The organism is Kurthia populi, assembly GCF_042686175.1.
Classification (GTDB): Bacteria; Bacillota; Bacilli; order Bacillales_A; family Planococcaceae; genus Kurthia; species Kurthia populi.
This window is the reverse complement of the sequence record NZ_JBHUOR010000133.1, coordinates 1-52,629: the sequence shown is the minus strand read 5'-3', so window position 1 is coordinate 52,629 and position 52,629 is coordinate 1. Positions and strand designations below refer to the sequence as shown.

Here is a 52,629-nt window from a genome sequence, read left to right as displayed (position 1 = left end):
GGTAATTCCCAATTTGCGCATAAAAATAGAGAAGGTGATGTCAAATTCGACATCACCTTCTCTATTAAAGACTGGAATTTCTACTTATGTCCCAGCCTCTTCTTTTTATGCACCTACATATTGGTCAACGAATGCGAGGAGCATTTTATTAAACTCCACAGGTTCTTCTAACTGAGGTAAATGACCAGATGTTTCAAATATATAGGAATGGCCTGTTTTAACACGCTTAGCGCATTCCTGTGCATGTTGATGTGACCAATACGCGCTATGTTCACAACCAACAAATAAAATCGGCACTGTTATTTGAGGTAATACATCCAACCAATTTTCAAAGAAGTGATTAAATAATAGTGGCTTCGTTACAATATAATCAAACTGATGGTCTTGCTTTTTATAATGGGCAATTTTCTCCCGAAGCACGATATCAATCTCTTTGAATGTAGCTTCTGGTAAATCGCGCGCTAGCGTCTCATCGAAATTATCGTATGTGACATCATACATACCATATTTCCACGACTTATCATTAATCATTTTCGGTGTTTGGTCTATAGACATAATCGCTCGTACATTTTCACTACCATGTAGCATAATGTAAGCGTAAATTGCTGACATCCCCTGTGAGTGGCCAATTAAGATAGGTTTTTCTAACTTCAGTAGTTCAATCAAATCGTGTAAATCTTCACCATGACGCGCAATATGCTGACCATACGTAACATTTTGTGAGGCACCGTGGTTTCGACGGTCAAAGCCAATTACACGAAAGCCGCCATATGCAAGTAGCGCTTCTACTTGATTAAACCATGATTTTGCATTTCCGCCGTAACCCGCAATTAATACGATAGGCTGTCCTTCTCCGATATCAAAATAGGAAAGTGTTGCTTGGTCACTTGTAACAAAATAATTCATTTGAAATTCCATGCATGCTTCACCCTTTATTCTAGACATTTATCTATTTAATACCCTTTGAAAAATAGCGGTAAACGGCATAAAAAAAGAACCGCGCAATAGCACGATTCTCTAATTTATTCGACTAGACTACTTCCTAGTACCAACCGTTTTTAACCCAGAAAGATTTAGCTGCTTCCCATGAACCGTAACGTTGTTTAACATAGTTGTTTGCAACGCGTTCTTGGTTAGCTGCAGAGTAATCACCATTTAAGTATGATTTATCTAATTGGTAGCGACCGATGTATTTACCAGTTGCGCTACGTGCTGAGTATGAACCACTTGATTCTTTGTTTGCGATCCACTCTTTAGCTGAGTTAGAACCTGCTGATGCTGAAGTTGTACGTTTGTATGATTGAGTAGCTGGTTTTTTGTAAGTTGCTTTTTGTGTATAAGATTTCTTAGCAGCCGTGTTTGTGCTGTATGATTTTTGCGTGTTGTATGCTGGTTTTTTATACGTTGATTGTGCTTTGTAAGTTGTTTGTGTTTTAGGTGCACTGTAAGTTGTTGTGGCTTGAGAAGTCTTTGTTACAGCTTGTCCTTTTGAAGGAATTGTTAAACGTTCACCTACATAGATCATATTAGGGTTTGCAATTCCATTTGCTGAAGCAATACTGTTTACTAGAGAGAAGTCACCAACATATTTTTGAGAAATCTTTGCTAAAGTGTCTCCTGACTGAACTGTATATGCTGTTTGTGCGCTCGCATTTGAAGCTCCTGCAAATGCTGCTAATCCTACGGCTAATGTTGTTCCGGCTACTAAAGCTTTGATTGATTTCATATTAAATAATTTTCCACCTTTTTTTAAGTTTTGTCACTTTCACGTCTCGTCTTGCACGCTTATATTTTCCTGCGCTTCGTTTTGCGCTCGCTTGTTTTAAGCTGAGATAAGATTACCATGCTGAATTTTGACATAGAAGTCGGAAATATTACAAAAATATTAAAGGACATGCCTTTTATTACAAATTGCAGTAATTTATAAAGACAATTCAGATTATTTAAGTCGTTTTTTATTCATTTTTTAATGTTATTCGATAAAAAAAGGGTTTATATGGTTTTTATAAAAAGAATAAAAAAAAATGAAAAATAATAAATTTCTTGTATTTTTTTAAATTCTGGGTGTTTTCTTTAACTTTTTTTACTTTTTAAGTATAAAAAAGGAATTATTTTTAACTTAATTTGTAAATAACATTTTCGTTTTTAAGCTAAATGTATGGTTCATTCTTTTATTTTTTTTAGCACCTTATGTTTTATAAGTAAAAGGCCTTAAAATTACTTAAAATGAGCTTATTACATGACGCTTTCTTCTATAATAAAGAAATTACGAGAGGAGCTTTTCAATGAATCAACAACGAACACCGCTTTTTGATAAGCTAAAAAACTATGCATCAAGTAAAACAACGTTTCATGTACCAGGGCATAAAAATGGTACGGTATTTCCTACATGGGCGCGTACCTACTATCAATCTCTTTTACAAATCGATGCAACAGAGATTACTGGAATGGATGATTTGCATGCACCAGAGGAGGCCATTTTAGAAGCACAGCAATTATTGCAAGATCACTATCAATCTCAAAGAAGTTATTTTCTAGTAAATGGCTCGACTGTAGGAAATTTAACGATGATTTTAGCAACACTTCAAGCTGGAGATTTTGTACTTGTCCAGCGCAACTGTCATAAATCGATTTTAAATGGTCTTGAGTTAGCTGGCGCACACCCTATTTTTCTCGCGCCTTCCTATAACAGCGACTGGCAGCTTGCAACAAGTTTAACAACTAATTGTGTCAAGCAAGCGTTCAAACAATTCAAGGAAGTAAAAGCGTTGATTTTAACCTATCCAAATTATTATGGACTCGCTCAGCAAAATATTAGGGAGCTCATTGATACCGCACATGATTACGGGGCAATTGTTTTAGTAGATGAGGCGCACGGAGCTCATTTTACATTAGATAGCTTTCCAAAGAGTTCTCTTCACTTTGGTGCTGATATAGTTATCCAATCTGCTCATAAAACCTTGCCTGCCATGACAATGGGCTCTTACTTACATATTGGAAGCCAGCGCATAGATTGTGCACGCATTGAACATTATCTTCAAATGTTGCAGTCTAGTAGCCCTTCTTATCCGATTATGGGGTCTCTTGATCTTGCTCGGTTTTATTTAGCCACTTATATAGAAGAAACTCCATTAATACAATCGATAAATCGATTCAAGAAAGCACTCAATTCACTTGAAATGATTCGAGTAGTAGAAGCTCCTGACAACTATTATGTAGATCCTTTAAAGGTAACCATTCAATCAACACAGCAAGTAAGTGGCTATACGCTCCAAGCCGCTCTTGAATCGGTTGGTATTTATCCAGAACTTGCAGATCCTTATAATGTGCTATTTGTTTTACCTCTCGCTGTTACGGATTATACGGAAATACTTCAAAATATAGCTGTTGCCTTAAAAAATTTAGCAAAAGAAAAACTGCCTACTATACAAAGTGTTCCTTCTCACACGACAATGCTCGCAATGAGTTATGCAGAGCTACGTAACGCCTCAACTGAATTTATCTCAATAAAAGAAGCGAGTGGACGCATTAGCGCTGAAATGGTGACGCCATATCCACCAGGAATCCCGCTTATTATGTATGGTGAAAAAATAAGTGATACGCAACTGGAGGCACTTTCAAACTATGAACGATTTCATGGTGGTGAAAAACTAGCAGAAGGATTACTACGTGTCATCCAATAAAAAATGAGCCACACAATCATGCGTGGCTCATTTTTATATTAGTTTAAGTTACCTGGTACAGTCTTCATGATGCGACCCGAGTTTACTTTCTTCACGGGTGTAGTTGCTGGTCGTAATACACGCATATTGTCACCTCCCTTCAAAGAATCATTAGATTACACTTCTTGTAAGCTGTTTTTCCATACAAGATTCAATACTTTTTTAATATTCTTCTTCTCTGAAGGACATGGACGTTCTCCGGATACAACACGGTACCATGGGCAGTGATTGCCCTGACAAGCTGGGCGGAAGAAGCACGACTGACAAACCGTATCTGTTTCTTCTCCTGACAATAACCATGAAGCGATTTTATCGTAATCTAAATCCATCGTACCATCTGCATTAATATGCCCAACTTTATTCACTTCTTCGTCAAGCACTGTCGTACATTTATAAAGTTGACCGTCTGAGCCGATTACCATTGCATTAGGCTTTGCAGCGTAGCATACAGCAGCAGTTGGATTCAGTGCACCTTCAACCATATTACTCATCGCAAGCCCTTTATCGATTGCTGTTTCTGTAAATTCCCAGATTTTTTTATTCGCTGTAATATGTGTGCATGTTGGAATTTCCTCATCGTTTGGACCACCCCAGCGCCCTACTGGACGGAAGAATACACCAAAACGTTTATCCTCTGCAAAATGTTCTTTTAAGAAGTCAATTAAATGTTCTGTTTCACGTAAATTGTCTTCGTCAAAGTTGATGCGGATTGTCATATTGAAGTCACCTTCAACATCACGTAATGTTTTTAAGTTATCTACAATTCGCTCAAATGAGCCTTGGCCCCCAATCATATGACGACGTGCATCATGGACTGCTTGCACACCATCGATTGTCACCATATATTGAGAGACATTCCATGATAATAGCTTTTCAAATGTTTCACGATTTAAGAAGTAACCATTCGTTACGACATCTGCGGAATAATTAATATTATTATCCGCCGCAATCGTCATATATTCTTTAGAAAGCTCTTCGATGATACCAAGCTCAAGCAATGGCTCACCACCAAACCAGCTAATGTGTAAATCATTCAATGTTCCTGCACGCTCAGCTACTAATGCTTTAACGCCTGCTTTTGTTTCATCTGTCATACGCCCTTTTGCAAAAGACTCATAACAGTAGCGGCAGCGGAAATTACATTGCTCCGTTGTCATTAAAATTAAGTGCAACATATCGGTACGGTGCATCGATTGGTGTAATAAATCGGCACGTTGCATTTCATTTACCGTATCCTTGACGATAAAGCCACTCTCAAATAGCGCTTGCTTTACTTCTGTATCAAGTGCTGTCGAGCCTTGGCGTTTCAGTGCTGTCATGACTTCCTCGCGTTCGCCTGCTTCGAAGTTCACAATAGCGCCTGTATAGCTGTTATAAACAACTAACCCGCCGTCCTCTGTTTTTGTTAATGCGTTAAATTTTGATGGTATGTATGTTACCATGCTGATTCCCCCTCATTCATTTCACTTTCGCCAATGAAATGATGTTTTTTGGCCTTCTAAACCAACTGGAGAACATAAAAAATCCACTCATATTTTCATTGCTAAATAAGAGTGGATTGTAGAAATAATCGATTGAATTTGAATGGATGGCTTTTTGCCTGAACAAACGCGGTGCATACAATCCTAAATGGGACAGATTTTGTCTATGACAAAGAACCGTGCAATTAGCGATAAATGCTGCGCTAGATTCACTTCAATTAGACTATTTCCATTCAGTTGTTGTAGGTGGCTTAGAAGTAATATCTTCTTGTACACGCATTGCTCGTTCAACTTCGCCTGAAATACGTGTCATGACAAATTCAATTTTATCGAACATGATTTTATTGATTGTATCATTTCGCATGCCTTTTCCCTCACAACTGTTTAGAATCTAATTGGTCGTACATTTCCGTTTATTACGAAGATGCTATACACAAATGCGTACACCCTTCGTAGATAAATTAAGTGTATCGGTCTTAGTACTAGGTGTCAATGCGTTTTTTTTATTTCCTGAATGTATTTATAAATACTAACCTCCGACATTTGAAATGCTTGTGCAACTTTGACAATTGCATCTTTTAATTCAAAAAAGCCTCTATCATGTAATACCTCAACTATTTTGATTTTTTCACGTTTCAATAACGGCTCATTCTGTAAATTGCGCCCATTCGTCAATTGTTGAATTGTATCTTCTACCACATGATCTGCATTCAAATAAAAATTTTCGGTAATTTCCTGAGGTGGTCGCTTATCCACTTTTTCTCGCTGAATCATCGCAAGTCCCTCAGTCAAAAGCTGCTCAAGTGTTTGGAGCTGTGCGTTATCACGATTAATGCAAATCATCCCGATCAACTCACCTAATTCATCTTTAATAAAGAAACTAGATGACTCTAGTGTTAAACCACTAGCTGTCATCGTCTGATAATTTGTAATGAAATCCTGCTGCTCATACCCTTTTTCACGTAAGATTTTAATTAAAAAATCTGTCGCTGGGGCCCCGATTTCACGACCCGATAAATTATTTTTAATATACACAACCGATGACGTGAGGCCACTACCGATATCCTGTAGTACAATTTCTGAACGTGGCCCGAGTACATGGGATAAAAACTCTAATAAAGGAATATATTTTTTTAACTCCGGATTCATCTGTTCACCTCTATTGTAATGCCTGGGCTAAGTCTTCGAGTAAATCTTCAATATCCTCAATGCCGCAAGATAAACGTAATAGTTCATCACAAATTCCTTGATTTAAACGTTCATGCGCAGGTAAGCACGCATGGGACATTGTGGCAGGGTGTGATAAAATCGATTCCACGCCACCAAGACTCACTGCTAAAATCGGTAGCTGAACACGTTCTGTAAAACGAATCAAATCCTCTTTTGTATGTAGCTCAAACGATAAAACAGCCCCGCCATTTTGTGCCTGCTTCATGTGAATAGCCTGTCCTTTATGATGCGCTAATGTTGGATAATAAACCTGCTTCACCTGTGGATGCTGTGCTAAAAACTGCGCAATCTTTTCAGCATTTTCAATCGAACGCTCCATTCGAAGCCCCATCGTTTTCATACCTCGTAATACGAGCCATGCATCCTCTACGCCTAAAATAGCTCCAAAGTTTTTTTGGTACAGCTTTAATTTCTCGTACAGCACTTCATCATTCGTTGCCGCAAGCCCTGCCACTACATCACTATGACCATTAATAAATTTCGTCATGCTCTCAACGACAATATCTACGCCGTACCCAAGTGGTGATTGGTGAAGTGCCGTCATGAATGTATTATCCGCCGCTGTTAAAATCTCATGCTTTTTCGCCAGTGCCACAATTGCTTCGATATCACTGATTTTCAGCAGTGGATTCGATGGTGTTTCTACATACAGCATCGCCGTATTGGATTGAATCGCCGCCTCAACTGCGTGAAGATCCGCAAAATCAACAAAAGTTGTTTCAATATGAAAATTCGGCAATACTTCATTTACAAATTGGCAGGTGCCGCCATATACTTCAGTCGGTAAAATAATATGCTCACCAGCCTTTACAAGCATTAACACATTCGAAATCGCTGCCATGCCTGATGAATAAGCGAGTGCATAGCGCGCATTTTCAAATGATGCTAGCGCCTCTTCTAGTGCATGAACAGTCGGATTACCAAAGCGTGTATACGAGAATTGCTGTGAATCGTCATAAAGCTTTTGCTGATGAAACGTCGATGTTTGGTATTTTGGAATGGATGAGGCGCCTGTGGATACATCAATTACTGGATAGTCATGTAATAATTTTGTGTTTGTTTTCATTTAGATTCTTCCTCCCCTCTAGCATGGTCAATAAGCTGTTGGAATAGGCGATTCATTAGCGGCTCACTTTTATGAAGCATTTCTGGATGCCACTGAATACCTAGAAGAAATGGATAGCTCGCATGTTCAATTGCCTCAATGGCCCCGTCTGCTGCAGTTGCGCTAATGACGAACTCTCTAGCTGGGTGCTTAATTAATTGGTGATGAAATGAATTCACACGTAGCGTCTTCTCTTGTAAAATTCCTTGTAATATCGTTCCTTCTTCAATCGTCACCGTATGGGTCACAAGCTCTGGATTATGGCCCTGCATATGCTTAATTGTCGTATTTTCACGATGCGCTAAATCCTGCCACAAGCTGCCACCATGGCACACATTAATGACCTGTGCCCCGCGACAAATACCTAAAATCGGAATGCCTTTCTTTTTCGCAAGCTCGATTAATGTAAATTCAAATCGGTCGCGTGCTGGATAAATGTCACCAAGCGCAAGCTCTGGCTCCTCATCATAAAACTGCGGACTAACATCATGACCACCAGATAAAATCAGTGCATCAATCGTGTCGATATAATTTGCAATGACCGCTTCATCCTCTACAACCGGTAAAATAAACGGCGCACCCCCGTTTTGCACGACCGCATGAATATAATCCTCATTTACATAACTTCTACGATATCCTGGAAATATTCCACCTTGGTCAATAATGACACTGCCTGACACGCCAATAATCGGTAATTTCTTTTCCAACACACTCACCTCTTATAATTTTTTATAAGTAATTTATAAATAATTATAAAGAAAAGACGTAAAAAGTTAATGAGGCGATGGCATTTAGTTTCGAAATAAGATTAGGGTTCAAAATAGCTATATACTGTTTTAAAGCATTAAAAAAAGACCCTCGCATGATGCGAGAGTCTTTTCATTTATCTTATTCCCACTCGATTGTAGCTGGTGGCTTAGATGTAATATCATACAGTACGCGGTTGACGTGGTCGACTTCGTTTACGATACGTACAGAAATTTTTTCAAGTACGTCGTAAGGAATACGTGCCCAGTCAGATGTCATACCGTCGATAGATGTTACGCCGCGGATACCGATTGCGTAGTCATACGTACGGCCATCGCCCATTACACCAACTGAACGGATGTCTGGTAATACGCAGAAGTACTGCCAGATGTCGCGGTCAAGGCCGGCTTTTTTGATTTCTTCACGTAGGATGAAGTCCGCATCACGTACGATTTCTAATTTTTCTTCTGTTACTTCACCAAGAACACGGATACCTAAACCAGGACCTGGGAATGGTTGACGCCATACAACAGCTTCTGGAAGGCCTAATTCAAGACCAAGTGCGCGCACTTCATCTTTGAATAATGTGTTAAGTGGTTCGATTAATTCAAATTTCATGTCTTCAGGAAGACCACCCACATTGTGGTGAGATTTGATTGTTTGTGCTGTTGCTGTACCTGATTCGATGATATCTGTATAAAGTGTACCTTGTGCTAAGAAGTCCATATCTTTAAGCTTCGCAGATTCTTCGTCAAATACGTAAATAAATTCGTTGCCGATAATTTTACGTTTTTGTTCTGGGTCAGAAACGCCTTTAAGTTTGTTCATGAAGCGATCACGTGCATCGATTTTGATTAAGTTCATATCGAAGTCTTCTGTGAAAGTTTTCATTACTTGTTCAACTTCACCTTTACGGTTTAAGTTGTGGTCTACGAACATACAAGTTAATTGGTCACCAATGGCTTTGTGGATTAATACCGCAACAACTGATGAGTCAACGCCACCTGAAAGTGCGCAAAGAACTTGTTTGTCGCCAACTTGAGCACGGATTTTTTCGATTTCGATTTCGATGAAGTTCGCCATTGACCAGTCGCCTTTACAGCCACAGATGTCTAATGCGAAGTGACGAAGTAAATCGTTACCGTATACAGAGTGACGTACTTCTGGGTGGAATTGTACAGCGTAGAATTTGCGTTCTGGGTTTGCCATCGCAGCGATTGGGCAAGAAGCGCTTGTTGCGATTGTTGTGAACCCTTCTGGTGTTTCGGTTACTAAGTCACCATGGCTCATCCATACAACTTGTTCTTTCGGTGTATTAGCGAATAATGCATTCTCTTCTAATACGTTGATTTCAGCTTTACCATATTCACGGTGAGCAGCTTTTTCTACTTTACCGCCTAAAGTGTGAGACATTAATTGCATGCCGTAGCAAATACCTAAGATAGGTAAACCAAGTTCAAAAATTGCTTCATCAATTTTGAAAGCATTGTCGTCATAAACTGAGTTTGGACCACCCGAGAAAATGATACCTGTTGCGTTTAAGTCTTTTAGTTCTTGTGCAGTAATTGTATGTGCGTGTAATTCACTATAAACACCGAATTCACGAATACGACGTGTGATTAATTGATTGTATTGACTACCGAAATCAAGAACGATGATTTTTTCTTGATCTTTTAGTTGTGTACTAGCTGACAACTTATTTCCACCTCTTCAATGTATTTTGTGTATAACTGATGACCCAATCTTTTTAAAAAAAGGACGTGCGAAAATAAACATTTTCTACACGTCCTCTCAACTGATAGATGAATAGACGAAAACACCTTATAGTAAGGGACTTCGTGCATTCACCTTCATAGTCAAGTCATTTACGGCAACTTGGTAGAAACATTCGATCCATATTATCGAACATATATGAGGGTAATTCAATTATAACTCTTTGAGCTTAGTGTACCGTTTGAATGGTGTAAAATCAACCTCTTACTTTATTGATTAAATATTGCCAACTTTCTTTCAACTTATCCCACTGCACTTCTTCCGCACTTGGATCATAAATATAGCGCTCATATTGGGCAACAAATGCCTTCATATGATGTTCGCCAAGTTTTTCATCGACCCGCTTCGCAAATTGCTGGAGTGTTTCACTGTCTGCTTTTTTCAAACCATACATAGCAAGTACCTTTAATAAGTCATTGTATGCTTGTTCAATCGATACAGTCGATTTTGATGCATAGCGTGTTTTCATATATTGTGGAATCCATTTCTTACGCGTGCGCCAGAAACCATATGCTACGACAAGGACAACGAAACCTACAAGCCAAGGCCACCATGTAATGCCCTGTTCATCTGCTTTGCTAGTATCTGTTTGTGGCTCTTGTTGTTGCGGCTCTGGTTTTTCTTGCTGTTGCTCTTTTTCTTCTTCCTCTGCTTCAGGTGCTTGCTCATCTGCAGAAGGTTGTGTGTCATTCTCTGGACGTGTATCATCCTCTACTTGATTAAAGCCACTAAAGCCAATTGTCGGCTCAAATTGCATCCAACCAACACCTGGCATATAAGCTTCAACCCATGAGTGAGCATTATTATTCGTCACTTCAAAATGCGTTGTCTTATTGTTTGTATCGACAACATCGCCCTCAGAGAAACCTTTCACCCAACGTGCAGGAATCCCTTGTGAACGTAGCATCACTACCATCGCTGTTGAGAAGTTATCACAATAGCCAATCTTCGTATCAAATAAAAACTGGTCAACATAATCTTGATTGTCTTCTGGATAATCGACATCACTACGTGAATAGCGGTAACCATTGACACTAAAATAAGATTCAATCGCGGTCGTCTTGTCATAGACACTCGTTTCATCTTTTGTGATTTCACGAGCTAATGCACGTACACGACGAGGTAAAGATTCTGGCAGCTGTAAATACTTATCAAAATCTTCATCTAAGTTTTGTAGTTCATGCATCGATGTTTTATTTAATTCACTTAATTTATACGTTGGCGGACTATAGCGCATACTGTATTTTGTAAGTGTTGTACGCTGTTCATCCACAGTCGGACGGATTTTTTCAGTATCGAGCTCGACATAAAATCGATTCGTGTTCTTATCATTTGACTCGATTTTTCGCAGTCCATATGGCTGTGCTAAAAATTGATATTGCTTATGCATATTAATTTTCATTATATCGGTATCATCAGATGGACCAGATTTAATAGACAATGGCACACGATCATCATAATCAAATGAGCGGACATAAATATCGCCCTTCTTCCGTTCCCAACCCTTGCCTGTGTAAACATACTTTGTATCGACACGTAAATACTGTGCATCCTTCGCCCACACATCAAATACCGGTGTATCATCCAGTTCAAAGCTACCACCAAGTCGTGTGTCATCCTCTACGTAGCCAATTTTCCCGGTTGGCGATAATTGCTTATTTACCCAATCATTGATTGCTTCAATAGGCGCAGGAAGATCGACTGCAGGTTCACTTTTTGGCATAAAGTATGCAAAGGCACTACTAACAACAATCATTAAGAGTAGCGGCACCATTAACTTAATATAGCGTAGTAGCGTTGGTTTCATATGATGATTGACGAATACTTTTTCAATAAATAGCATCCCAACTAAAAAGAAGCCAATACACATGACGCGAATTAATGGATACGTCGCATCGTATTCTGTAAAGGTATCAATCGATGCGAGGAAGAAAATCGTCATAAAGAAAAATAAAAAGATCGAATAACGTACAGTTAACCAGTGATGGATTAAATAAATCGTCATCCATAGTAGCACGAGGAAAATAAATGTACGTGCGCTATCGGTCACATTATCGATGTGCAATGTAAGTAGTGCCTTCACACTCGTTATAAATTCATTAAAAATTACGGGGATTTCAGATGGCGTTAAATTGCCATGAATATAAAAGACGATAAAGGCGACAAAACCTACCTTTAATGCGGTGTTACACCAAGCAGGCCAAATCGTAATAAGATTGGTCGCAAAGCATAAGATCACAAAGGTTGTAATAAGTGGTAAATGACCTGTTCCCGTCAATTCACTAATTGGACCAAGCCATTCATACAACATTAAAAAAACGAGTGTATATAAAATAAGTAAACTTGCCCAGTGGAGGGTAGGTGATTTTCTCATTAAGCCTTCCCTCCTTCAAATGCTGCCGCAAAACGATTTGCCGGCACATAGATAATACGCATTCCTCTTGTTGCTGCGCGTTTTTCGACATCCGTTGCGGCATGGACTTCTGTTGGATTTACAATAATAAAAATGACGCAATTTTTCGGTGTTGCTGCTGTATTGGATAATGCTTCAACCCATTCATTCGTTAAAGAAGAGGTAATAAAATGGATAATTGCTGCTTGGCGTAAGTCCTCGTTATACGAATACATTTTTTGCGCATCAAATCCTTCTTCTTGTACACCTGCTAAATGAACGAGCAAACTTTGTAATTGCTCATTCGTCTGTAAATTTTGCGCGGTAAAAGGACGTGTACTAGCGGTCATATAGCTAAGTGATTCATGCTGTTTTTGAGCCGATGCAAGAATGGATGCAGCAAAGGAAACCTGTGGCTCAAAATATTCGCTCGGTAATGTATCAAGAACAATCCATGTACTATCATCACGATATGGCTCAAATTCCTTCGTTTGAAGCTTCCCTGTTTTCGCAAAACTCTTCCAGTGAATCCAGCTCATGCGGTCACCCGCTTCATAATCCCGAATACCGGCAACGACATTTGTATCCTTCAAGCGACTTTGTAGTGCCTTCGCGCTACCTGGTGTTTTGTAGCGCAGCATTTTTTTATAAACAAGTGGCTGAATTTTAGGGAACACAATAACCGTTCGCTTCCCTTCGATAAACTTCGTTTTCTTTACCCAGCCAAAAAAATCTGTCACCGTTACATACACGCCAACGAGCTGATGCTCACCGCGTGGTACATCCTGAATTGCATACGTCCACGACACTTCCTTGCGAAATCCTAACGCCACAAGACGTCGTGTTTCGTGTTGCTCAACCGAATCAAAAACGCCTTTTGGTAGCACTTCCTCTACGATGACGTACAATAACGGCCATCGATTTTTACGTGTTAATGTGATGGTCATCTCTAACGTATCATGCTGTTCTAGTCGCGTATTATCGGTCGAGCGCCTGACGTCAAATTGACTAATTGGCATAAACCAAAGCATGATAGAATACACAAAAGGTGGTACGAGCATGTAAAAAATAAACCAGCTCGTAAATCCTCCCTGTAGTAGTGCAAAGCAAAATGACACGATTAATAACACGACAACAAACAGCAACCGAAATAATGCGGATGAGCTCAATCGTGTGTATTGCTTTTTCATAGCGCTTCAGACTTTCTTGTTGGTACAGCTGTATTAAGGACGATACGACCAACGATATCTTCTGCGCTCACATTGTCATAGCGCGCCTCAGGTTTTAAAATCAGACGATGTGAAAATACAAATGGCGCTAAATATTGAATATCATCTGGTGTCACAAATGTACGTCCTTTTAATAACGTATATGCCTGTGCAGCTTTCATTAAGGCAATCGAACCACGCGGGCTAGCACCTAAATAAACATACGGATGCTCACGCGTTGCTTGCGCTAATGTCACAATATATTGTTTTACTAAATCATCGACATGAATTTCCTTTACTTGCTGCTGTAAGTGAATCAACTCTTCTAGTGTCACAACCGATGTTAATGTTTCGATTGGTTTTGTTGATTCCGCACGGCGTAGCACTTCAATTTCATCTAAAATATCTGGATAGCCCATTTTTAACTTTAATAAGAAGCGGTCAAGCTGTGCTTCTGGTAATGGGTATGTACCCTCGTATTCAATCGGGTTTTGTGTCGCCATCACAAAAAATGGTTTCGGAATTTCAATCGTTTCCCCATCAACCGTCACAGCAGCTTCCTCCATTCCTTCAAGTAGCGCTGCCTGTGTTTTGGGTGACGTACGATTGATTTCATCGGCTAAGACGATATTCCCCATTATCGGTCCTGGTCGGAATTCAAACGCCATGTCTTTTGGGTTGTAAATTGACACGCCAAGCACGTCAGACGGTAGTAAATCCGGCGTAAATTGAATACGCTTAAATGTTGCACCAACGGATTTTGCGAGCGAGCGTACCATCATCGTTTTACCGACACCTGGTACATCTTCTAGTAGTACATGGCCTTGCCCGAGTAACGCCACGACGCTTAGTTCGGCGATATGACGTTTCCCGATCATTACTTTCTCAATATTATCAATGATTGCTTGTAGCTTTACTTGTGTATCCATTCCTCATCCTCCAAGTATTAATGATTATCAATTATACCATGTACCTACGTTTTCTTTTGCGTCGAAAGTATTTGTTAAACAACCTGCCATAAAAAAAAGAGCCGCATATCATCAGCTCTTCCGTGTTAATTATGTGTGGCAAATCCGACATTGCGCATAAATAATTCTTCCAAATGTGAAACTTTTTCTTGTTGTAAAATAGATTGCAGTTCTCCTGTCATGAGCACGTTGCCATCATGAAGTAACAGCACATCATCTGCTAGCTCTTCAGCAAACGATAGTAGATGTGTTGAGAAAAGTATCGTTTTTCCTGCTTTCTTTTCTTCACGTAAAATTTGCTTTAGCTCTGCAATCCAGTGCAGGTCTAGGCCATTTGTCGGTTCATCTAAAATAAGTAATTGCTCATCTCCTAAAAGACTTTGTGCTAAATTAAGTCGCTGACGCATCCCACGCGAATATTGGCGTACACGTTGTTTACGATACTGCCATAAACCAACACGTTCGAGCACTTCCTGACAGCGGGATGTTGGCAATTGTTTCATCGTCGCAAGCAGTTGAATAATTTCTTGTGCTGTAAGTGCTAATGGAAAATTAATATCGTCTGGCATATACCGAATTGACTTTCCATCTGCCCAAACAATCGTTCCTGCATCTAGCTCTTCTTCCTCAATTAATAAACGAATTAACGTCGACTTCCCGGCCCCATTTCCACCAGCTAAAGCAATAATTCGCCCCTCATTTAATGAGAACTTAATGCCATGCAATCCTTGATGATTGGCATATTCTTTTGTTACAGCTTCGCCTTCAACAATGGTCTTCATTATACGTCACGTCCTTTTTTACTTAAAATCCAATTTGCTAAACCAAGTGGTGTAATGACCCACAATGCACTTAGCATAATAAATAAGAAATAGCCAAAAAATGATGTGTAAAATTCCGTGAAATCATAAAAAGCAGGTCCGAGAACAGTCGTTTGACCAGAGAACATAAAGTAACCAAAGCGTAGCCATTCTGCTGGATTTAAGTGAATCATCACGATAGTCAGCCATTTAAGCATGGTGCCAGACACAATCGTGCCAAGAGCCATTAAAATATATGAAAACAGTAGTAAGCTCACAGCCCATATGACGAGTGAAAGAGATAAGGCATGCAAACGATTTTTCGCAAGTACCCCACAAAATACGGCAAGCGCTGAAAAAATAAGTACCATAAAAATCGATAAGAAAATAAAAACAACAGGTAGCTGCATATGTCCCGTGATGCCAGACATCGTTAGGACAACACCGAATGCTAGTAATAAAATTAGCAAGAAAGATAATACGATGGCAACGTATTTACTCCATAAAAAACCGAAAATACTCATAGGATATGTTTTTAAAAGCGCATACCACCCTGACTCGATATCACCTGCCACACTCATACTACCAATCGTCAATGTAAATAAAGGTAATAGAAATAATAATAAATTAAGGAAGCTTGCTGTTTGCCGTGTAAATCCATCCGTCGGTAAGGCCATTTGCTGAATAAGGGATATTGCTGCAAAGACAACGACAAAGAGCACTGCTACAAGTTGCATCCAGCGACTGCGTAGCATTTGCTTCCATTCTAGTTTAATGAATAAAGCCATTACGCATGCCCACTCCAGTCCATCGCTTTCACCTCTTCAAATGAGATGACTTTCCCTTTACCTTCCGAATCAATAAATTGCTGTGCTTCCTCCTTCGTTTTAAAGGCAATCACACCGTAACTCATTGGCGTAGAAATTTCTTTATCTGATACATAAATCGCCGTTTCTACATTTACCCAAGTGTCTCCGCTAAAATCTTTAACAAACGCTTCTCCAATTTGTTTTTTATCCGTTTTTGTATAGTATTCCATCAGACAGCCAATATCATCGAATGTCTCGTAATCACCATTTGCGAGTGCTACTTGTGCTGCATATTTTTCAGCAGCTACACTCATATTACAAATTTTGCAAATATCTGTCGCCGGATTAATATCACGTGCTTCAAACGATTTATCTCCACAAGCACTCAACAATAATGAGGTTGCCATCGCACCTGCTAGCCATATTTTTTTCTTCATTGTTTAACACCCTTTCTCCAAAGAAATATTGCACCAGTTAGCATGATAAGACCAATCAAAAATGACCATAAATGAAAAGCGTACTCTTTATGAAACGCATTCGTTGGTTCCATCATCGGCGTACTATCGACTAGCTGATTTGTTTCGACACGATTCGTTTGCTTATCCATTTGGTTCAACATAATGACAGCGGGTGATTCAATAAAGTATTGATACGCCGGCTCTCGCACCATCCACTGGCCAAAACTTTGTAGTGCTACATAATTTGTGTCGCCTACTCCGTTGTCATCAATATCATTTCCATCGTAATCATCATAATAGTTTTTGTCGATTCTACTATCACTACCATCCGAACGAATGTTTAAAATGTTACCAACAAAATCATTGTTCGTTACCGTATTGTTTTTATCTGCCGCTGTAAATTCAATCGCGGTTTGATTGGATGAAAAAATATTATGCTGTATTTGCGCATTTTTTAATGTTTGGCTCAAAATACCAGTTCGATTCCCTGAAAAAACATTGTTTTCTGCAACAATATTTTCAGCGTTATATAATGTAAATCCAGAGGAATTCCAGTCCCATTGTAAGCTAATATCGTTATAGCGAAGTGAGGCATTTTTTGCGAGCATCAGCATAATCCCTGTTACATTTCGCTTGAGTGTATTGTGTTCCGCCTTGATACCATCTGCATACATAAAATGAAGACCATAACGGCTATCTGTCGCAATATTATTTGTCACCGTAACATCTTTTGTATGTTCTAAATAATATGCGTCTTGCACAGACGTTACATTATTATGATCAAGCGTTACGTTACTACTTTTAAATACCGCTAGACCATAACCTTTTGAAGCGAACTGTCCATCGATTCCTTTTAGCGTCAACCCTTTAATCGTCACGTCTTTTGAGTCATATACTTGAACCCCACTAAACATTTGAATCATCTCAAGCTTGTCTAATTGAATCTTTGATGAATTTTTCACGACAACTGCTGCATTAGATTGTAAAAAGTGTAGCCCTTTTAACGTGACGTTTTCGGCATTCTTAATTGTAAAGACCGGCTTGTCGCTATCAGACATGAGGAGGGTTTCTTCACCACCTATTATGGTAATGGGCTTTTTAATTACAGCAGTTTCCATATATTCACGGTCAAATAATGTTAACGTTCCTCCTACAGGTGTTTTATCAATTTGTTGTTGCAATGTATCTGCACTTGCTGAAAGTGTAAAGAGAAACAACGTAGCAAAAAAGGCTATCCAAAAATGCAGTCTTCTCAAAGACGTATCCCCCATTCATTTAATGCCCATGTGACTCCGTTGAATCGTCCATCTGTTCACTTTGCATGTTCATTTTCATCTTCATTTTTTCATGTGCCTTATCATCTATGTCCTCTACCGCAACTAGTTTTGATCCTTCATGCTTATCGATAAACTTCTGTGCATCCGCCTTCTGTGCAAAATAAGCAAAGCCGTAATTCATTGGTGTTTTAATATCGCCTGCTACAACAGCTGCATCCTCTAAATGAATCCACTCTTTTGAATCGTAATCTCGCACAAATTTTTCAAGTGTTACGTTATGTTCTCGTTCGTAGTTCAACATGCAACCCGCGTCATCAAAAAATAAATTTTTTCCTTTGTCATCGATTGCCTGAGCCGTAAAAGCACCTAATTTATTGTTTTTTTGATAAACCTTCATGTTACAGAATGCACATTTTTCATCCTTTGCTGGTTCTTTTAAACGATTGTCTACTGGTGCTGCGGTCGTTTGATTTTCTGAAATGGTTGTATTTTCACTGTTTACTGAAGTTGTATTTTCTCCACAACCTGCTAATAATAATCCTGCTATTACCACTGCTCCACCCAATTGATAGTTCACGTTTTAAAACTCCCTTCAAGTTGTTTCTATCATTTATTGTAGCCAGCAATTGTGAAATAAGATAAAAATCAATTTGACGTTTTAAATACAACTAATAAAAAAAGGGAGACTGGGATACAACACGTCATGTTTCTTTTTTAGCGTTTGCAACGAAAAACCGGAACCGCACTTTCGCGCGATTCCGGTTTTTTTATGCTCATAGGAGAGGTGATTTTTACACGTATGTCAAAGCTTCCCCTCGCTTATTATTTCCAAAAATCATCATATACCGTAATTGGTAGATGACGTTTATGCTGTGTTTTTAAATAGTGACCTTCTAAAATCTTCTGTGCCGCTTCATCGATTTGTTTACCTTCTAAGTAATCATCGATTTGCTCATATGTCACACCTAGTGCATCCTCATCGGGAATACCTGGTCGATTTTCTTCTAGGTCGGCTGTTGGCTTTTTCTCATATAAATGAGTTGGACAATCTAGTGCTTTTAGTAACGCCTTGCCTTGGCGTTTATTCAAGCGCCAAAGCGGAGTTAAATCTGCTGCCCCGTCACCAAACTTCGTATAGAAGCCTGTAATCGCCTCTGCTGCATGATCTGTACCAAGGACAACGCCCGCATTCACTGCCGCAATCGCAAACTGTACTTTCATACGTTCACGCGCTTTTTCATTCCCCTTAACAAAATCGCTTAGTTCAATACCCGCTTCTTTTAACGCACTAACGCCCGCATCAACAGCTGGTTTAATATTGACTGTATACGTTTTCGTTGGTTGAATAAATGCAAGTGCATCCTCACAGTCTTTCTCATCTGCTTGAATACCATATGGTAAGCGTACCGCCCAAAATGAATACGTTGCGGTGCCTGCTTCTTCATTTAACTCATCGACTGCAAGCTGCGCTAATTTACCAGCAAGCGTAGAATCTTGTCCGCCTGAAATACCTAGCACAAAGCCTTTTACAAAGCTATATTTATGTGCATAGTCTTTTAAAAAATCAATGGTGCGACGAATTTCTTGCTCCGCATCAATGGTTGGTTGTACATGAAGCTCTTCAATGATTTGTTGTTGCAATGTCATGCTTATGCCCCCTCAATTTCATCTACAGTGCGTTGTACCATTTCCTTTACTTCTTCGATATTACGCATTTTATTATCCCAACATTTTTGACTTAAATCCACTGGGTATGCTTCTGGATTTAATGAACGTTTGTATTCATCCCATAACTGGTCAAGATTTGCGAAAGCATATTGTTTCATCTCTTCCACAGTTGGTGATTCGTAAACAACTTCACCATTTGCAATCACTTTTTCGTGTAAGTTTTTCGCTTCAAAGTTCGTTACAAATTTTGAAATGAATGTGTGTACTGGGTGGAACATTTTTAAACGTTCCTCTGAGCTTGGGTCCTCATCATGCATACAAATATAATCGCCCTCTGCTTTGCCATTTTCACGGTCGATGATGCGATATACCTTTTTATGTCCAGGGGTTGTCACCTTTTCTGCATTAGCAGAAATTTTGATTGTATCTTGCATAACACCATTTTCATCTTCAATTGAAACAATTTTATAAACAGCACCTAATGCGGGTTGATCATACGCTGTAATAATTTTTGTGCCGATTCCCCATAAATCAACACGTGCATTTTGCGCACGTAAATTCAGCATTGTATATTCGTCTAAATCATTTGATACGACAATTTTCGCTTCTGGGAATCCCGCTTCGTCTAGCATACGACGCGCTTCTTTTGATAAGAATGCGATATCCCCGCTATCTAAACGAACACCGATAAAGTTAATTTTATCGCCAAGTTCTTTCGCTACTTTAATCGCCATCGGTACACCAGATTTTAATGTATCGTATGTGTCGACTAAAAAGACACAATCTTTATGACGACGTGCATACGCATGAAATGCCTCATAGTCGCTACGGTATGATTGCACAAGTGAATGCGCATGTGTACCCGCAACTGGTAAATCGAATAATTTACCCGCTCGTACATTACTTGTTGAATCAAAACCACCAATAATCGCAGCACGCGTACCCCAAATCGCTGCGTCCATTTCCTGTGCTCGACGTGTACCAAATTCCATGACCGTTTCTTCACCCGCCACATGCTTGATGCGGCTCGCTTTTGTTGCGATAAGTGTTTGGTAATTCACGATATTTAGTAATGCTGTCTCAATTAATTGTGCCTCTACAAGTGGTGCCTCAATGCGTACAATTGGTTCATTACCAAAGACTAACTCACCTTCAAGCATTGAATACATATCCCCTGTAAAACGGATATCGCGTAAATAATTAATAAAATCTTCTTTATAGCCAACCTCTTGTTGCAAATAAGCTAAATCCGATTCGCTAAATTTAAAGTTGCGTAAGTACTCTAGCATACGCTCTAAGCCGGCAAATACTGCATACCCATTCCCAAATGGTAGCTTTCTAAAATAAAGTTCAAAAATTGCTTTACGATTGTGAATGCCATCTGCCCAATACGTTTCTGCCATGTTGATTTGATAAAGGTCTGTATGTAACGCTAAACTATCATCTGAATAGATTGATTTCATAATAATTAGTCCCTTCTTCTAAAAGTTAAGTTAAGAACGTGGTTCACTTCTTAATTACGTTCCCCAAAATACCTTTTTATATGCAATTCGTTTCCGCTCCCACGAAACCATATGTATAAACATGATACATCGTATCAGACGAAGCGTCTTACGTCATCTACAATCTTCGCCTGTTTTCTGGATGTAGCTCTATTATAGCTCTTTCAAGTGAAATTAAAAACCTTCTGACTTGTCACAAGTCGTTACGCAAAAAAAGCTTCTCACATCTAGATGTAAGGAGCTCAATGTTTATTATTCTTTATATGTTGTAAAGCCTTCAAGATGAAGCAATGTTTTCTTCATCGCTAGCCCACTGCGGAAACCTGTTAACTTTCGATTTTTGCCGATAACGCGGTGACAAGGAATAACGACAAGCACTGGATTGCGTCCAATCGCATTCGCAACAGCGCGCACAGCAGTTGGTTTGCCGATTTTTTCTGCGACATCTGAATAGGTCCACACCTCACCAAACGGAATCGTCATCAGTGTTTGCCAAACTTGTTGTTGAAGCGCCGTTCCTGTGACATCTAATGTGAGATGAAAGGTTTCTAAGTTCCCTGAAAAATAACGTGCGAACTGTGTACGATAAACTGACATTGCCTCATTACCTTGTACCAGTACTTCCTTACGCTTCGCCGCATAATCAAATAGTTCCTGCTCTTCATTTCCCACATAGCATAAGCCTTTATTTGTTGCTGCTATATAGAGAACATCATTCGGTACTGCTAATGTAGTGTAATTCATCGTTTATTCCTCGCTTTCAACTGATATTGCTTTGGTGTTTGTTGCTCGTACTGCTTAAATACCGCTACAAAATAGGCACTACTATGAAATCCTACACGTGCGGCAATCTCATGGATGCGTACGTAGCGTCGTATTATTCAGTAGACGTTTGGCCTCTGTTAAACGTAGCTGTGTAATATGCTGTGTAAGCGTCTCCCCCGTCATTTCTTTATAAATACGACTCAAGTGAAATTTACTGCCATGAAAACACGCCGCAAGCTTATCAAGTGTCACATCATACATATAATGCGTTTCTAAAAATGCATTAATAAGCGCCACCCATTCGTCATTCGGCAATATCACATTTTCAGGCCGACAACGCTTGCATGGTCGAAATCCTTGCGCCATCGCCTCTTCAAGTGAATGAAAGATGCACACCTTTTCCCGGTGAGGAAGACGTGATGGACAACTTGGCTTACAACAAATTTTCGTCGAATGCACCCCATATAAAAAACACTCATTATACGTTTTATCATTTGTCTCAATGGCTGCCCATTGTTCGTCGGTTGGCCTTACGCCCTCATTCATCATTCGGTGTACACCTCCTTTTTCTTCATTATAAAGTAGATTTTTTTCGAGTCGAATTTTTCACACTATCATCGCAAGATTTTAATAGTTTTTAAATAATGATATGTTACGCTACTACAGAAGGAGGTTTTGCATATGACCGCAGCCATTACTTTTCATAATATTTCTGTTACGATGCAAGATACACAGATTATCAATACGATTTCCGGACAGTTTCCAAAAGGGCAGATTACCACACTCGTCGGTCCTTCTGGCGCAGGCAAAACAACCATTTTAAAATTATGTAACGCGTTATTATCGCCTACAGATGGGACTATTTTTTATAATGATCAGGAGTTAAAAACATACAATCCACTAACCTTACGCCGCTGTGTTGGCATGGCCTTACAAGATGCACCAATGATTAAAGGAAGCGTCTATGATAATTTAAATTTACCGCGACAACTTCAAGGTGAAACATTAAGCAAAGACGAGGCGATACAGGCACTTCAGCAAGTCGGCTTAGATGCTAAAAATATACATAAAAAAGCGCATGACCTTTCTGGTGGACAGCGCCAAAAATTATCGATTGCAAGAACACTTATAAATCCGACCGATGTACTGTTACTGGATGAAATCACCTCTGCGCTTGACCCGCATTCGGTAACGGAAATTGAGCAATTGATTGTAACGATGAAACAGCGTGGTGTCACGATTATCTGGATTACGCATAATTTAGAGCAGGCTCGTCGCATTGGGGATTATATGTGGCTAATGCATCGTGGCCAATTAATCGAGAGCGGCAGCATTCATTTACTAGAAACCTCACAAAACGAACGCGTCCAACAATTTATGCGAGGTGAGCTTTTATGACGTTTACAACGCTAGCGATTACACTCGCATTCGTCTGTATTCCACTTGTCTTATCGAAAGCATTAAATTTACAACTTGGTAAAGATGTCATCATCGCTACGATTCGTGCCATCGTTCAGCTGCTTGCAATTGGATATGTATTACAGCTCATTTTTGACCAGCAAAATGTGGTATTTAGCTTCTTAATGGTCGCAATCATGATTGCCGTGGCAACGCTGAATGCACGCAAAAAAGGCGCCCAAATCAACGGCATTACGTGGAAGTTGGCGCTAAGCTTATGTGTGATTGAAGCCATTGTCATGAGCGTATTAGTAGGATTTCATATTGTACCGGCTACAGCACAATATATTATTCCACTGAGCGGCATGGCAATCGGCAACTCAATGGTTATGAGTATTTTATTTCTCAACCGATTCACCGCCGAAATCGAGGCACACGAACAGGAAGTCGAGCTTATTTTATCACTCGGTGGCACGCCGAAGCAGGCCATTCACCGCCAGCTCATTACATCGATTAAAGCGAGTATGCTACCGACAATTGAAAGCCAAAAAACAATTGGTCTTGTACAGCTCCCTGGTATGATGAGTGGCCAAATCATTGCCGGTGCGGACCCGGTCCAGGCGGTTATGTTCCAGTTACTTGTACAATTCATGCTACTGACGACCGCCTCTGTTTCAAGCGTGCTACTTGGTTTCTTAAGTTACCGTACTTTATTTAATCAGAAACTGCAAATAATTCCAGAAAAATTTACCGGACAATAAAAATCGCCTTCCCTATTCCATGTAGGGAAGGCGACTTTTTTGTCATAATATTATTGTGTACCGTACTCAACGTTACCTATTTTAAAGAGACAATTCAATAGCAAGTAACGAATCGCGTTAAAAATGGTCAGAAACGAGCCAATTACCGCATATCTCCTTGAAAATTGTACATAAGCGAACGGATTTGGAACTTCTTGGCAAAAGAATGTTATACACAATTAGAGTATATACCCTAAATTTAGGATATTCAATTTTTCTGCTTCAAACGAAATTCTAATCTTTTGAGTCGGTCATTTTAATATTTCACAATACCGAACGGCTATTACTTATTCCAGCCTTTTTCTTTATAACGAACGATTGCCTCGATACGATTACTTACTTCCAATTTGTCTAAAATAGTTGAAATATAATTGCGTACCGTACCGGGCGATAGAAAAAGCTCTTTTGCAATTTCCTTTGTCGTTTTTCCTTCTGCAACAAGGCCAAGAACCTCTGTCTCACGCTCTGTCAGAGGATTTTCAACGGTTTCTTCATAGACGATGTCGATCAACTCAGGTGCATATATGCGGCGGCCATCCATAATGACACGAATCGCATTAACAAGCTCTTCAATCGGACTATCTTTTAATAAATACCCACGAACCCCCGCTTTTTTCGCACGTTCGAAATATCCAGGACGTGCAAAAGTCGTTAAAATAACAACCTTATAATCCTGTCCTTTAATTTCTTCTGCTACATCAAGACCTGTTTTTTCGGGCATTTCAATATCCATAATGATGATATCTGGCTGATGCTCTGTAATTGCCGTTAATGCCTCAACACCGTTACGTGCTGTTGCCACAACTTCCATATCATCCTCCATATTGATTAATGCCTGCATGGCACCAAGTAACATGCCTTGATCCTCTGCTAACACGATTTTAATCATGTAAGACTCACTTCCTTACGCCCTATTTTATATGCTTATTATAGCAAACCTCTATTTGAAGCGCTCTTTAATGCCGCATACTCTTTAAACGTAATGAAGCGTTTGTTTGATGCATCATACAGTTTATAACGCAATGATTCGAAGCTTGTTTTTAATGTAATCGTTGTGACACGTTGTAGTGGTGGCGTTTTTTCATGTGCTTCCTCTAACTCATAGTTTGGAATACGTGGTGCTAAATGATGTACATGGTGGTACCCGATATTACCAGAAATCCATTGTAGTAATTTTGGTAATTGATAATACGAACTTCCTTCTACAGCTGCTTTTACATAATCCCAATCTTGCTCATTCTCGAAATATGAATCTTCAAAGGTATGTTGAATATAAAATAACCAGATGCCTAGTACTGCTGCGATGTACATTGAAATCCCTTGTACAATCAACATTGCTTGCCAGCCAAATAATAGGCTCATTACAACAAGCATAACGACTAGCGCAAGCGTTGTGTAATACGTGTTAAGACGTTCTTTTTTCTTCGCATTTTTTGCATTCATACGATTTGATACTAAAATTAAATAAAGTGGTCCTACGCCGAACATGATAATTGGATGACGGTATGAACGGTAGCAAAAACGTTGCCATTTCGATGCTTCATTATATTCCTCTGTTGTCATCATCCAAATGTCACCGACACCACGCTCATCTAAGTTTGAGCTTGATGCGTGGTGAATTAAATGTTCGCGTTTCCATTGTTCGTATGGGAATGTCGTAATAACGCCTGTGATATTCCCTACTACCGCATTTAATTTTCTGTTTTTGAAAAATGATCCATGTGTACAGTCATGAAAAATAATGAATGTACGCACAACAAAGCTGCTTGCGATTACTGCGCAGACGATTGAAATGATAGGTGATACATGAAATAAGCCGTAGCCAGCACCCCATAATAGAAGTAGCGGTACGAGCGTATTAATCAATTGGCGAATGCTCGTGCCCATCTCTGATTTTGAGAACGGCGCAACGGCTTTTTTCAGTTCTTTAATTTTTTCGCGATCCGTCATTTTTTTGCCTCCAACTCATTTATTGTTTCTAGTATAAAATAAATTAGTTGGAGGTCACATAGGTGGATGTCACACCTATCATATGACATTCATCACTAGTTAAACGACAAAATAATCGAAAGTGTCTATTAGTAACCACTCACTTTTATGTATGAAAAAAGAGAGGCCATTTAGCCCCTCTCTTTTCTCTATTAAACGTTAAAATAACGTGCATCTGGATGTGAGAACATCATCGCAGAAACTGATGCCTCAGGGTCCATCATAAATTCCTCTGTTAAATTCACACCAATATCCTCTGGGTGAATCAGACCAAATAATTTCTTTTGATCCTCTAAGTTTGGACATGCTGGGTAACCGTATGAGAAGCGCTGTCCTTGATACTTCGCCGCAAAGCGGTCACGCATCGTGAAATCCACACCATCTGGATATCCTGCATGGTCACGCATCTCCTGGTGAACTCGCTCTGCTAAGCCCTCTGCAAGTTCAAGTGCTGTTGCTTGAAGCGCATGCATTTCAAGGAATTTTCCCTGCTCTTTTAATTGCTGTGCCTTTTCACGAATGCCCTTACCCGCCGTTACTTGTAGGAAGCCTACATAGTCCATTTCGCCGCTGTCTTTTGATTTTAAGAAATCCGCTAGACAGAGGAATGGTTCTTTTTCTTGACGCGGGAATGTAAAGCGCTCGATTTCTGTGACACCGTCCTTGTCATAAATAATGACATCGTCGCCATCTGATTGTGCTTTAAAGAATTGATACATGGCCTTTGGATGTAGTAAATCGGACTGTAAATAACCTCGCACTAATTCAAATAGCTCAACTGCACGCTTGTCCCCCTCTTTAATCATATCTTCTTTAAAGCCTTTTAAACCAAGGTGATGACCAATCAATGTGCGCATATTCACATATGGATATAAATAAGCTGGTGTATAATCACGTAGCACATGGCGCTCTAAATCGGTTGGTTTGTAGACTGGCACATCTGTACGTACGGTTTTCGCTGGGCGCGTTTTCACTGCAACTGCCGGACGCTCTGCGCGATTTGCATCTTGAACTTTACGTTTTTCCTGTGCCTCAAAAATTTCCGTTAGTAAATCTTCGCGGTCATCACTCATTAGGCGGTTAATCGTTTCAAGTCCTTGCATCGCATCTTTTGCATACATGACCGGGCCATTATAGTTGGCGGCAATTTTTGTATCGGTAAAGCGACGAGAAAGCGCTGCACCCCCGACGATAATTGGTGTATCAATCCCCGCTTCTTTAAAGTCCTGTGCTGTCACAACCATTTGTTGGGCCGATTTTACAAGCAGACCCGATAACCCGACGATGTCTGGATTTTCTTTACGAATCGCTTCAATTAATGTTTGTGGTGTCACTTTGATACCAAGGTCAACAACTGTGTAGCCATTGTTGCTCATAATGATGTCGACTAAGTTTTTACCGATATCATGTACATCACCTTTGACCGTTGCAATAAGCATTTTCCCTTTCCCAACATCATCTGCGCTTTTCTCCATGTACTGCTCTAAATGCGCAACAGCAGCCTTCATAACACCCGCTGATTGTAATACCTCCGCAACGATTAGTTGATTTTCATTAAATAGCTTCCCAACGGTCGCCATCCCCTTCATCAGTGGACCATTGATAATATCAAGTGGTGCATCATACATGTCACGCGCAGCCTCTAAATCATCAATTAAACCTTCCTTCGTACCTTCTAAAATATAATATTCAAGGCGCTCTGGCACAGTTTTTGGAATATCATCCTCTGTTTTTTCTTTCTTTTTATCACGATAGAAATCGGTAAATACCGCGAGTGTTTCATCATTCGTATTGAATAATAAATCATTCGCTAACTTGATTTCCTGTTCAGGAATCGACGCATAACGCTCGAGCTTCTCTGTATTGACAATCGCATAATCAAGTCCTGCCTGTGTACAGTTATATAAGTACACCGCATTTAAAATTTCACGACCTACTGGTGGTAAACCGAATGATACATTCGATACCCCTAGAATCGTTAAGGCACGTGGTAGCTTTTCTTTAATCAAACGAATTCCTTCGATTGTCTCGACAGCAGAGCCAATATACTGCTCGTCCCCTGTACCAACTGGGAAAACAAGTGGGTCAAAAATAATATCTTCTGGTGCGATATCCCACTTATTCACAAGTAAATCGTATTCGCGCTCTGCAATTTCAAGCTTACGATGGCGGTCAACAGCCATCCCTTTTTCGTCGATTGTCCCAATAACGATTGAGGCACCGTATTTTTTCACAAGTGGTAGTACGGCATCAAAACGTTCTTCGCCGTCCTCTAAGTTAATGGAGTTGATGATGGCCTTCCCTTGTGAATATTTTAGTGCTTCTTCGATTACCTTCTCATCCGTCGAGTCGATAACGAATGGTACTTTTACTTTTTTTACGACTTCTTCCATATAGTTACGGATATCTTCTAGCTCATCACGGTCTGGGTTGGCTAGGCAAATATCGAGTACATGCGCACCATTTTTCACTTGCGCACGGGCGATTTCTGCCGCTTCTTCAAACTTACCTTCTACGATTAAACGTTTGAATTTACGTGAACCGATAACGTTTGTACGTTCCCCTACAAATAATGGACGCATTGAATCATCGTACATTAATGGCTCAATACCTGATACCATATGCGGATGATCATGGTCTGGACGCTTACGTGGTGCTTTGTCTTTTACTGCCTCGCGAATCGCGCTAATATGCGCAGGTGTCGTCCCACAGCAACCACCAATAACATTTAGCCAGCCTTTATCTGCAAAAGCCGCTAGTTTTTTCGATAATGACTCAGGTGTTTCATGGTAATGACCCTCCTCATCCGGAAGTCCAGCATTTGGGTAACAGCTAACATAGCTCGTCGCTACTTCCGCAAGTGTACGAATATGGTCTGTCATAAATTCTGGTCCAGTCGCGCAGTTTAAGCCGACTGACAGTGGTTTAATATGCTCGATTGAAATATAAAATGCATCGATTGTTTGACCCGCAAGTGTTGTACCCATTGGCTCAATCGTTCCTGAAATCATAACCGGTAATTCTTTTCCTAGCTCATCAAACGCTTGTTTAATACCAAGTGTTCCTGCTTTTACATTCAGCATATCCTGTGATGTTTCCATTAATAAAACATCCGCACCACCATCAATTAATCCCTTTGCTTGCACATAAAAATCATGTTGTAGTGCATCAAATGTCGTACCACCTGTTACCGATAATGTTTTGGTCGTTGGCCCTAACCCACCTGCAACATAACGTGGCCATTCAGGTGTTGAAAACTCATTTGCTGCTTCAACCGCAAGCTCTACCGCACGTTTATTAATTTCATACGCATGCTCGCCTAAACCATATTCATTTAATACAAGCGGTGTCCCACCAAATGTATTGGTCGTTACGATGTCTGCTCCTGCTTCAAAGTAAGCACGGTGGATATCACGTACAACATCTGGGCGTGTTAAATTCAGGTTTTCATTACAGCCATCTAACTCTTCGCCACCAAAATCTTCTGCTGTTAAATCAGCGTTTTGGAGCATTGTCCCCATCGCACCATCTAAAATTAAAATATGATCTTGAATACGGTCCTCAATGCGTTGTTTCGACATTTACTTGTTCCCCCTCAGTTTGTGCATCTAGCTGCTTAATATAATCAATTAACTCAACGGTCATGTCATAGCGCATGAACGGTGTAATTAAATAAATTCCTTTAAATAGTGGTGCGGCGACGTCGATTAACTCCTTTGCAATCTTAAGTCCCTCTGCACGTGCACGCTGTTTATCCTCTTCGCAGTCACGCATACGCGTAAGTACATCTTCGGATAACTTAATGCCCGGTACTTCATTGTGTAAAAATTCTGAGTTACGTAGACTTGTCAGTGGCATGATACCTAAGAAAATAGGCTCTTCAATATGTTTTGTTGCCTCGTACACCTCAATGATTTTTTCCTTCGTATACACCGGCTGTGAAATAAAGTAATCTGCACCGGCTGCGATTTTTTTCTCAAGTCGTGGTACAGCGCGCGCCACATTTCGTACATTGGGATTGAAGGCGCCTGCGACAGAGAAGTTCGCCTTTTTACGAAGCGGCTTTCCTGAGAATGAAATGCCCTCATTTAATTTTTTAATTAGCTCAAGTAGCTCGATGCTTGAAACATCATACACACTCGTTGCCCCTGGGAAGTCTCCTACCTTTGTTGGGTCCCCTGTCACCGCTAAAATGTCCGTAATTCCTAGCGCATCAAGGCCCATTAAATGCGATTGCAGACCGATTAGGTTACGGTCACGACATGTAATATGTGCCAGTGCGCGAACATTCTTTTCATATTTCAAACGAGCACCCATCGCCATATTACTGACGCGAGGTGAAGCAAGCGAGTTATCCGCCATCGTCACCGCATCTGCACCGGCATCTTGTAAAATACGTGCACCATCAACGAACGCATCCGTTTCTAAATGACGTGGCGTATCAAGCTCGACGATAATCGTACGCTGTTTTTTCGCCTGTACATGCAGTGGTTCATGTGCAGCTTCATCTGCATCTTTAATAATTAATGACTTTTTCTTTTCGACAATTTTTGCTTTAATCGGTGGAAGATCTGCTAAACGTTTTTTCACCTCGGCAATATGCGCCGGTGTCGTCCCACAGCAACCGCCGATTAGACGCACGCCCTCGTCACGTAATAGTACTGCTGCGCGGCCGAAATAATCTGCCTCTGATTCATAAACAACTTTACCGTCCTCAACGTCTAATAAGCTCGCATTTGGATAGGCTGATAAGAAGGCTGTCTCTGGCAGCTCTACGTTTTCAAACGCTTGGATGGTATGATGCGGACCTAGACGACAGTTCACGCCAACGATATTGGCACCAAGGGATTCAAGTGTATGAAGTGCTTCATTTAATGAGACACCGTTTTGTAGAACACCCGGCTCATGCATCGATACTTGTGCAATGATTGGTAGCGCTGTGTGTGCACGTAGTAATTTCACTAATGCTGATAGCTCTTCAAAGTCGTAAAATGTTTCAAGTAATAAGCCATCGACGCCGCCTTCGATTAAAATTGTTGCCTGCGTATGCAGTGCTTCTAAAATTTCTTCTAGTGTTTCATCCGTTTTGCGAATTCCTCGAATGCCACCGATTGTCCCAAGTACATACTGACCACCTGGCGCTGCAGCTCGTTTTGCAATCGCAACTGCACCTTCGTTAATCGCTACAACTTGGTCCTCGATACCATAGCGAGCTAATTTAATCGCATTGGCTGTATATGTATTCGTTTGAATAATATCTGCACCTGATTCGATATAACGCTTATGAATATCCTCGATAATTTCTGGCTTTGACACATTTAATTCCTCATAGCAGTAGTCAATCCCATATGAATAAAGCAACGTGCCCATCGCACCGTCCGCTGTTAATACTTTCGTTTTTAAATCGTTCAGCAATCCCATCTATGAACTTCCCTTCTATTTATCAATCTCCCCAATAAAAAAACCCTCTTACTCGTTAGAATAAGAAGGGATATATGCATAGTCCTTCTTATCTTTTAAGGTTATTACCTTCTGGAATTAGCACCTGACCTTTCGGCTGGTTGCTGAAGCTTCGTCGGGCCAGTCCCTCTGCTTCTCTTGATAAGAAATTGATTTAATTTTTAGAATATTATATGAATAATACATCTTAGATGAAAGAACGTCAATAGCTCTGTCTTTTTTTCATGATTTTCATGCAAAATTAGAAAGACAATGCAATGATGCATTCCATTCAATCAAAAAAAAGAAACCACCGACAACGATGATTTCTCTGTCATTATTTTTCTTCTTTAAAGGCTTCTTTTGGTGCCTCGTCAATATTCATTGCACGTATAAACTTCGCATGTGTAATTTGACGCTTCGTACCATTAAAGCTACATGTTACGAGTGTTAATTCTTTTTTATTTTTATGGTCATTAATGACTTCGACTTGTGACGCTTCAACATTATAAATTTTATCGATTTCATAAATATATACTTTATCATAATCCGTCACATATACTTTCATACCTGTTTTCGCTAATGTTAGTGGACTAAATAAAGAGCGCTCATTACGCACATTATGGCCGGCCAGTGCATAGTTTCCTGTCCCCATTGGCATCTCTTCCTTCATTGTGCCTGCGCCAATAGCTAAATTCTTATTCGAAATACCATATAAAATCGGTAGCTGCATGTTTACATCTGGCACACTCACCATACCGATTGAATCAGGTTTTTTCGAATCCATTTGTGCCTTCAATACTTCGCCGAGGCTAATGTCTTTTACTTGCTCAAAATCAAATGTGACATCTTCTGATTCCTTTGCCTTTGCGATGCTATCATCGTAATTTTTGCCCGCTTTATTTTGCAATGTTGAGTCCGTCATATGGTTGACTATAAAGCCCATAATCGGCTTATTAAATACGAGAATTAACCCTGCGATTAATAATAGTACACCTATAATGGTCAACCATTTATTACCACCTTTTTTAGCTGTATGCTCCGCCATTATTTTACTTCCTTTCATCGACGATTCGTTATGTTGTTAATACCTGTTTTGGAACGAATTAAACCGTCGTAAGTTGCGCTGCAATGCGAGTCGCAATCTCTTTACCGTTCGCGATGCATAACCCGATGCCCACACCATAATACGAGCAGCCTGCCAGTGTAATAGTTGGATAATAGCTCTGCATTTGTTGCTCTAGATTTTTCACAGCGGCCGCGTGCTCTAAATTATACACGGGCATTTGCTGTGTCCATTTCGATACTTTAATTGTCAACGGCTGCTCCTCAATATTAAGGGATGTCGCAACATCCTTCATCGCAAGCTGTGCTAACTCTTCTTCTGTGAGCTTGATTAACTCCGCAAATTTCGGATTCGTTTTTTTATAAAAGACACGCAGTAGTAGCTTGCCGTCTTTTGATGTATTTGGCCATTTTGCGCTTGTCCATGTGCAGGCATCACAGTTTACGGCGTCGCTATTTGCTACAATAAAACCAGTGCCCTCTGCTGGTAGGACGTCATTGCCGACTTCATAACCTAAATATACGGTAATAATCGAGCTCGTTTTAAAGGCATCAAAGGCAGGTGTTAAACGTTCATCACCTAGCGCTTCCTGTGCCATGCGATGTGGTGTCGCTAATACGACATGGTCTGCTTCAATCGCCTCATGATGGTCAAAATGAACGATGGTTTTCTCATTCACTGTTTCAAGCTTCGTTACAGCCGTATTTTTTAAAAACTCGACTGTCGTTAACAGCTCTTCAAAGCGCTCAAACAATTCACGTAAGCCATTTTTAAATGATAAGAACTTATTATGTGATAGACTGATAAACTTGTCTTTATTCGCCGCATAGCCTTTTAAAATACTACCATACTGGTTTTTATAATCGATTAAATAGGGGATTGTAGATGCTAATGTTAATGAATACAGATCACCTGAATAAATACCCGATAATACAGGGGCAATCTGCTTTTTCACGAGCTCTTCACCAAAGAAATATTCAAGGAATTCGCCAATAGATGAATCCTTTGTAAATTGCTCATTTGGTAATGTTAAATCATTTAGAGCAGCTCGCTTACCCGCTTCAGAAATAAGGGTGCTTTGTTGTAGTGCTTCCTTATTCATCGGGATGCCATACATGCTCTCAAGTGGGATAGCATGTAGCTCATTTTGGGTATAAATATAAGAGACGCCTGTGCCATTATAAACGACGCGATCTTCTAGCCCTAATTCTTCGATTAAAGGCATGACACTTTTATGACGTGCCACAATGGAATCTGCGCCAAGCTCCATGACAAAGCCGTTTTCCTCATGCGTCGCCATTTTACCGCCAAGCTGTGCCTCTTTTTCAACTAATACAAGACGTATATTTTTATGTTGTAATTCGCGTGTTAAGTAGTGCATCGTTGATAATCCAGTGATACCGCCACCTACAACAACGATAGTTTTCGTAGACTGAGCCATTATTCGGCCTCCTTTAACTTCTTCGTCTTTTAGTATACTCGTTCATTTAGTGGCATCGCTAGCAGTTCTACTCATTTCCATGAATTGTACATATTTTAAGAAAGGAGCGTCAAATTCAGTGGACTTACTTATTTTAGTTATTTTATTAATGCTGTCTTTATTACTATCAAATATTCTCGGTCATTATTTGCCATTTCTTCCGATGGCACTTGTCCAAATTGGCTTTGGGATTATTTTAGCCATTATCTTCCCAAGCTTTGATATCCAGCTTGAATCCGAATGGTTCTTGCTGTTATTCGTTGCACCACTTCTTTATAATGATGGGCGCAATTTCCCGCGTGAAGAGCTATGGAATATGCGCGGCTTTATTTTAAGTAATGCCATTGTGCTCGTAATTATTACGACTGTGCTCGGTGGTTTGTTTATTCACTGGCTCATTCCATCTATTCCATATGCGGCGGCCTTTGCGCTTGCGGCGATTTTATCACCAACCGATCCCGTTGCGGTGAACGGGATTGCCAAACGTGTGCAAATCCCTGAGCGTATTTTAAGTGTTGTTCGTGGTGAATCATTAATCAACGATGCTTCGGGCTTAGTTGCCTTTAAATTTGCGGTTGGTGCCGCAGTATCAGGCTATTTCTCGTTAAAATCAGCCGTTGTTGAATTTTCTTATACCTTTATCGTAGGGGCACTACTCGGACTGGCGATTAGCATTGTACTTAGTCAAATTCGCTTTTGGCTTCGTCGCTCAGGTATTCGCGATACGGTGTTCCATACGTTATTCCAGCTCGTCACACCGTTTATTATTTATTTAATCGCCGAAGATTTATTTCACGCATCTGGCGTTATCGCCGTCGTAATTGGTGGGATTGTTCATGCGCTCATTAATGAAAAAGCCGAGCCTATGCTTGCGGAAGAGCAGATGCTCACAGAAAATACATGGTCGATTGTGCTATTTATTTTAAATGGTCTCGTATTCTTATTACTTGGCTTAAACATTCCTGATTCCATGGCGAATTCTTTATCCGATCGTCATACGAATAACTGGATTTTAATTTTTGATGCCGTAGCGATTGGGTTTGTTATTTTAGGTGTTCGTTTCATCTGGTCCTATACATTTGGTACATTCCAATATCGCTTCGGGCGCGACCAAGTACGTCCAACATTAAAGACGAGCTTAATCAGTAGCCTTGTAGGTGTGCGCGGTGCCGTTACAATGGCCGGGATTTTATCGCTTCCTTACTTTATTCAAAATGGGACAGCAAACTTCCCAGAGCGCTCACTTATTATCTTTTTAGCGTCTGCTGTTATTTTATTCACATTACTTACAGCGACGATTTTTCTTCCGATGCTTACCGATAAGGATGAGGGAATTGAGCTTGCAGAAGGACAGTACTCATTTAATCGTGCAAAAATGCAAGTGCTCTTAAAATCCGTTAAATCACTACAAACATCGATTAATGATGAAAATCGACGCATCACCTATGAGCTAATAGATGAGTTGCAGCAAATGTTTAGGCAGCTGCAGTTAGAAGCAAATGCGGAACAATCAGATAAACAAAAACAAGAGCTAGCGAAATTACGCGAGCGCGCCATTAACATTGAACGAAAGCATATTGAGGAACTGCATGATGATAATCAGCTCGATGATGATATGTATGCAAATCTTTTATCAACAATTGAGGATCGCTTGAATCGACAGGAAACGAATATGTTTATGAGCTTCTTCATTACCTTGCGTCAAGTCATTCGCATGTGGATTATGACGCGCAAAAATGATACGGATAAAACACAATTTTATTCCTACATTCGAATGCGCCAAGATATCCGTCGTCAGTGCTATTTAAAGGCACTTCATTTCTTAAAAGAGGAACGTAAAACGGTCGACCCACGCAAACGTCCGCTATATGTTATCGTCATTTACGAATATGAAAAAGCCTATGAAAAATTACGTAAAGTCGTCACGATTGATTCTGCTCGTGAGGAGGAACTTCGCGAGGAACTTCACCTACAAGTGATGGAGGTTCAGCGTAGTGAAATTCACCATATGTACGAAGAAGGTAAAATTTCACGTGAGCAAGAAAAAGAACTACGACGCTTCGTTAATTACATCGAAAGTGTATCGTTGTATGAATACGTCGATTAATTTCCGACACAAAAGAGGTTGGGACAAAACACGTTATGTTCTTTTTTAGCGTTCGCAACGAAAAACCGGAACCGCGCCAAAGCGCGATTCCGGTTTTTTTATGCTCATAGAAGAGGTTGTTTTTATACGTATGCCCCAGCCTCTTTTTATTTTTTATTAAACTGCTTTGCAATTTCAAGTGTGATTAAACCAGCATAATATTTTCCACCCTCAACATTCGGATGTATTTTATCATCATAGAAGATATCTGTTTTTGTAGCAGATTCATCATACCAGTCAATCATCGACACATTACTATATTTCTTGTCGGCATTAGCAAGCGTTGTATTCACGCTATCTTGCCAGCTACGTGGTACGCGCACATTTACTAAGTAAATATGACGGTCTTTACCTAAGATTTGATAGATTTCGTCAAATTGTTTTTCAGTGAACGTTCCATTTGAGCCAAGTCCAAGTACAACATTATTCGCAAGCTTGCCTTTTTTATTCATTGTTTCAAGTACTTCAATGGCTTCTTTTACTTGGCGTCCAACGGTTGCGTCCACCGTCATTTTCGGCATGTTATTTTGAAGCGTGGTCGCAGCACTCAGCATAACTGAATCGCCTACTGCTGTAATTGGTACATTCGTTAGCTTCGCTTTTGCTTGATTGACATCTTTTTTGAACTTTGCTGCTTCTTTTTTCTCTTTTTCACTTTGACGTTTTGCCGCTTCTGCCGCCGCTTTTTTCTCCTCGGCTCGCGCCTTACGTTCGGCCGCCTTTTTCTCTTCAGCTGTCATTTTTAAATTTTTCTGTTGATCTTGCAGATGCATTTCAAGCGCTTTGTTACCACTCGCTTTTGGTGATGGTTCAATCATTAAGCCAACTGTAAAGACGATTAATAACGCGGCAAGCAAGCCGTTCATTACACGCGTACGAACCTTCCAGTGGCGAATATTGAATGACCAATTGCGTGGATGCATATGCTTCAGCCATGTTTTCCATTCACCTTTTCGAATCGGGTCCTCAACAAATGTCCATGACAATGCCGATAACACTAACGTTAGAACGAGCGCTAATAAAATGCGCCACATACTTAAATCACCCGTATCGACACCTAACCCAAGAAGGACAAGAATTGGGAAATGCCAAATGTAAATACCGTACGAACGCACACCTACCCATAATAACGGCTTCCAACTTAAAATATCGCCGATAAAGCTTGCTGGGTGGACGATGACTGCAATCAACAACGCAACGATAGCTGATGCTAAATACATACCACCATAATAAAGGAATGTACCATCTTCACGCATAAAGATAATAAATACCATCATGAGCGCAAATGCTACAACACCTGTAATGTTTAGCGCACGCTTCATTTCAGTTGTAACATTTGGTTTCAGACGTCGACTTGGCCATACAATCGCTAGTGCCGCACCAATCAATAATGAAAAGGCACGTGTATCTGTACCATAGTATACGCGGCTTGGGTCTGTGCCCGGTGTAAACATGAATGCCATCATTTCTGCTGATACAACGGATAATAGCATCACTAGAAAGGCAAGCTTACCTGTCGATTTCGCAAATTTTAATGCAATTAGCATAATAATTGGCCAAATAATATAAAATTGTTCTTCTACCGAAAGTGACCACATGTGCTGTAGTGGCGATGGCGGTGAGAATTTCGTGAAGTATGAGTGCTCCTGCCAAACGTAATACCAGTTACTAATGTAAACGAAGGCAGCCCCAATTTCTCCGCGTAGTCCTGCTAGATAATCACGTTGGAATAACGTAATCCACACCGTAATTAAAATAAGCATGACGAAAAGTGCCGGTAACAATCGTCTTAGGCGACGCACCCAGAAACTTTTGAAATCAATCGTACCTGTTTTTTGGTACTCATTAATTAATAAATCGGTAATCAAATAACCGGATAAGACAAAGAATACGGTAACACCTAAATATCCCCCATTAATCCATGGGAAATGGAGGTGATATAAAATAACAGCTAATACTGAAATTGCGCGTAATCCATCCAAACCACTTATGTACCGATGATTTTTTTTGACAGGTTGTGGCATTGTAAATCCTCCTACTAAAAAAACTCCTCAAATCCACGGTTCGATTCATACTTTACAAATTTTAAAAAACATTCTTCTATTAGTCAAACGAGAGTCCTCAGTCTTTTTCCCTATACTATCTATTGCATCAAAATTACAAATAATACAATTTTGTCACAGATAACGAAATCGAGAGCCATTCCGATACAAAAAGATTATGATAGAACAAGTAGGGAGGAACATCATGCGAAAAACTATTTTAAAATGGATTGCAGTGATCTCAATGTTTACAATTGCCGCAGCAGCGCTTACTGTGATGTCTTCATCAAGTGCAAATGCTGCTAGTGTAAAAATGAAAGTTACTGCACCAAACACAGACAAATTGAATATGCGTAAGGGTCCGGGCGTGAAATATTCGACAATCCGTAAATTAAACTATAATACCGTTGTTACACGTACTAAAGTATCAGGTAGTTGGTCTAAAATTACATACAAAGGTGAAAGTGGTTGGGTTTCAACAAAATATCTTCGTAAAGTTGCAATCAAAAGTGCAACATTCCCATTAGATAACTTCACTATTGTGGTCGATGCAGGTCACGGCGGCACAGATGACGGTGCGTTTTATTACAATACATCTGAAAAAAGCGTGAACTTAAAAGCCGCTAAAGAATTAAAGAAACAACTTGAATACGAAGGTGCTGAAGTTGTGATGACACGTTCTACAGATAAAACATTATCACTTCCAGGTCGTGTTAAAATTTCGAAAAAAATAAAACCAGATGCTTATATTAGTCTGCATCACAACGCTAGTAAAACTGGTAATAAAACTGATAAAGGCTACTTAGTACTTTATACAAAGAGTAAAGAAAAAGCATTCACAAAAGCGGTTTATAGCGGCATGAAGAGTGTGCTTTCAACGAAAACAACAGTGCCATATGAAGGTTACCGCTACCAAAACTTACATGTATTACGTGAAAACCCATACATCGGTACACTTGTTGAATATGGCTATATGTCTACACCAAGTGAGCTGAAAAAAATCAATAAAGATAGCTATCGTAAATACGTTGCACAAGGTATTGTTAAAGGTGTAATTAATTACTTTGACTAATCATTAAAAAGAAGAAAACCGCGCGAAATGTGCGGTTTTTTTGTTTTTTTAATGTGGCGCTAATACCGGTAGAAACTGTGGTTTCACGGTGATTTCTACTGGTAGTTTAGGCCCTTCATCTCCGTTTACATTCGTTACGAGTGGCTCTTTTGCAGAAACCGTTAATGTCTTACACGTCAGCATTTCTACATGCTCTGACTCCATAATTTTTCCTTTCCATAAATCTGGTGCAAGTTTGACTAACTCACTAAAACCGAGCTCAGGAATAATCATGACATGCATAAGACCATCATCAGGTGTCGCATTCGGAAAAAAATGCTCAAGCCCTGCAATATAACTCGTTAGCCCAATCATAACAATTGCCGCTTCTCCTTGCCAATGTTTTCCATCGTACGTGATATCAAAATGATAATTTTCATTTTTCGCTAATGTCTGAACACCCTTCATAACAAATGCAAACGGGCCAAACATCGTCTTAGCTTCGGATGGCACTTCATGCATCGCTCTTGGAATTGTGCCGATTGTAACACTATTTGTAAAATACTGATCTTCAATATAGCCTAAATCAATATTGCGCGGCTTGTAGGTCAAAATCTCATCAATCACTTCTTCAGGGACAAGTGGCATATCAAGTGCACGTGCAAATTCATTTACCGTACCAAGTGGCATAAAAGCAAGTGTCGGTCTCTTTTCAAGCGGTGCAATCCCCATAATCACCTCGCTAAGCGTCCCATCGCCGCCCATCGCAACGACTAAATCGGTCGTTGCTGCACAGTCTATCGCAAATTTTGTAGCGTCCCCTTCTTGCTGTGTTTCAAGAACTTCTACCTCATCATATTTCTTTGAAAGTTCCCGTTCTAAATGTTCTTTATAGCTAACGGCTTTTTCTTTTCCTGCAGAAGGATTAACAATCATAACAGCTTTCATAAGCTTCCACTCCTTTTATACGTTATGTTCCCCTTTCATTAAAAAACATAACGTGTAAGAAGGCTTCAATTGGTAGTTTAAAAGGGATAACTATAAGTAATACAAAAAGGAGCTGACAAAAGGGAAAACAACAATCACCGTCACAGCGACTACCAAAGATGGTTCATCCAAAACAAAAAAGGAACCGTTGTCGGAAAATAATGGAGAAAAAAGCCGAATCTAACATGGATTCGGCTTTTTTCTGTTCCTCTAATTAGACGTCTAGAGAAATAAAAAAGTTTTAACATTGAATTTTATTTTCTTTTTAGTTATAATTTACTAAAAATAAAGATATATAAGGGGTTTAAATAAACTAAATAGTTTATTTTTTAAACAAAAATTATTTCACCTTACATAAAAGACTGTTTTTCTCAGATTCCTTACTATAAGTTTATTTTAAAATCAAATTAAAAAGGAGAAATTTTACGTATTAAAAAAGGAATCGCCAAAGCGATTCCTTTTTTTAATAATGCTTCAATAAATTCTTCAACATCTTCTCACGTAATTTGAGCATTTGAGGATCTTCAAAGAAAAATCCAAGCTTTGCATCTGCTAAGTTTTTATACTTTCCTTTTTTTGTCTTAGTAGGCTCTTTTGTAAATAAGAAATATTCAAATGTTTCCGCAAAATCCTCATCTGGGTCTGTCATCGCATAAAACGTTACAAAATCAGCTTCATATAAATCGTAAAATTCATAGTCTACTTCACCATCTATGCGCATTGTCTTCCAATCCTTCGCTAAAACACCTGCCCAAAATTCCTCATAAAATTGATTAGCACGAGAATTTTTATTTGAACATTTACCGAGTGAGACATAGTTACTACAAAATGGTGAAAACATGCGATTCCATTGCTTTTGCTTATACATTAAAATATGGCCGTATTCATGAACAAGTGTTGAATAATACATATTTTTATTAGCGATGCTATCCTTATAATCTACAGCTAAGGCCCAATTTGATATTGAATAATTAAGGGGTAATACATATGCGAGTAGTTCATCATGGCCATCAGTGAAAACTTGAAACTGCGTAATTTCTTGACGGTTTTTTTTAGGTATCATATTCGCGAATTGCTTCCACAACTTATTATGTGTTTTTTTATCTTTTGCCATTTTTTGATATTTTGCCTGATGTGTTTTAATTTTTGGCTTCGTCAATTTATCATCTTTTATTGTGTAAGTAACTAGAACACGCTCGCGCTCCGAATCGTTGACATCACTATTATCAAATATTAAAAACTCTCCGTATTTTTTATGTACTTCATGAACAAGCGTATCGCCTTTTGCTGCATTTGCTTGGATACCACTTGTTACCACAAAGCAAATGAATAATAACACCACACTCAATTTCTTCAATTTTCCACTTCCTCAAAAATCATATTATCTTATCCAGCATTCTTTTCATTATAATATACTCAAGGGAGATGAGGTGTCGTATGCGTAATTATATTATCTTTTTAATAGTAATCGTATGAAGCCTTACAAGTTTTAACGAATTGACCAATGCGAAAAAATTTGACGCATCGTTTGTAAAGTCATTTGAAAAAGGACGTTTACCGGACCATCCGTATAAGATTGGGACGAGATTTTGGCTGGCGATGACGATGCGCTGATCAATATGTACGACAGCTTTTTTAGCTACTCGGCTCAAAAGACTACCTACTATTTCCTAGCAAATGATGTCGTATTGCCTGGCATTCCTGCAAAGGGCATTGCCGCATTATATGACGGCAGAACAACTGAAAAAACGCTAAAAAAATCACGTAGCAATCAAGTCAGCTATACAGACGGTCGTAAAAACATCGCCCTTTATAAAGTCGATGAATATTATGTGACAGCCGAGTATACATCGAAAAAAACACGCTTTATGGTCGCGACCTTAGAAGGTATGCGCACGTATTATGGCTTTAAAAAAATAGACAAAAAAGAGCCTCCGACAAAGCGTCGTAAGGCTCTTTTTTTAATGTGTGCTAAGCGCTAGGGTAGATAAAGTCCTAACGTGGTATTACATCATACCGCCCATGCCGCCCATATCAGGCATTGCAGGAGCGCTTGCTTCAGGAATTTCTGCTACTACTGCTTCTGTTGTTAAGAATAGAGAAGCAACTGATGCAGCATTTTGAAGTGCTGAACGTGTCACTTTTGTTGGGTCAACGATACCAGCGTCGATCATGTTTACCCATTCGCCAGTTGCTGCGTTGAAGCCAATTCCTACTTCTTCACGTTTTAAGCGGTCTACGATAACTGAACCTTCAAGACCAGCATTGTTTGCGATTTGACGGATTGGTTCTTCTAATGCACGTAATACAATGCGTACACCTGTTGCTACGTCGCCTTCGTTTGCATCTGCAAGTTCTGCTACTTTATTGTAGATTGATACAAGTGCAACACCACCACCTGCTACGATACCTTCTTGTACAGCAGCACGAGTAGAGTTTAATGCATCTTCAATACGTAATTTACGTTCTTTTAATTCGGTTTCAGTTGCAGCTCCGACTTTAATTACAGCTACACCACCAGCAAGTTTTGCAAGGCGTTCTTGTAATTTTTCTTTATCGAATTCTGAAGTTGATTGATCGTGTTGTTTACGGATGTTTTCAACGCGCGCTTCAATTTCAGTTTGTGAGCCAGCACCTTCAACAATTGTTGTATGGTCTTTTGTCACAACGACTTTGCCAGTATTACCAAGCATATCGATTGTTGCTTGTTTTAAATCTAAGCCGATATCTTCTGTAATCACTGTACCACCAGTTAATACCGCTACATCTTCAAGCATTGCTTTACGACGGTCACCAAAGCCAGGTGCTTTAACAGCTACGACATTGAATGTACCACGTAATTTATTGACAACGATTGTTGCAAGAGCTTCGCCTTCGATATCTTCAGCAATGATTAATAGTGGACGACTTTGTTGTACCACTTGCTCAAGCACTGGTAAGATTTCTTGGATATTTGTGATTTTTTTGTCTGTGATTAATACGTATGGATTGTCTAAAACAGCTTCCATTTTATCGTTATCTGTCACCATGTAGTGTGATAAGTAACCACGGTCAAATTGCATCCCTTCTACAACTTCAAGTTCAGTTGTGAAGCCGCGAGATTCTTCTAATGTAATAACACCTTCGTTACCAACGCGTTCCATTGCTTCAGCGATTAATTCGCCTACTTCTTCATCCGCTGCTGAAATTGCCGCAACTTGTGCAATTGCTTCTTTTGTTTCAACAGTTTTAGAAATTTGTTGTAGTTCTGTTACTGCAGTGGCAACAGCTTTGTCAATCCCTTTACGGATGCCAACAGGATTTGCGCCAGCAGTTACGTTTTTAAGTCCTTCTGTGATCATTGCTTGTGCAAGTACAGTAGCTGTTGTTGTACCATCACCAGCGATTTCATTCGTTTTAGAAGCTACTTCAGATACAAGTTTTGCACCCATGTTTTCATATGGATCTTCTAATTCGATTTCTTTTGCGATTGTTACACCATCATTTGTAATAAGTGGTGTGCCAAATGATTTTTGTAAAACAACGTTACGACCTTTTGGACCTAATGTCACTTTTACTGTATTCGCTAATTTATCAACACCTTGTAGCATTAAGCTACGTGCTTCTTCGCTGAATTTAATATCTTTTGCCATGTTTGAAAACCTCCTGAAATTTTTAAATTAATAAAGTAAGATATGCAAGGATTATTCAATTACCGCTAAAATGTCTTCTTCTGAAAGGACTAAGTAAGCAGTATCGCCGTAAGTAACTTCTGTGCCTGCGTATTTTGCGAACACAACATCGTCGCCTTCTTTCACGTCGAAAGTAACGCCTGATCCAGTAGCTAATACTTTACCTTGTTGAGGTTTCTCCTTTGCAGAGTCTGGTAATACGATGCCGAATGCAGATTTTTCTTCTACTTCTACGACCTCAATAATAATACGTTTGCCTAATGGTTTTAACAAATGAAACAACCTCCTAATAAGATATCTTAATTTATTAGCACTCTTTAGTCTTGAGTGCTAACACAAGTATTATATTAATGAATTTCAACTGAACTTGCAAGTATTACGCATAAAAATTTTGAATTTAACATTCTTTCCTCTACAATAAGGAAGAACACTTACTGTAAAGGAAAGGATTCCTATTGTGAAAAATAAAAAAACAGCTTTCTATGTACTGATTACGTATATTGTCATGCAGCTAAGCGGCGCTGTTTTACTGCAACCGCTGTATACTTTCTATAAAGGACAACACCCTACATGGACGCACGATAAATTAGCACTTCATACGCAGGGCTGGTATATGTTTTTTAGTATGCTTTTAGCACTGATTGTATCGATTCTTTTCATTGCACGCGACAAACAATTTTTTGACAACTTTAAAGAAAAAATGCCATTCCCACAAGCCATTCTTTGGGGAATTATTGGTTTTGTTATGGTGCTTGCTGGCCAAATGATTGGTGGCATGATTGAGTCATTGCTCGGTATTAGCGGCAGCTCTGAAAATACAACATCCCTTCTCGGTATAACAGATGTTGTTCCAATCGCCATTTTGGCCATCGCACTCTTTGGTCCCATTTTAGAGGAGCTCGTATTTCGTCGTGTCATCTTCGGTTCGCTTTATCAAGGCACAAGCTTCTGGGTAGCAGCACTGATTAGTTCGTTATTCTTTGCGCTAATGCATTTTGATTTTGTGCATATTTTACTTTATGCGATTACTGGCTTCGTTATGGCATTTTTATATACCAAAACTGGTCGCATTATTACACCGATGATTGCGCATATTTTGTTAAATACCTTTGTAACATTTACTCAATAGAAAAAAGAAGGATTCGCATTGGCGAATCCTTCTTTTTTCTGTTTACCCTTTTAACATGCCATCAATCGATTCTTTTTCCATACCTAGCTCCGTCAACCGCTTACGCTCTGAACGCAAATATTGACGATACCCAAGTCGCGCAATCCATATACTAATCTCATATAAAATACACAGTGGAATCGTAATCATTAAATGTGATACCACTTCCGGTGGTGCAATAATCGCGGCAATGACCAGTAATGAGAAATACGCATATTTCCTCACACTCGCCATCCACATCGGTGTTACAAGTCCAATGCGCGCAACAAAGTGCATAATGACGGGTAGCTGGAATACAAAGCCAAACGGAATGGTAATCTTAAATAAAAACTGAAAATATTCATTGATGCCAATCGTTTGCTCCACATTCATATCCTGTGACCATTCCATCATGAATTTCATAATATACGGAAATAAAATCAGATAGGAAAATGCAACGCCAACGACAAACAGTACGATCACATATGGAATATAGCGCAGTGTCGCCTTTTGTTCATGCGCATACAACCCCGGACTTACATATGCCCACAACTGATACATAATGACTGGCATCGTCAGCACAAGTGCAATGACAAAATCCGCCTGAAAGAAAATCTTTAGCGGGTCCGTGACATTAAAGGCATGTAACTGCAAAGACTTTGCATGCTCACTATACTGTAAGTAATGAATAAGTGGCTTCGCAATAAAGAGGCCTATAATCACATTGATGACAAAGAAAACGGTTACTGTAATTAACCGTTTTCGAAGTTCATTTATATGCTGTTCAAGCGTTAGTTCATTATCTTCCATTGCAATAACTCCCTAACTATTTATGTTCAACTTTATTTTTCTCTTTTGTCTTATCATCATCGTCATCCACTAAACCTTTAGTGGCATTCTTGAATTCACGGAGCGTGGAGCCCATCGCTTTTCCAAGCTCAGGCAGCTTCTTCGGACCAAAAATAAGTAGAGCAACGACAGCGATGATTACAATGCTGCCAAAACTAACTCCTCCCATTACAGGCACCTCCTCATTAAGATGCCTATATTGTAACGCAATCATTCTCAATTAGCTATAGCATTCTCAATAGACTATTGACTCATTTTCCTACATTACGCATAAAGTAGCTCAGCGTCTGTAATTCAATTGATAAATCGATTGTATGTACACGGAATGTATCCGGTACTTGTAGGCGCACAGGCGTGAAATTAAGAACACCCTTCACATCCATCGCAACAAGGCGGTCTGTCATCATTTGAGCAGAGCGTGCTGGTACTGTTAAAATCGGTAGCTCAGCATGAAACTCTTCAAATTTTTCTTCCATAACATCTGGATGAAAAACGGGTACACCATTGACTAATTTCCCATCAAGTGGATAGTTCGTATCGAAGGCAACAACGATTTTCATATTCTGATTTTTTTGGAAGTTATATTTCAGTAGCGCATGCCCCAGATTCCCAATCCCGATAACAGCGACATTCATGCGCTCATTATCATCTAATACATCTCTAAAGAAAACGAGTAATTTTTGTACATCATAGCCATAGCCCTTACGACCAAGTGCGCCGAAATGTGAAAAATCTCGTCGAATCGTAGCAGAATCTATTTGCATCGCCTCACTTAACTCTTTTGAAGAAATGCGTTCTATTCCTGCTTCCGAAAAATTTTGAATGAAACGATAATAGAGAGGTAATCTTTTCGTCGTAGCCTGCGGAATTTTATAATTTTCTTTCAAAGCGGTTGTCCCCTCCTGGATTAACTTTAACTTCTTAACATTGCACCACTGCCCACATTTCGATAAACTAAAATGAGAACTGAGGTGTACTTCATGATTGTATTACAAGTCAATCAATTATATAAATCTTATATTGCAGATGAAATTTTAAGTGGCGTGAAGCTCGAAGTACAGCATCGAGACCGCGTCGCACTTGTTGGCCGTAATGGTGCCGGCAAATCCACATTATTAAAAATTATCGCAGGGCAACTTTCGTATGACTCCGGCGATATTATTATGCCAAAAGATATCCATCTTGGCTATCTCGATCAACATGCGGGTCTTGATTCAGACCTAAGTGTATGGGATGAAATGATGACGATATTCGAGCCCCTAAAAGCGCTTGAAACAACGATGCGCTCACTCGAACAGCGTATGGCAGACCCAGACATTTATAACGATGCTGAACAATATGCCAAAATTATGGCTGATTATGATCAGCTTCAACATGACTTCAAAGCACGTGGCGGCTATCAATACGAAGCCGATACACGTGGGGTTCTTCATGGGATGCAGTTCCCTCGAGAAATGTTTGACCAGCCAATTAATTCGTTATCCGGTGGTCAGCGTACACGACTTGCCCTAGCGAAGCTACTACTTAGCAAGCCTGAGCTCCTTATTCTCGATGAACCGACCAACCACTTAGATATTGAAACACTAAGCTGGCTAGAGAATTATTTGAAGAACTACGATGGAGCCATCCTTATCGTATCACATGACCGTTACTTCTTGGACCAAGTTGTGTCGATTGTCTATGAAGTTTCTCGTCATCATGTCTCAAAATTCTCTGGGAACTATTCGGACTATCTAGACCAAAAAGCGAAAAACTATGAATTAGACGTTAAACGCTATGAAAAAGAACAATCGGAGAAGGCGAAACTTGAGCAATTTGTTGAAAAAAATATTGCTCGTGCATCCTCTACAAAAATGGCGCAAAGCCGTCGTAAAATGTTAGAGCGACGTGAATGGATGGAGTCTCCGCTTGGCGATGAAAAGTCAGCCACGCTGACATTTGAAATCGAGCGTCAAAGTGGCAATGATGTATTATCGGTGGATAACCTCGCAATTGGCTATGATGACAAATTAATTTCAGAGAATATTCAGCTACGTGAATACCGCGAAGACCGTATTGCTCTTGTCGGCCCAAATGGTGTCGGTAAATCTACACTATTGAAAACGATTGTAGGCGACCAACCAAAGCTTGCTGGTGAAGTACGCTTTGGTACGAATGTTCAAATTGGCTACTACGATCAAGAGCTTGCAAAATTAACGAGCAATCGTACGGTCATTAAAGAAATTTGGGATGAATGGCCATTAATGAACGAAAAAGATGTACGTTCTGTACTCGGCCGTTTCCTATTTTCAGGCGACGATGTTGAAAAAATTGTGAGTGACTTGTCTGGTGGCGAAAAAGCGCGTCTAGCACTTGCCAAATTGATGCTTGAGAAAAATAACTTCCTCGTACTCGATGAGCCAACCAACCACTTAGATTTAGATAGTAAAGAAGTACTTGAAAATGCGTTGATCGATTACCAAGGCACACTGCTTTTCGTGTCACATGACCGTTACTTTATTAATCGTATCGCCACAAAAGTTGTTGAACTCTCACATGATGGGACATTCGAATATTTAGGTGACTATGATTATTATGTTGAGAAAAAACTGGAGCTCGAAGAAATTGCGCTTGAAAAAGCAGCTGAAGAGCAGGCAAAACACCCTACGCCAGTAAAAGAGAAAAAAGCGACAAACACATCAATTGATAAAGAAGCCAAGAAAAAAGAACGCAGCCTTCGTCGTAAAATCGAGACGTTAGAAGCTGATATGGCAACGTTTGATGCACAAATTGTTGAATATGAGCAGCAGCTTTGTGACCCAGATGTCTATTCAGATCATGAAAAAACGCTGACCATTCAATCGGCATTAGATGATGCCAAAGAACAAAAGGATACGCTTGAAATGGAATGGCTTGAATTAAACGAAGAGCTTGAAGCACTTTAATCCTTTAAAGAGGGGCTTGGACAAAACACGTCATTTTCCTTTTTTAGCGTTCGCAACGAAAAACCGGAACCGCGCTACAGCACGATTCCGGTTTTTCTTATGCTCATATAAACGGTTGTTTTTATACGTATGTCCCAGCCTCTTCTTTTTTATGGCAACCTCCTGATATAAATTTCGCTCTTATAAAAAAGGAGGCGTCCTATGAATAAAAATTGGTTAATGTCGTTGTTAGTCATTGTATTCATTTATCAACTTGGCTTTTTTGCGGTTCATTTACCATCATTTTTACACTATTTGTATTGGGGTTCTGCAAGTATTTTTGGTCTTGTCATAGGGTTCTACAGTTTAAAGAATTTCTATAAAAAGCTACCGGTTGCTGTACTCGGGACACTAATATTTTTAATAGGTGGCTTCACATCTTCCCTTCTTCTCTTAGAATTGGCTACATTAAACATGTAAGATGCAGGATTTTTCTGCATCTTTTTTAGTTATCCACAGGCTAGTTGATTCCTATTTTTCATTATACATATTTATGCAATTTATCCAAATCGCGTCATAACGCGATTTATAGCATTAAAAAACAGCCCAACAAGTAAATTGTCAGACTGTTTCAAAAAGTTATCCACATGTGCATAACTTTATTTTCCTTTTTTAATCATTCCAAGAACGTAATTCCATGCCTGGACGACCATTTAAATCCCAACCGCTACGTTTGCCGGCTTTAAACATTTCTGTTCCTGCTGCGGCAATCATTGCGGCATTATCTGTACATAATTTAAGTGGTGGTACGAAGAACGGAATGCCCTCTTCATTGAAGATTTTCTCAAGTTCCGTACGTAAGCCTTTATTGGCTGATACGCCACCTGCTGCGATAACTTGCTTCACATTAAATTCACGTGCCGCACGCAATGTTTTCGTTGATAGCACTTCTACAACACTATCTTGGAAACCTTTTGCGATATGGTATGGATTAATATCGCCACCGCGTTGTTTTGCGTTGTGTTGATAGTTAATAACGGCTGATTTTAAGCCACTAAAGCTGAAATCATACGAATTAGGCTCCAACCATACACGTGGAAACTCGATGGCTTCGTCACTTTCATGTGCCATTTGGTCAATACGTGGACCACCAGGATACGGGATGTCTAGCACGCGCGCTACTTTATCGTATGCTTCACCTGCTGCATCATCACGTGTTTCACCAATTACTTCAAATGAGCCATGCTCTTTCATTAAAACAAGCTCTGTATGCCCACCTGATACGACTAATGCAAGTAATGGAAACTCCATTGGTTGCATTAAGTTATTCGCATAAATATGACCTGCAATATGATGTGTGCCGACAATCGGTAAATTATGTGCAAAAGCAAAAGCCTTCGCAGCATTAATACCGATTAAAAGCGCACCAACAAGCCCAGGACCTTCTGTAATACAAACTGCATCTAAATCCTTAGGCTCCATATTCGCTTGCTTTAACGCTTCCTCAAGAACGATTGTGACATTCTCTACATGATGACGTGATGCAATTTCTGGCACAACGCCACCAAAGCGTTTATGACTTTCAATTTGTGATGCCACGACGTTAGAAATGATTTCAGTCCCATTTTTCACGATAGACGCGGCCGTTTCATCACAGCTACTTTCAATACCTAATATATAAAGATCTTTTTCCATTATAAATTCACCCACATGACAAGAGCATCCTCTTGATTATCTGTATAGTATCCTTTACGAATACCACCTGCCTGGAATCCTAGTTTGCGATAAAGATTTTGTGCTACGTCATTTGTTACGCGCACCTCAAGGCTCATAACCACGCAGCCCTGCTCTTTTGCGATGCGCATGGCTTCGCGCATCAATTGCTCCCCAATTCCTTTGCCGCGACCTGCTGGCATAACGGCAACATTTGTAATCTGACTTTCATCAAGTACAATCCACATACCGCAAAAACCGATAATTTCATCGTCTTCAAGTGCGACTACATAGGTTGCTTGTGTATTTTTCGTCATTTCCATTTCAAATGACTCTAATGTCCATGGCGCTGGGAATACAGCTTCTTCAATATGGTGAACAGCTGCTGCATCCGCAAGCGTCATTAAACGATAGGTTACCACATTTGTTCACCTACTTATTTTTTTGTTCTTTAATCCAATTCGCCTCAGCTTCTGCTAAACGGCGATATTGTGGCACAAAATTATGCACCGCATCCCCTGTTAATTGAGGCATTTTTTCTGCTAAATAAATCAATTGTGCAGCATCTGGTAAATCAATTGTATAGGGCGCACGAACTGCACGCTCGCCTAATGTTTCGACAATTACATCCCAGAAAGTATCCACATCATGCCCTACGAATAATACAGGTGCATTCAGTGAATCTAATTTTTCTATTAAGTCTGCGATGCTATAGTGATGGTCCTCAACAACATTTTCAAAGCCATTTGCTGCATCAAAAGCACCCGCGTATACATTTTGACGGCGTGCATCAATTAACGTACAAACAATGCCATTATACATTGCCGCATTTGCTGCTAGCATTTTTAAGCTTGAAACGCCTACTAAAGGCTTGTTCAGTGTCCATGCTAATGTTTTCGCAATCGTTACGCCAATACGAATACCTGTGTATGAGCCAGGCCCTTCGCTGACTGCCACCGCATCAATATCCTGCGCTGTTAACTTCACACGTGTTAATAAGCGCTCAATCGCAAGCATCGCACCACCTGAGTGATTTAACTTAATATTTGTTACTTCGTTTGCGAGCACTTGACCGTCTTTCACTAACGCTACGGCAAGCGGTGTATTTGCTGTATCAATACCTAACCAAATCATTTCATTAACTCCTCACACAACTGCTCATAACGTGTTCCAGTTGGGTTTAGTAAAAATCGTCTTGCGTCTGCATCAACACGTTCAATACGAATCGCAAGTCGTTCTGCCGGTAGGTCTGGTTCAATTAAATGCGCCCATTCTACAACCGACACTGCATCGCCGAAAAAGATTTCATCCCAGCCAAGATCCTCATCACTATCAGCTAGACGATAAACATCTAAATGATTGAGTGGAAGGCGTCCCTCATATTGTTTCATAATCGTAAATGTCGGGCTATTAACGATACGTTTTACTCCTAAACCTTTAGCAAGTGCTTGTGTAAACGTTGTTTTTCCTGCACCTAAGTCGCCTTCTAGTGTAATCGTATCTTGTGGTTGTAATAAATCAGCGAGCTTCATGGCAAGAGCTTGTGTCTCTTCTAAAGATTGTACAGTCCATTCAATCGTCATGTTTCTCGTCCTCTCCAAAAATGCATATCTATAGTGTAACGAATTCAAGTTAATTGTTCAAAGTGTATGAATTCAATTTCTAGGCAAAAAAAATAACACAGCGCCATTGCTGTGTTTACATAAATAAAAAATGGCGGTCCGGACGGGACTCGAACCCGCGACCTCCTGCGTGACAGGCAGGCATTCTAACCAGCTGAACTACCGGACCAAAGATTATTTACAAAAAATATTATAGCAAGGTGCTTAATATATAGCAATACTTTTATAAATTTTTTTATAGGTATAATAAACTTTTTTTATTACTGTGGTATTGATTCGTATAAAAACAAAAAAGACGAACATACTGTCCGTCTCTGTGTGCCTAGCAACGTCCTACTCTCGCAGGGGGAAACCCCCAACTACCATCGGCGCTAAAGAGCTTAACTTCTGTGTTCGGCATGGGAACAGGTGTGACCTCTTT

48 protein-coding genes, 1 tRNA gene, 1 rRNA gene and 2 riboswitches are annotated in these 52,629 nt (G+C 39.8%); of the genes, 9 read left to right on the top strand and 41 right to left on the bottom strand.

Annotation, left to right across the window (positions count from 1 at the left end):
- Positions 1-105 precede the first annotated feature (105 nt).
- Both ACFSY7_RS16455 and apf read right to left on the bottom strand, forming a co-directional pair.
- Complete coding sequence (locus tag ACFSY7_RS16455; RefSeq protein WP_380148731.1) at positions 106-918, bottom strand: alpha/beta fold hydrolase; 813 nt, start codon at positions 916-918, stop codon at positions 106-108.
- A 124-nt stretch (positions 919-1,042) separates the two neighbouring features.
- Positions 1,043-1,726 (bottom strand): aggregation-promoting factor, encoded by a 684-nt coding sequence (gene apf, locus ACFSY7_RS16450; protein WP_126989599.1) that lies wholly within the window; start codon positions 1,724-1,726, stop codon positions 1,043-1,045.
- Positions 1,727-2,285: 559 nt separating this feature from the next.
- Here apf and ACFSY7_RS16445 point away from each other — a divergent pair.
- A complete protein-coding gene (locus tag ACFSY7_RS16445; RefSeq protein ID WP_380148729.1) occupies positions 2,286-3,683 on the top strand; it encodes an aminotransferase class I/II-fold pyridoxal phosphate-dependent enzyme in 1,398 nt (465 codons plus the stop codon).
- Between the two features lie 155 nt (positions 3,684-3,838).
- Here ACFSY7_RS16445 and ACFSY7_RS16440 read toward each other — a convergent pair whose 3' ends face one another.
- The 19 genes from ACFSY7_RS16440 to ACFSY7_RS16350 form a co-directional block, all read right to left on the bottom strand.
- Positions 3,839-5,164: a radical SAM/SPASM domain-containing protein gene (locus tag ACFSY7_RS16440; RefSeq protein ID WP_126989601.1), complete on the bottom strand. Its 1,326-nt coding sequence runs from the start codon at positions 5,162-5,164 to the stop codon at positions 3,839-3,841.
- 262 nt (positions 5,165-5,426) lie between these two features.
- Positions 5,427-5,567 carry a GMP synthase (glutamine-hydrolyzing) gene (locus ACFSY7_RS16435; protein WP_126989602.1) on the bottom strand — a complete coding sequence of 47 codons (141 nt, stop codon included), beginning with the start codon at positions 5,565-5,567 and terminating at the stop codon, positions 5,427-5,429.
- A gap of 125 nt (positions 5,568-5,692) precedes the next feature.
- A complete protein-coding gene (locus tag ACFSY7_RS16430) occupies positions 5,693-6,352 on the bottom strand; it encodes a helix-turn-helix transcriptional regulator (RefSeq protein WP_380148727.1) in 660 nt (219 codons plus the stop codon).
- A 10-nt stretch (positions 6,353-6,362) separates the two neighbouring features.
- Positions 6,363-7,499 carry a trans-sulfuration enzyme family protein gene (locus ACFSY7_RS16425; protein WP_380148725.1) on the bottom strand — a complete coding sequence of 379 codons (1,137 nt, stop codon included), beginning with the start codon at positions 7,497-7,499 and terminating at the stop codon, positions 6,363-6,365.
- On the bottom strand, positions 7,496-8,245 hold the full coding sequence (locus ACFSY7_RS16420) for a gamma-glutamyl-gamma-aminobutyrate hydrolase family protein (protein ID WP_380148723.1): 750 nt from the start codon (positions 8,243-8,245) through the stop codon (positions 7,496-7,498). Before ACFSY7_RS16420 ends, ACFSY7_RS16425 begins: the two co-directional genes overlap by 4 nt.
- Positions 8,246-8,426: 181 nt before the next feature.
- A complete protein-coding gene (gene guaA / locus ACFSY7_RS16415; RefSeq protein WP_126989606.1) occupies positions 8,427-9,980 on the bottom strand; it encodes a glutamine-hydrolyzing GMP synthase in 1,554 nt (517 codons plus the stop codon).
- Between the two features lie 138 nt (positions 9,981-10,118).
- A riboswitch (purine riboswitch) is annotated at positions 10,119-10,220 on the bottom strand.
- A 34-nt stretch (positions 10,221-10,254) separates the two neighbouring features.
- On the bottom strand, positions 10,255-12,432 hold the full coding sequence (locus tag ACFSY7_RS16410) for a transglutaminase-like domain-containing protein (RefSeq protein ID WP_380148722.1): 2,178 nt from the start codon (positions 12,430-12,432) through the stop codon (positions 10,255-10,257).
- Positions 12,432-13,640: a DUF58 domain-containing protein gene (locus ACFSY7_RS16405; protein WP_380148721.1), complete on the bottom strand. Its 1,209-nt coding sequence runs from the start codon at positions 13,638-13,640 to the stop codon at positions 12,432-12,434. The genes ACFSY7_RS16410 and ACFSY7_RS16405 overlap by 1 nt, the downstream gene beginning before the upstream one ends.
- On the bottom strand, positions 13,637-14,587 hold the full coding sequence (locus tag ACFSY7_RS16400; RefSeq protein WP_139996174.1) for an AAA family ATPase: 951 nt from the start codon (positions 14,585-14,587) through the stop codon (positions 13,637-13,639). The genes ACFSY7_RS16405 and ACFSY7_RS16400 overlap by 4 nt, the downstream gene beginning before the upstream one ends.
- Before the next feature lie 125 nt (positions 14,588-14,712).
- The gene (locus ACFSY7_RS16395; RefSeq protein ID WP_380148720.1) at positions 14,713-15,408 is read right to left on the bottom strand and encodes an ABC transporter ATP-binding protein; all 696 of its coding nucleotides are present in this window, start codon (positions 15,406-15,408) and stop codon (positions 14,713-14,715) included.
- Entirely contained in the window at positions 15,408-16,214 is an 807-nt protein-coding gene (locus ACFSY7_RS16390) for an ABC transporter permease (protein ID WP_126989611.1), read from the bottom strand. The genes ACFSY7_RS16395 and ACFSY7_RS16390 overlap by 1 nt, the downstream gene beginning before the upstream one ends.
- On the bottom strand, positions 16,214-16,672 hold the full coding sequence (locus ACFSY7_RS16385; RefSeq protein WP_139996168.1) for a nitrous oxide reductase accessory protein NosL: 459 nt from the start codon (positions 16,670-16,672) through the stop codon (positions 16,214-16,216). Before ACFSY7_RS16385 ends, ACFSY7_RS16390 begins: the two co-directional genes overlap by 1 nt.
- Positions 16,669-17,964, bottom strand: a complete 1,296-nt coding sequence (locus tag ACFSY7_RS16380) for a right-handed parallel beta-helix repeat-containing protein (protein WP_380148719.1) — start codon at positions 17,962-17,964, stop codon at positions 16,669-16,671. The genes ACFSY7_RS16385 and ACFSY7_RS16380 overlap by 4 nt, the downstream gene beginning before the upstream one ends.
- Before the next feature lie 4 nt (positions 17,965-17,968).
- Positions 17,969-18,547, bottom strand: coding sequence for a nitrous oxide reductase accessory protein NosL (locus tag ACFSY7_RS16375; protein WP_126989614.1), 579 nt, complete (start codon positions 18,545-18,547; stop codon positions 17,969-17,971).
- Between the two features lie 245 nt (positions 18,548-18,792).
- Positions 18,793-19,617, bottom strand: a complete 825-nt coding sequence (gene nadE / locus ACFSY7_RS16370) for an ammonia-dependent NAD(+) synthetase (protein ID WP_126989615.1) — start codon at positions 19,615-19,617, stop codon at positions 18,793-18,795.
- Positions 19,618-19,619: 2 nt separating this feature from the next.
- Entirely contained in the window at positions 19,620-21,101 is a 1,482-nt protein-coding gene (locus ACFSY7_RS16365) for a nicotinate phosphoribosyltransferase (RefSeq protein ID WP_126989616.1), read from the bottom strand.
- A gap of 291 nt (positions 21,102-21,392) precedes the next feature.
- The gene (locus ACFSY7_RS16360; protein WP_380148717.1) at positions 21,393-21,884 is read right to left on the bottom strand and encodes a methylated-DNA--[protein]-cysteine S-methyltransferase; all 492 of its coding nucleotides are present in this window, start codon (positions 21,882-21,884) and stop codon (positions 21,393-21,395) included.
- Positions 21,881-21,991: an AraC family transcriptional regulator gene (locus ACFSY7_RS16355; protein ID WP_380148732.1), complete on the bottom strand. Its 111-nt coding sequence runs from the start codon at positions 21,989-21,991 to the stop codon at positions 21,881-21,883. Before ACFSY7_RS16355 ends, ACFSY7_RS16360 begins: the two co-directional genes overlap by 4 nt.
- 1 nt (position 21,992) lies before the next feature.
- Positions 21,993-22,454, bottom strand: a complete 462-nt coding sequence (locus ACFSY7_RS16350; protein WP_380148716.1) for an Ada metal-binding domain-containing protein — start codon at positions 22,452-22,454, stop codon at positions 21,993-21,995.
- Positions 22,455-22,586: 132 nt separating this feature from the next.
- Between ACFSY7_RS16350 and ACFSY7_RS16345 the strand changes: the two genes are divergently transcribed.
- The gene (locus ACFSY7_RS16345) at positions 22,587-23,303 is read left to right on the top strand and encodes an ABC transporter ATP-binding protein (RefSeq protein ID WP_126989619.1); all 717 of its coding nucleotides are present in this window, start codon (positions 22,587-22,589) and stop codon (positions 23,301-23,303) included.
- A complete protein-coding gene (locus ACFSY7_RS16340) occupies positions 23,300-24,064 on the top strand; it encodes an ABC transporter permease (protein WP_126989620.1) in 765 nt (254 codons plus the stop codon). Before ACFSY7_RS16345 ends, ACFSY7_RS16340 begins: the two co-directional genes overlap by 4 nt.
- Positions 24,065-24,386: 322 nt before the next feature.
- On the opposite strand, the gene ACFSY7_RS16335 is transcribed toward ACFSY7_RS16340, so the two are convergent.
- The 6 genes from ACFSY7_RS16335 to hemG form a co-directional block, all read right to left on the bottom strand.
- Positions 24,387-24,992 (bottom strand): response regulator transcription factor, encoded by a 606-nt coding sequence (locus ACFSY7_RS16335; protein WP_126989621.1) that lies wholly within the window; start codon positions 24,990-24,992, stop codon positions 24,387-24,389.
- A gap of 38 nt (positions 24,993-25,030) precedes the next feature.
- Positions 25,031-26,053, bottom strand: a complete 1,023-nt coding sequence (locus ACFSY7_RS16330; RefSeq protein ID WP_380148715.1) for a fatty acid desaturase — start codon at positions 26,051-26,053, stop codon at positions 25,031-25,033.
- Between the two features lie 191 nt (positions 26,054-26,244).
- Positions 26,245-29,673: a methionine synthase gene (gene metH / locus ACFSY7_RS16325; RefSeq protein ID WP_380148714.1), complete on the bottom strand. Its 3,429-nt coding sequence runs from the start codon at positions 29,671-29,673 to the stop codon at positions 26,245-26,247.
- The gene (locus tag ACFSY7_RS16320) at positions 29,654-31,513 is read right to left on the bottom strand and encodes a bifunctional homocysteine S-methyltransferase/methylenetetrahydrofolate reductase (RefSeq protein ID WP_139996148.1); all 1,860 of its coding nucleotides are present in this window, start codon (positions 31,511-31,513) and stop codon (positions 29,654-29,656) included. Before ACFSY7_RS16320 ends, metH begins: the two co-directional genes overlap by 20 nt.
- Positions 31,514-31,598: 85 nt before the next feature.
- Positions 31,599-31,700: riboswitch (SAM riboswitch) on the bottom strand.
- Between the two features lie 168 nt (positions 31,701-31,868).
- Positions 31,869-32,579: a class A sortase gene (locus ACFSY7_RS16315; RefSeq protein WP_380148713.1), complete on the bottom strand. Its 711-nt coding sequence runs from the start codon at positions 32,577-32,579 to the stop codon at positions 31,869-31,871.
- Between the two features lie 58 nt (positions 32,580-32,637).
- Positions 32,638-34,038: a protoporphyrinogen oxidase gene (gene hemG, locus ACFSY7_RS16310; protein WP_380148712.1), complete on the bottom strand. Its 1,401-nt coding sequence runs from the start codon at positions 34,036-34,038 to the stop codon at positions 32,638-32,640.
- 118 nt (positions 34,039-34,156) lie between these two features.
- Between hemG and ACFSY7_RS16305 the strand changes: the two genes are divergently transcribed.
- Positions 34,157-36,184 carry a Na+/H+ antiporter gene (locus ACFSY7_RS16305; RefSeq protein WP_380148710.1) on the top strand — a complete coding sequence of 676 codons (2,028 nt, stop codon included), beginning with the start codon at positions 34,157-34,159 and terminating at the stop codon, positions 36,182-36,184.
- Positions 36,185-36,330: 146 nt separating this feature from the next.
- Here the strand turns inward: ACFSY7_RS16305 and ACFSY7_RS16300 are convergent, their stop codons facing one another.
- Entirely contained in the window at positions 36,331-38,247 is a 1,917-nt protein-coding gene (locus tag ACFSY7_RS16300; protein ID WP_380148708.1) for an acyltransferase family protein, read from the bottom strand.
- 223 nt (positions 38,248-38,470) lie between these two features.
- Between ACFSY7_RS16300 and ACFSY7_RS16295 the strand changes: the two genes are divergently transcribed.
- Complete coding sequence (locus ACFSY7_RS16295) at positions 38,471-39,337, top strand: N-acetylmuramoyl-L-alanine amidase (protein WP_158620952.1); 867 nt, start codon at positions 38,471-38,473, stop codon at positions 39,335-39,337.
- A 48-nt stretch (positions 39,338-39,385) separates the two neighbouring features.
- On the opposite strand, the gene ACFSY7_RS16290 is transcribed toward ACFSY7_RS16295, so the two are convergent.
- Together ACFSY7_RS16290 and ACFSY7_RS16285 are read right to left on the bottom strand one after the other, a co-directional pair.
- Complete coding sequence (locus ACFSY7_RS16290; protein WP_380148707.1) at positions 39,386-40,264, bottom strand: diacylglycerol/lipid kinase family protein; 879 nt, start codon at positions 40,262-40,264, stop codon at positions 39,386-39,388.
- A 502-nt stretch (positions 40,265-40,766) separates the two neighbouring features.
- The gene (locus ACFSY7_RS16285) at positions 40,767-41,660 is read right to left on the bottom strand and encodes a putative zinc-binding metallopeptidase (protein WP_380148706.1); all 894 of its coding nucleotides are present in this window, start codon (positions 41,658-41,660) and stop codon (positions 40,767-40,769) included.
- Between the two features lie 262 nt (positions 41,661-41,922).
- On the opposite strand from ACFSY7_RS16285, the gene ACFSY7_RS16280 reads away from it, so the two are divergent.
- Entirely contained in the window at positions 41,923-42,285 is a 363-nt protein-coding gene (locus ACFSY7_RS16280) for a hypothetical protein (protein ID WP_380148704.1), read from the top strand.
- A 24-nt stretch (positions 42,286-42,309) separates the two neighbouring features.
- On the opposite strand, the gene groL is transcribed toward ACFSY7_RS16280, so the two are convergent.
- Both groL and ACFSY7_RS16270 read right to left on the bottom strand, forming a co-directional pair.
- The gene (groL, locus tag ACFSY7_RS16275; protein WP_126989630.1) at positions 42,310-43,935 is read right to left on the bottom strand and encodes a chaperonin GroEL; all 1,626 of its coding nucleotides are present in this window, start codon (positions 43,933-43,935) and stop codon (positions 42,310-42,312) included.
- 51 nt (positions 43,936-43,986) lie between these two features.
- Positions 43,987-44,247, bottom strand: coding sequence for a co-chaperone GroES (locus tag ACFSY7_RS16270; protein WP_126989631.1), 261 nt, complete (start codon positions 44,245-44,247; stop codon positions 43,987-43,989).
- 184 nt (positions 44,248-44,431) lie between these two features.
- Between ACFSY7_RS16270 and ACFSY7_RS16265 the strand changes: the two genes are divergently transcribed.
- Positions 44,432-45,103, top strand: a complete 672-nt coding sequence (locus ACFSY7_RS16265; protein WP_380148702.1) for a CPBP family intramembrane glutamic endopeptidase — start codon at positions 44,432-44,434, stop codon at positions 45,101-45,103.
- Positions 45,104-45,145: 42 nt separating this feature from the next.
- On the opposite strand, the gene tatC is transcribed toward ACFSY7_RS16265, so the two are convergent.
- From tatC to ACFSY7_RS16250, 3 genes are all read right to left on the bottom strand, one after another.
- The gene (tatC, locus tag ACFSY7_RS16260; protein WP_126989632.1) at positions 45,146-45,931 is read right to left on the bottom strand and encodes a twin-arginine translocase subunit TatC; all 786 of its coding nucleotides are present in this window, start codon (positions 45,929-45,931) and stop codon (positions 45,146-45,148) included.
- Between the two features lie 16 nt (positions 45,932-45,947).
- Entirely contained in the window at positions 45,948-46,139 is a 192-nt protein-coding gene (locus ACFSY7_RS16255; RefSeq protein ID WP_126989633.1) for a twin-arginine translocase TatA/TatE family subunit, read from the bottom strand.
- An 82-nt stretch (positions 46,140-46,221) separates the two neighbouring features.
- Entirely contained in the window at positions 46,222-46,857 is a 636-nt protein-coding gene (locus tag ACFSY7_RS16250; protein WP_126989634.1) for a redox-sensing transcriptional repressor Rex, read from the bottom strand.
- 93 nt (positions 46,858-46,950) lie between these two features.
- On the opposite strand from ACFSY7_RS16250, the gene ACFSY7_RS16245 reads away from it, so the two are divergent.
- Together ACFSY7_RS16245 and ACFSY7_RS16240 are read left to right on the top strand one after the other, a co-directional pair.
- Positions 46,951-48,894, top strand: coding sequence for an ABC-F family ATP-binding cassette domain-containing protein (locus ACFSY7_RS16245; protein WP_380148701.1), 1,944 nt, complete (start codon positions 46,951-46,953; stop codon positions 48,892-48,894).
- A 201-nt stretch (positions 48,895-49,095) separates the two neighbouring features.
- On the top strand, positions 49,096-49,353 hold the full coding sequence (locus tag ACFSY7_RS16240) for a hypothetical protein (RefSeq protein ID WP_380148700.1): 258 nt from the start codon (positions 49,096-49,098) through the stop codon (positions 49,351-49,353).
- Between the two features lie 192 nt (positions 49,354-49,545).
- On the opposite strand, the gene tsaD is transcribed toward ACFSY7_RS16240, so the two are convergent.
- The 6 genes from tsaD to rrf form a co-directional block, all read right to left on the bottom strand.
- Positions 49,546-50,568: a tRNA (adenosine(37)-N6)-threonylcarbamoyltransferase complex transferase subunit TsaD gene (gene tsaD / locus ACFSY7_RS16235; RefSeq protein WP_126989637.1), complete on the bottom strand. Its 1,023-nt coding sequence runs from the start codon at positions 50,566-50,568 to the stop codon at positions 49,546-49,548.
- On the bottom strand, positions 50,568-51,008 hold the full coding sequence (gene rimI, locus ACFSY7_RS16230; RefSeq protein ID WP_126989638.1) for a ribosomal protein S18-alanine N-acetyltransferase: 441 nt from the start codon (positions 51,006-51,008) through the stop codon (positions 50,568-50,570). The genes tsaD and rimI overlap by 1 nt, the downstream gene beginning before the upstream one ends.
- 10 nt (positions 51,009-51,018) lie before the next feature.
- Positions 51,019-51,720, bottom strand: a complete 702-nt coding sequence (gene tsaB, locus ACFSY7_RS16225) for a tRNA (adenosine(37)-N6)-threonylcarbamoyltransferase complex dimerization subunit type 1 TsaB (protein WP_126989639.1) — start codon at positions 51,718-51,720, stop codon at positions 51,019-51,021.
- A complete protein-coding gene (gene tsaE / locus ACFSY7_RS16220) occupies positions 51,717-52,169 on the bottom strand; it encodes a tRNA (adenosine(37)-N6)-threonylcarbamoyltransferase complex ATPase subunit type 1 TsaE (RefSeq protein WP_126989640.1) in 453 nt (150 codons plus the stop codon). The genes tsaB and tsaE overlap by 4 nt, the downstream gene beginning before the upstream one ends.
- Positions 52,170-52,300: 131 nt before the next feature.
- A tRNA-Asp gene (locus tag ACFSY7_RS16215) sits at positions 52,301-52,377 on the bottom strand.
- Positions 52,378-52,528: 151 nt separating this feature from the next.
- Positions 52,529-52,629: ribosomal RNA gene (rrf, locus tag ACFSY7_RS16210) — 5S ribosomal RNA — on the bottom strand; the annotation flags it as partial.

What these genes read in the sequence shown, in the direction of transcription:
- ACFSY7_RS16455 (WP_380148731.1), bottom strand. Translation starts at nt 918, where the DNA reads ATGGAATTTCAAATGAATTATTTTGTTACAAGTGACCAAGCAACACTT.
- apf (WP_126989599.1), bottom strand. Translation starts at nt 1,726, where the DNA reads ATGAAATCAATCAAAGCTTTAGTAGCCGGAACAACATTAGCCGTAGGA.
- ACFSY7_RS16445 (WP_380148729.1), top strand. Translation starts at nt 2,286, where the DNA reads ATGAATCAACAACGAACACCGCTTTTTGATAAGCTAAAAAACTATGCA.
- ACFSY7_RS16440 (WP_126989601.1), bottom strand. Translation starts at nt 5,164, where the DNA reads ATGGTAACATACATACCATCAAAATTTAACGCATTAACAAAAACAGAG.
- ACFSY7_RS16435 (WP_126989602.1), bottom strand. Translation starts at nt 5,567, where the DNA reads ATGCGAAATGATACAATCAATAAAATCATGTTCGATAAAATTGAATTT.
- ACFSY7_RS16430 (WP_380148727.1), bottom strand. Translation starts at nt 6,352, where the DNA reads ATGAATCCGGAGTTAAAAAAATATATTCCTTTATTAGAGTTTTTATCC.
- ACFSY7_RS16425 (WP_380148725.1), bottom strand. Translation starts at nt 7,499, where the DNA reads ATGAAAACAAACACAAAATTATTACATGACTATCCAGTAATTGATGTA.
- ACFSY7_RS16410 (WP_380148722.1), bottom strand. Translation starts at nt 12,432, where the DNA reads ATGAGAAAATCACCTACCCTCCACTGGGCAAGTTTACTTATTTTATAT.
- ACFSY7_RS16405 (WP_380148721.1), bottom strand. Translation starts at nt 13,640, where the DNA reads ATGAAAAAGCAATACACACGATTGAGCTCATCCGCATTATTTCGGTTG.
- ACFSY7_RS16400 (WP_139996174.1), bottom strand. Translation starts at nt 14,587, where the DNA reads ATGGATACACAAGTAAAGCTACAAGCAATCATTGATAATATTGAGAAA.
- ACFSY7_RS16395 (WP_380148720.1), bottom strand. Translation starts at nt 15,408, where the DNA reads ATGAAGACCATTGTTGAAGGCGAAGCTGTAACAAAAGAATATGCCAAT.
- ACFSY7_RS16390 (WP_126989611.1), bottom strand. Translation starts at nt 16,214, where the DNA reads ATGGCTTTATTCATTAAACTAGAATGGAAGCAAATGCTACGCAGTCGC.
- ACFSY7_RS16385 (WP_139996168.1), bottom strand. Translation starts at nt 16,672, where the DNA reads ATGAAGAAAAAAATATGGCTAGCAGGTGCGATGGCAACCTCATTATTG.
- ACFSY7_RS16380 (WP_380148719.1), bottom strand. Translation starts at nt 17,964, where the DNA reads ATGGGGGATACGTCTTTGAGAAGACTGCATTTTTGGATAGCCTTTTTT.
- nadE (WP_126989615.1), bottom strand. Translation starts at nt 19,617, where the DNA reads ATGACATTGCAACAACAAATCATTGAAGAGCTTCATGTACAACCAACC.
- ACFSY7_RS16365 (WP_126989616.1), bottom strand. Translation starts at nt 21,101, where the DNA reads ATGAAATCAATCTATTCAGATGATAGTTTAGCGTTACATACAGACCTT.
- ACFSY7_RS16360 (WP_380148717.1), bottom strand. Translation starts at nt 21,884, where the DNA reads ATGAATTACACTACATTAGCAGTACCGAATGATGTTCTCTATATAGCA.
- ACFSY7_RS16350 (WP_380148716.1), bottom strand. Translation starts at nt 22,454, where the DNA reads ATGATGAATGAGGGCGTAAGGCCAACCGACGAACAATGGGCAGCCATT.
- ACFSY7_RS16345 (WP_126989619.1), top strand. Translation starts at nt 22,587, where the DNA reads ATGACCGCAGCCATTACTTTTCATAATATTTCTGTTACGATGCAAGAT.
- ACFSY7_RS16340 (WP_126989620.1), top strand. Translation starts at nt 23,300, where the DNA reads ATGACGTTTACAACGCTAGCGATTACACTCGCATTCGTCTGTATTCCA.
- ACFSY7_RS16335 (WP_126989621.1), bottom strand. Translation starts at nt 24,992, where the DNA reads ATGATTAAAATCGTGTTAGCAGAGGATCAAGGCATGTTACTTGGTGCC.
- ACFSY7_RS16330 (WP_380148715.1), bottom strand. Translation starts at nt 26,053, where the DNA reads ATGACGGATCGCGAAAAAATTAAAGAACTGAAAAAAGCCGTTGCGCCG.
- metH (WP_380148714.1), bottom strand. Translation starts at nt 29,673, where the DNA reads ATGTCGAAACAACGCATTGAGGACCGTATTCAAGATCATATTTTAATT.
- ACFSY7_RS16320 (WP_139996148.1), bottom strand. Translation starts at nt 31,513, where the DNA reads ATGGGATTGCTGAACGATTTAAAAACGAAAGTATTAACAGCGGACGGT.
- ACFSY7_RS16315 (WP_380148713.1), bottom strand. Translation starts at nt 32,579, where the DNA reads ATGGCGGAGCATACAGCTAAAAAAGGTGGTAATAAATGGTTGACCATT.
- hemG (WP_380148712.1), bottom strand. Translation starts at nt 34,038, where the DNA reads ATGGCTCAGTCTACGAAAACTATCGTTGTTGTAGGTGGCGGTATCACT.
- ACFSY7_RS16300 (WP_380148708.1), bottom strand. Translation starts at nt 38,247, where the DNA reads ATGCCACAACCTGTCAAAAAAAATCATCGGTACATAAGTGGTTTGGAT.
- ACFSY7_RS16295 (WP_158620952.1), top strand. Translation starts at nt 38,471, where the DNA reads ATGCGAAAAACTATTTTAAAATGGATTGCAGTGATCTCAATGTTTACA.
- ACFSY7_RS16290 (WP_380148707.1), bottom strand. Translation starts at nt 40,264, where the DNA reads ATGAAAGCTGTTATGATTGTTAATCCTTCTGCAGGAAAAGAAAAAGCC.
- ACFSY7_RS16280 (WP_380148704.1), top strand. Translation starts at nt 41,923, where the DNA reads ATGTACGACAGCTTTTTTAGCTACTCGGCTCAAAAGACTACCTACTAT.
- groL (WP_126989630.1), bottom strand. Translation starts at nt 43,935, where the DNA reads ATGGCAAAAGATATTAAATTCAGCGAAGAAGCACGTAGCTTAATGCTA.
- tatC (WP_126989632.1), bottom strand. Translation starts at nt 45,931, where the DNA reads ATGGAAGATAATGAACTAACGCTTGAACAGCATATAAATGAACTTCGA.
- ACFSY7_RS16255 (WP_126989633.1), bottom strand. Translation starts at nt 46,139, where the DNA reads ATGGGAGGAGTTAGTTTTGGCAGCATTGTAATCATCGCTGTCGTTGCT.
- ACFSY7_RS16245 (WP_380148701.1), top strand. Translation starts at nt 46,951, where the DNA reads ATGATTGTATTACAAGTCAATCAATTATATAAATCTTATATTGCAGAT.
- ACFSY7_RS16240 (WP_380148700.1), top strand. Translation starts at nt 49,096, where the DNA reads ATGAATAAAAATTGGTTAATGTCGTTGTTAGTCATTGTATTCATTTAT.
- tsaD (WP_126989637.1), bottom strand. Translation starts at nt 50,568, where the DNA reads ATGGAAAAAGATCTTTATATATTAGGTATTGAAAGTAGCTGTGATGAA.
- tsaB (WP_126989639.1), bottom strand. Translation starts at nt 51,720, where the DNA reads ATGATTTGGTTAGGTATTGATACAGCAAATACACCGCTTGCCGTAGCG.
- tsaE (WP_126989640.1), bottom strand. Translation starts at nt 52,169, where the DNA reads ATGACGATTGAATGGACTGTACAATCTTTAGAAGAGACACAAGCTCTT.